The organism is Kitasatospora sp. NPDC085879 (assembly GCF_040686255.1).
Taxonomy (GTDB): domain Bacteria; phylum Actinomycetota; class Actinomycetes; order Streptomycetales; family Streptomycetaceae; genus Kitasatospora.
Map to the genome: position 1 here is coordinate 1 of NZ_JBFBJZ010000013.1, position 57,671 is coordinate 57,671.

Sequence of the window (57,671 nt, forward strand, 5' to 3'; positions counted from 1 at the left end):
CATCATGCACACGACACTGGAGTCAGCCTGAACGACTCCGTACCCACGAACGGGCGACACCAGATCATCCAGAAACGGACTTAACGTCCTCTGAACGCGACCATGTGCGACCACAATGCGACCACCAGCCGACGGAACGTCAAAAAGGCCGTCCCCGCCAGAAGCGGAAACGGCCTACGACCTGCAGTTATGCAAGTCGGGACGACAGGATTTGAACCTGCGACCCCTTGACCCCCAGTCGCGCGACCATTCACCTTTCCACACGTCAGGCAATCAACGGAGCGCGGCGTTCGTGCGATGGAACGCAGTTCGAGTACGGCGGATCGCCGCGTGTGGTCCCTCGACTGTCCCCAGGGTAGCGGGCGCTGACCTGCCAGGCGACCTGCCGGAGGGACTGCCTTAGGAACCGATGGAAACGCTCAAAAACGGCTATCAGGTGCCATATGAAGCCGGCCAGAGTCAGCCTTGCCATTTCGGTCCGCCCACACTCGGGCGACCCACGGTGGTTACATCTTCCACCGCCCGACGGCCACCCCCTCCACCCCGAATACGCCCTCAACCACGTCCACCACCTCTGCCGTGAATTCGGCGTCTCCCGCACCACCATCCACAACCTGCGCCACCTCGCCGCCACCATCTCCATCACTGCCGGCGTCCTCCCGGCCGTCGTCTCCAAGACCCTCCGGCACTCCACACGCTCCACCACCGCCAACATCTACGGCCACCTCACCACCCAGGCAGCCCGCGACGCCTTAACACCATCGACCGCGCCCTCACCGCCGCCGACCAGACGCCAACCCCTGTCCGGCTGCCCCGCCCGAATCCACAGAGCGCCCACGCTCTCCGAAGCCACAAGCAACCCGTGGGGGACAATGACCGTCTGCAGAAGGCAAGCTGACGGTTGCTCGATAAGACCGGAAGATCTGCCTCAGATTTGCGATATCACAATGCACACAGGCTCCTGAAAACGCGAGAAGGCCGCTTCCGCATCTCTGCGAAATCGGCCTCCGACCTGCGAAAACACTGGTCGGGACGAACAGGATTTGAACCTGCGACCCCTTGACCCCCAGCGGTCGAAAGGTGGTGACGGCCCGTCCGCTCAGTCCAGAACCCAGAGGCCAGGGCCTATCTCGTCCAAGCCCTGTGCCGCCCTTTCGGGTCTCGTGATATTCAATCCGTGAGAGGCACATGAGCTGCAGTGATCTACGTTGCTGCATCTCTGCTGTGTGTGACACCCACGCCACACGCGCCTTCTCACCCACGGGCGTTTACCGGCGGCGCCACCGCGAGATTCCCCCGAATACCACGGGCGCCAAAGCGGCAGACCGACACCACCTGACGGCAACTCCTACGGAGCCAGGGCATGACCATGCTCGCCGTCGGCTTCTTCCTGTGCCAGCAGGCTGCTACGGGCGTCGCGGCCCCAAGCGCACGCAGTTCGTCGGCAGCCTCATCAACGAGTACGGACACATCACATGCTCTTCAATGGAGACTTTCACGCGGCACACCAACCAGTCAGCCCTACGTCTCGAGTCAATCCGAGCAGCCTCCCGCAACGGTAGCCGCTTGCCAAACCGCGTGCGCCACGGGCGCGTGGCATATATCGCTGTGAGCACCGGATACACCCCCACCAGAATTGATGACATCGTCCGCGTCTAGGTTGTGCACTGTGAATGGCCGAAAGTCATACCTGGTATCGGTAGGCCCTAGGATCTCGTCCGTGATGTCGATACCTGGTCCGCGCACGCCGAAGGTGCCTATTCCGCCATACGTTGGCAAGTCACCAGCCTCGAAGTCGACTTGGCGCTTTGCCCCAGCACCCAACGGGTAGAAGACGCGAACCGCACGATCGTGCACGGAAGTCGTGACGACCACCGGCCCCTGCACGAGCCCATCTCCGAGGATTCGATGAAAGTAGCCCGACCGAGCAGGTCGCGGCGGAATATGAGAACAGAACGACCACAGCGACATTGCCCCCTGAACAAGGACGAGCGTGTCAACAGGGTGGCGATCAACTCCGCGGCCGAGGGCTCGTGAAACGGCAGCTGAGATGGCGATGCAACCGAAGCTATGGCCCATGAGGTGGAAGCGCGCTGTCGGGGCCGCTGTCTGCAGATCTCCAAGCAACGCGGCTGCGCCGCGCTCGCCTAAGTCGCGAGCCCGCCGTTTCATCTGCCAGAACGTTAGGACGCGCAGCGGAGACAGAACACCACCGAACGACACCTCACCATAGGACGTCAGTTCCTCCATGAGACACGCCTGATATGTGGCCTCCGCATCAAAGGCGTCGCGGTCGTCGCCGGGCGCGGCACCGACTCCCTCGCTGCCCGTGCTCGCCTCCACGTCGATTACGTCATATGCGCGCTTCACGGGTTCGGGTAAGGTCACCGGCGCGGCATCCAGCAGTGCATTTTCAACGATGATCCGCAAGGCCTCGCGGGTCGCGGGCGTGTCGGCGAGCGCAGCGGCATATCGGTCGACGAGCGACTCGACACCATTACTTGGTTCGCCCACTGCTGCGGCAGACGACGCAGCGGCGAACCCAACGGCGGCCTCTGGCTGGAACTGCTCGTCGCTCCATGCCTTGCTTGGCCAGTGCAGGCCAACCAGCAGTGGCCGGAAGCCGCCAGGTCGCTCTTCTAGCCGGGCCTGGTCGTCGGCGCATGAGTCCATGGTCGCCAACCACCGGGTGTACTGGCCCCGCGCTGCCGGTACATCCGCGTTCCAGCCGTGACTGAAGAGGAATACGTCCGTGGGCTGGCTGGCCGCGGCGTCGCGGAGCACGATCTGGCTGTACGGGCCTTCACCCTCTGCCCGCTCGCGACCTCGAGCGTCGAAGGTGATCAGGTGATAGCGCAGGCCAGTCCCGGGAACTGTCTCGGCGGGCATGGTGCCTCCCTATGTGCCGGTTGTTCGGACGGCGCGAACGGCGGGGTCGCCGAGTAGGACGAAGTTCCGGGCATCATTATTGGCTGTCCACAGCCCTGCCAGATCTCGGTCCTCGACGAGTAACCCGTAGCGTTTGATTTCGTCCAGCTTGGCTGTGAGCTCGGTTGAGATCTCTGCGTACCGCGAGTTCAGGAACTCCATGGCACTACCCATCCGGACGCCGTCGAGGATCGCCATCAAGGTGCTGGCCATGGCTGCGATCTGTGGCGTCAGGCCGGCCCACAGGAACGAACAGCTCCACGCTCGGTCCACGTGACCGATAAACCCCAGGGAGCCGCCGGCAGGATTGCCGAGCAGCCTCTGCGGGAGACGGGCAATGAAGGGCGTCTCATCATTGAAGAGACCGACGTTGGTAGCGGGACTGGGGAAGTCAGCCACGCGGGGTGTCCCCGCCCCATAGCAGCAGAAAGAGAACACAATCCTGGGGACGACCGGGCGATCGGTCGGAAGGTCGACGCCGGCCAGGTAGTGGTCGCAACTAATTCTGCTCGGCTTCATGAGAGGGCCAGGCCAATCCTGGCAAAGCAGTGCACCCTGCGTCTCACGCCGACCAGTCGCAGAACAACCGACCCCGTGGGTTGCAGTGAAGAGTACCTCGGGCACTGCTCCGTCGAGAAGAAGGTCGTACAGGCGAGCCTTCGTCGCGCCCTGACCGACGTCGGTGGTAAGTCCGACTCCCGGGGCAAGTTCGCCCAGTTCGGCGCGCATTGGCTCGACCAGCCGCGATGCGCTGAGAGCAGTCGGGGTATCCCCCGGGTTGCGCGTGCCGAACAGATGGACCCGAGGTTTCCGAGGTTCCGCCGCCACAGGTTCGGGGCTGTTCTCGGCAGCAACAACCGAGGCGGCATAGGAGGCATACTCCTCGGCGGTGTCGAAGTGCACTCTGCCGACCGCATAGGTCACGTCGAGCTGGTACTGGAACGAGAACGGTATCCGCTCCGGGCTGCCGACCAGGAGCAGGTAGTAGGGGATCTTGCGCGGATCGGCCGGTCCCGGACCCATTCCGTGTCTCGAGCGGAACTGTTCGCAGTCGTCGCCCGGCAGCACAGTGAGCTCCTGGTAAAGCTCGCCGGCCTCCTGCCTGCGGTGACGCCGTAAGGGCTCGAGGGCCTCCAGCACCCTCGGGTCCGTCCCGTCCGCCGTGACTAGCGCCCACCCCACCGCCGCAAGACTCTCGGGATCCCGACCGTACATCACGCCCAGGTGCTCCTCATCGTCGTGGTGACGGTGCCTGAGATCCTGCTGGTGTTGATCACCCCGAGGCTCGATTCCACGGACCCGCTCAGCCAAAGCAGCCAGCGACATTGGAGCGAAGAGGTATTCGCCGGTGTCTGCATCAACCCCGTTGAAGACAAGCTGCTCATTCGATGCGAGGGGCAAATCGCCCATATCAGCCACTGCGGCCTCCTAGATCCACAGGACAAGCAGGATCACGATCACCACTGCCTCCACCAGGGCAATCACACTCAGGAGGCTCACCGCGCTGCGGGCACCTGCCATCAGCCCTTCACGCCGCGCCTCCTCAAGCGATGCTTTCCGGAATGCTCGTTCCTCGACAGTCAGTTGCTCGGTTATGTGCGGCCCGAAGCGGGGAATGTCGTGCGGCGCCAGCAGGAGTTCCCTCGGTCTGCCGTTCCGCTGCCATTCATGCGCAGCTCTCTGCCACGGTTCAAGGTTGGCCCAGCGCCAGAGTTCGTTGTTGTTCAACACCGCAGTGATGAGCCGGTCGTGCTCCAGTTCATACCACGTGGTCTGGGCACGGGTGTCTACTCGGATGAGATGCGCGTCCTCCAGCAGCCTCAGAGCTTGAGCGCCTTCCTCCCCCAGGACCGGCCTCGCCGCTGTCTGACCGCGAAATTTCTGTGGCGTTACGAGCTGATTCTCGAACCAGTCACGGATGGTACGCTCGGGGACCTTTGTCCTCTCTGCCGCGTCGGCCACAGAATCTCCGTAGAACCGGCTAAGTGCGTGGTTAATGTCGACCTTCTCGACGTCGTCGAGTTCGATGGCGTGGAAGTGGTCGTGTTTCGCCGAACTGACGCTCCCCCACAGTGTGTGACAGACCACCTGCAACTGGAAGGGCTCGACGTACGGTGCCTCCTGCCACTCGCAGGTCTGATCTGGGCTGCTGACCTTCGTCTTAGCCAACTGGTCGATCAGAGCCTGGGCAGCGGCATCCCGGAACTGCACGTCCCGATCCTCAGCGGGCTGCTGTATCGCAAGCTTCGCTTCGTCATGCGTCAAGAAGTCCAGGCGATACCTTGCGCGCAGGTGCCCGGGAAGAAGTTTTCGGTAACGCTCCAGACCGCCCATGTAGTCTTCTCGAATCGCCAGCAGCGCCCAGAGCTCACCCTTGGCGAGCACGGCTCCCAGCTCTTCGAAGAATTCCTCCTTTTGATGCCAATCGGTCGGATCAAGCGTCAGGATCTCCTCGAACTGGTCGACCATTAAAACCGGCACCTCCTGCGGCTCGATCTGTGGAGTTGCGGCGGTCGCATCGCTGAGGACTTCTTCAAGCGTGCATGACTCGAACTGGTGCGGATCAGTGCGCCGGTCCCCAAGCAGGTAGAGTGCGAGGCTGTTGACGTATCGATTGCGAACGTTGACTTCGCCCGGCGGGGGTTTGTCCACCCGAGCCGGGCCAAAAGACCGGAATCCATCATCGGCCAGCATCCGGATGACTGCCGACTGGATGAGGGAGGTCTTGCCAGCCCCGGATGGGGAATGCAAGAGAACCACGCGCTCTGCGATGACGAGATCTGCCAACTCGCGAGCCTCACGTTCACGATTCGGCAGCCGCTCCCCCGGCCGGAAGGCACGCGGCCCCACGTACGGATTACTGACGGATACCAATTTTCCAGACTCCCTCGCGGTCCCGGAGTTCATGAGGGACCCTCGATTCGGCTGCGCAGATTACCTAGGAAATCGCGGGGCGTAGTCCAAAAGATATTCACGTGGTCATCTCGGAAGTACGATTGGAGATATCTCTGTGCAGCCTCCGGCTCGATCATCTCATTCTCAGGTCTGAGCTGTACGCCCACATGGTTCGAGCGACTCATGCGGGAATATCCCAAGAAGCTCTTGATGCTCTGGAAAACCACCCGGAAGTCCCAGTCATCCAGTCGGTATCCGAGAAACATTAGAGAGCGACCAGTCAACGATTTCCCAACGGCCGACGGTATATCAGGACGCTTGTCGATCCACGCGGTGAGCCAAGCGAAGTAATCATCTTCGGTCAGGACGATCGAATCCGGGATGTCCAGCCTCCCGAACAAGTGATACACCCAGGGACTCGCCAGGGAGGGCGCATCAGGTTTGCTCGGGTTTTCCCACTCCGCCAGCTCGGTCCACGGAAAACACAATGTCACTGGAGTCCTCTTCGGCTGGGACTCTCGAAGTGCATCCTGAAGAAGGTCGGTCCAGCCAGTCGTGACGTACAACTTCACTGGCAGTGACGCGAGCACCCGGTACGGGTCACTCTCATCCGCCTGCCGGAGTTTGCGCCCCACCTCGAGGATGGCGCGTTCGGGCTCGGTGTCGATCGGCGATGAAATCGAAGTGAAAGGGTCGCTGCCTACAGCTTTCTCCTTCCTCTCCTGCAATTCAGTCTTCAGGTAATCCTGCAAATATGCGTTGACCAGGTCCGGCGACTGAGTCACCCGGAGATATTGCGCGACCTGGGTCAGATTTCCCTGCACGTGCGGCGCGATCGGCATCTGCCACCGCCGCACCCATCGGCGGGCGATCTCATGCCGCGATCCGAGGATCCCGTCGGCCAACCCCGGCCCGAGCACCGGAGTGAAGCGGTTAGTCTTGATCATGACTGGCAGCGCCTGCCACGTGTTCGCAGGGCCTCCAGTGCGCGTGTGCGCGTGGTACGCCCGCCCGGACCGCAGCCGGGAGAACAACACCGGGACCCACCAGTCCGGACGGTGACGGATAGCGTTCCGCCCTACGGCCATCGCCCCGTCGACGGCCCCGCCCTCGGAGAGCTTCTTAAAGAAGGCTGGGGTGAACAGGTCAGCCGACGCCGTGGTGATGTTGCCTTGCATGGCCACCACAGCGCCGACGCCCGCGCCCGCCAGCCTCGGCCCAAGTGCTGCAAGCACGCCCCCGTCATCACTGCTCGAATTCTCCCCGACTCCGGCGGACTGACAGGAGATCAGCACCACAAGGGTGGGTTTCCGTTCGAGGCCGGCGATGCGTTCGGCGAGTCGGCGCGCGTCGACCTTGTCAACCTTGCCCTCCGGGTCTTCGAGGTACAGGCCTGGAACATCCTCGAACTGTGCCCCGTGACAGACGAGGTAGAGGATGTCCAAAGGGTCCTCGACGTTGTCAATGCGCCGCATTATCGCTTCAAGCGTCACCTTTCCCTTACCGGACAGAACCACAGTGTTGTACGGGGAGATTGCCAGCTGGGCATGACCAACTTCCCTGTCGATGTCAAGCTGGGCGAGTGGCTTTCCCCGCGGCGCATATTGAGAAATATTACCCGGCGACGCAACCGCAATAAGGGCTTTCATGTCATGAGGGGGAAGCGGGGGGAGCGCACTCCAATTGGCATTAGCAAGGTAGCGCGAGAGTAAGATATTACCACTCGTGGCGATTGGGAGATCCCCCGATGGGGTGCGCAGCAACTCCCAGCGCACAGAGTGGAACCGATCTGGCCCGTCGATGTGGATGCGAAAGTGCACTGGAGTTTGCCGTGCTGCAGCAATCGCTTTCCCGAAGAAATCGACCACCTCTCCAGACGAACCGAATACCATTTCGGTCAATCTTCGACTGTACTCATCGTCGTCTCTCACATGCTGCTTGAGTACGTCTATGTCGATCCGCAACGGCTGACTGGGATGGCACGGCCAGTCAGTGGTCTCGGCATCCGCGTAGCGAAGGCTCGTGTCGAATGCTTCCTGATCCTTGTCCCAGATCAGACCAAATTCAAATTCTGCCGAGCACATAACCTTCTCCGCGTATCACGCCGCCCAGGAACACATCACTGAGCGTGAATTGCGTAACACAATGTAGCCGTTAGCATCCGCTGATAATTTCAGTCTGAGACAGCACCTGTGATTGGTCAAGGTGCATCGTTGGCGCAGGGCTTCGAGCCGAATAGTCCACCCTTGCTTCCCGCTGCCTGAGGCCCGAGGCGAGGAACGCTGCAGGCGCCCCTCATTCGCCCGTCAAGATCCCCCCGAAGACCGAGATGCACTTGTCGCCTCATTAAGGGATCGCCCCAGGTCAGGGCACTCACAGGGGCAAGGTGATCGCAGTGTGGTCGCAGGGCCAGAGTGAGGTGACCCCTGGAGTGTGGACACGGGGGTTTCATGCCGCGAGGGAGAGTTTAGCCGGGGCGTGGTGTCGCTGTTCGAACTCCAGGGGTGCGAGGTAGCCGAGGGAGCTGTGGCGTCGGCGTGTGTTGTAGTAGGTGAGCCAGCGGAAGACCTCGAGCCTGGTTCGGGCCACTGTCGCGAGCGGCATCCCGTGCAGTGCCTCGCGCTTCAGGCTCTGCCACAGGCTCTCGGCGAGGGCGTTGTCATAGGACGAGCCGACCCGGCCCATCGAGCGGCGGACGCCGTGACGGTCGCAGGCCTCCGCGAAGGCCGCCGACGTGTACTGACCCGCGGTCCGCGTGGAAGATCACTCCGGTGACGTCACCACCCCGGGCCGCGACCGCTGCCTGGAGCGCGTCGATGACCAGCGAGGCCCGCATGTGGGTGGCCATCGACCAGCCGACCACCCGGCGTGAGCGGATGTCGATCACGCAGGCCAGAGACAGTCACGCGCCGCCGGCCCGGATGTAGGTGATGTCGCCGCACCAGCGCTCGTCCAGCCGCTCGGCCGCGAAGTTCCGCTGGATCAGGTCCGGCACCGGTGGAGCGACCGGGTCCGGGATCGTGGTGCGCTTGCGGCGCCGCAGGTGCCGGCCGACGATCTGTCGCTCGCGCATCAGCCTGGCCACCCGTTTGCGGTTGACGTTCCGGCCGCGGGCCCGCAGTTCAGCGTGGATGCGCCGAGCCCCGTAGGCCTCACGGTGCTCGGCGTGGATCTTTCGGATCTCCTCGGCCGGGGCCTTGTCGGCTGCCCGGCGCGCGGCGCGGGCTTCAGTGCCGGCGAGCCAGCGGTAGTAACCAGACCGGGAGACGCTGAGTATCCGGCACAGCCGCTGGACGCCGAAGTCCCCGGCGTTCGCGGAGATGAAGTCCCAGCGGCGGGTCCTCACTTCATCTCCTTCGCGAAATACTGGGCCGCCCGCCGCAGGATCTCCCGTTCGAGCTCCCACTCCTTCTCGGCCTTCGCCAGCCGGGCGTTCTCCGTCCGCAGCCGGGCGTTCTCGGCCCGAAGGTCATCCGCGGAGGACCCGCTCCCTCCGGCCTGGAGACCGGCGGCGTCCGCAGCCCGCACCCAGATCCGCAGCGTCTCGGGGTTGACATTCAGATCGGCCGCGACGTCCTTGAACGTCCGTCGGCCGGCCGAGGCCCGCCACAACGCCACCGCGTCGGACCGGAACTCCGCGTTGTACTTCGAGGGCCGTGCCACGTAGATCTTCACCTTCCTGGATCACCAAGATCCATTGTTAGGTGTGTCCACATCGCAGGGGTCACCTCAGCAGCGGAGCCACCCGCTCCCACAGGTCATCAGGCACAAGATCATCCGACACCTGCAGAACTCTGCCGTCCGAACACCTCAACTGCCAAGCCCCTGAAGCGAACTCATTTTGAAACGATCAGTTACTGGGCGTTTCGTCCGCGGGAGGATCGTTTGATGCCGGTTTCTGGGGCGCCCAGGCTGCTCGCGTTTGGTGACGCTTGGGGGCTCTGGTGACAGGAGTGCCACTGTTGCACGAATGTCCGCCGGAACTGCGAGCTTCCTCCTGTCTCATCCCAAGAAGCCGGGTTGAAGTAGGAATGTCTCCCGAGTTCCGCGGCCTCTGGGCAAAGCGACGATCCCGCAGTATGCCGTCGTTATGACGGATCGTCGACGGTATCCGAGCGACTTGTCCGACGCCCGCTGGGCCCTGGTCGAGCCCACCCTGACCTCCTGGCGCCGGGACCGCACCGAACGGGCCCTCGCGTTCGGCCGGCCGCCCGAGCACGAACTGCGCGACCTGCTGGACGCGATCCTCTACGTCGACCGCACCGGCATCCCCTGGCGGTACCTCCCGCACGACTACCCACCCTGGGAAACCGTCTACGCCTACTTCGCCCGTTGACAGAAGGAGGGAGTGTTCGAGCAGCTCAACGGCCTACTCCGACGCCTGGTCCGCGCCGCAGAAGGCCCTGACCCGGAGCCGACCGCCTGCATCATCGACTCCCAGAGCGTGAAGACCTCCACGAACGTCCCCGCCGCCACGCAGGGCATTGACGTCGGCAAGAAGATCGCGGGCAGGAAGCGGAACATCGTCACCGACACAATCGGCTTGCTGCTGGCGGTGCTGGTCACCGCCGCGAGCGTGCAGGACGGCACGCCGGCAGGCAGCTCCTGACCGCGGTCGCCACCCACCACCCGACCGTCCGCAAGGCCTGGGCCGACATGGGCTACAAGAACGCCGTCGTCGAACACGGAGCGACCCTTGGCATCGACGTCGAGATCGTCCGCCGCGACCCCACGGCCAGGGGATTCGTCGTCCAGCCCCGTCGCTGGGTCGTCGAGCGCAGTTTCGGCTGGCTGATGAACCACCGGCGCCTGGCCCGCGACTACGAAGCCCTCCCCGCCCGCTCCGAAGCCATGATCCACGTCGCGATGATCAACCTCATGACCCGCCGACTCACCGGCGAAGCCACCCCGACCTGGCGCGGCACCTGAGCCCCAGAATCAGGGGCGAAACGCCCAGTTAACGCCTTCTCAAGTGGTGGCGAGCCTGCGGCGGGCGGCGATAACGGCGACTGCGCCAGCTGTCATCCATGCCTTGCCCAGCAACTGTCCTGGCAGGAACTGGAGAGAGCCGAATGCCAGCGTAAGGAACACCAGACTGTCAGCAAGCATCCCGACCAGATTGGACGCAACCATCGCGGTGAGCAGGCCGCGCTTACGAAGCGGCTCATACACCACGAAGTCAAGGCCTTCGGACAGGGCGAATGCGGCGGCAGACGCGGTTGCTAGCGCTGGGCTGGCCAGCCAGTAGGACAGAGCCGCGCCCACGAGCACCGCAACGGCGACAGGCCAGCGGCCAGCGGTTTCGCGAGCGAGGTCACGCAGGACGAGGGCTATGCCAACGAGATATACGCCTGCTGGCGCAAGGTAGCCAAGGCCCACTGGGACAACGCCGAAGTGAGTGACCGCCATGTTGGCAGCAGGGATGGTGGCGACGTACGCAACCAGGGCACCGACAGCGCCGATGCGTCGAGCACGCATGATTCTCCTCAGGATATGGGCCGCAAGTTGACGGCCAGGTGGAAGGGTACGAGCGGATGCAGCGTCTTCAGGCCGCCCGGAAGCTGATCAACACGGGTGACAACGACGTCTTGAGTCGGTGCACGCAGGGCCTACTCGGCGAGCGGCTGGCCTGTGGAGAGCCTTCACGCCTTCATCCGGCCGTCAGTTGCGGTGATGGCAACCGTCCGACATGCGGCGCTTCACGGTGATTACTTGCGCCAAGTAGGCGTCTGACTGGCGGGTTTGGCGTCCACGTCACGCTACTCAGCTGCGTTGATCCATGATAGAGGGGTCCCGCCGTGCCTACGGCGGGACCCGCTTGTGCCTACCTACAAAATGCAGGCGGACTGAGAACTGCGCCTTCGGTTGGCGCTCCTAGGCCGGGACTGGCGGTGCGCTCACAGAAGGGATCACGCATGGCTCCAACGCATCTCGCGCACGTAGCCCCCGTCAACCAGCAGCAATGCGATGCTGGCGCCACAGGGGGACGCCGTATTGGCGGGGGCATTGGGACGGCACGACGATTGTGTATGCCGTGAGGCACACTTGCTGACGTGCGAGCAACCCTGATGGGTGCCGCACACGTCAGCAGGAGTCATCCGGAGATGCGGGCGATCGCATCGTGGCTGTGGATGCTCTCCAGGTTACGGACGCTCACCGAGTGAACGAGTTCCCGTTCCCGGCAGGCAAGAGAGATGTCGCGAGCCATGTCCTCGACGAAGACCGGATGGTCGTACGCTTCCATCGTCAAGGCACGCTCATCGGGTCGTTTGACGAGGGGCACTACGGGAGCGGATGCGCAATCCCTCAAGAGTTCCACGGCATCGTGGACAGGGAATGGGTATGGGCCGTCCGCTCTGCCGGTAACGGCCAACGAGACGCGGCTGCGCTGGTTGTGCGCGCCGTAGTCCGAGATCGCCTTCGAGCATGGACACAAACTTGTGACCTCGCAGGTCACATTGGTCACGACGGCGGCCTCGCCGCCATCCAGGCGACCTTCGATGGACACGTCGTGGACCTGCCAGGAACCAACACCACTCGATGGCGCAGTGACAAGAGTCCCGATGGGCATTGAAACGGTGACGGTCAGCGAGGAGACGTCCAGAAGGTCTGCGCCGGCCTTGAGGACCTGCGGTAGCTGCCGCGGGTCGAACTGCTGGAGGTGCTCGTGAACTAGCGCGACCATCCGGCTCATGTGTGTGCCGCGGCGGTCATGCGGGAGTCGAACTGTGACAGTGAGATCGGCGATCCCGTCCTGCCGAAGGTATCCATCGTCGAAACACACCGGGTAGCGCAGGCCGCTGATACCGACTTCGTCGATCTCGATGCCTCGAAGGTCGGCTTCGTTCTGGATGTCGTGCATTCTCACTCGCCCCGATAGGTGCACCCAGAGGTGCACGTCTCTCGGACCGTCAGGGCAGAGAGCGCTGGCAGGTCGGACTGCAGTCGGTCCCAAATCCAGCGGGCCAGGACCTCGCTTGTCGGGTTCTCCAGGCCTTCGATCTCGTTCAGATAGTAGTGGTCCAGGTGGTCCTCAATCGGCTTGAAGGCGCGCTTGATGTCGCCGAAGTCCATGACCCAGCCGGCTTCGCTGTCGACCGGAGCCTCTACGTGCACAGTGACGCGGTAGGAGTGCCCGTGCAGCCTGGCGCACTTGTGGCCCTCGGGAACTCGGGGCAGCCGGTGGGCTGCCTCGAAGGTGAACTCACGAAAGATTTCCATTACTGAATTCCCAGATACTTGTGCGTCTGGAGCGAGAGGGTCCAGCGCGGATTCTTCAGGCAGTACGAGACGGCTGCCCGAGTGTTGGCTTCTCGCTCAGGGCCATCCATCGGCTGGAGCCTGAAGTGCGTGTAGTCCAGATGCTCGAACTGGGCGGGATCCCCGCCGAGTTGCGGGTATACGAGCTTCAACTCGTCTCCGCGGGTAGCCACCAGATCGGAGCCAATCTTGGGGCTCACGCACAACCAGTCAATGCCCTTCGGCGGGATCCGGGTGCCGTTGGTCTCCACGGCAATCTCGAATCCACGGGCATGCAGTGCGTCAACGGCAGCTTCATCCAGCTGCAGGAGCGGCTCCCCGCCGGTGCAGACCACGAAGCGGTGATCGGCGGCTGCGGACGGCCATGCCTGCTCGACGGCCTCTGCGAGAGCCTCGGGCGAGGCAAACCGGCCACCGCCATCCCCGTCGGTGCCGACGAAGTCTGTGTCGCAGAACTTGCAAATCGCCCGCTCCCGGTCCTTCTCCAGGCCCGTCCAGAGGTTGCAGCGGGAGAACCGGCAGAAGACGGCCGGCCGGCCTGCATGGCTTCCTTCCCCCTGGAGGGTGTAGAAGATCTCCTTGATCAGGTAGGCCATACTCAGGCGCCCTGATACTGCACAGGGTCTGTGGCGCCCGCCTCAGCGAAGCCCTTCAGGCGCATGAGGCAGGTGTCGCAGCGGCCACAGGCACGGCCCCGCTCGTCCGGGTCGTAACAGCTCGAGGTCAGCGAGTAGTCGACTCCGAGACGCAGGCCCTCACGGACGATGTCGGCCTTCGAGAGGGCGATCAGCGGGGAGTGGAGCTTCAACTCCTGGGTGCCTTCGATGCCCGCCCGGGTGGCCAGGTTCGCCATCTTGGCGTAGGCGTCCATGTACTCGGGCCGGCAGTCCGGGTAGCCGCTGTAGTCCACCGCCGTCACGCCAGTGAAGATGTCAGTGGCACCGACGACCTCCGCGTAGGCCAGGGCGAAGGACAGGAAGATGGTGTTGCGGGCAGGTACGTAGGTGATCGGGACGCTGCTGCTCTCCGCCTCTTCGACGGTGTCGTGCTTGGGCACCTCGATGTCATCGGTCAGTGCCGAACCACCGAAGACGCGCAGGTCGATGTCTGCGATGACGTGACGCGCCACACCCTGAGCCTCGGCAACGCGCTTGGCCGCTTCCAGTTCCACGCTGTGCCGCTGGCCGTAGCTGAAGCTCAGCGCGTACGGCGTGAAGCCCTGCTCCTTGGCGATGGCCAGCACCGTAGTCGAGTCGAGACCACCGCTCAGCAGCACGATCGCGGGACGCCCCATGATCACTCCTTCATTTGCTCGTTGGGTACCGGTGCACCCTACCGTGCTATCTGGGCGGTAGAGTAACCGCCATCAGAGACGAGTTAGCGGATCCAGGAGTCGAGTCGAGTGAGGCAACTTTCACTTGTGGTTACCTGCACGGACCGCAAGATGTCCATGCCAAGCTCGGCCCTGCATGCCCGGTCACTGCCGGCTGGGAGTACGGAGCACCGTGCCCATGTCTGGCAGGCGCGGCTGAACGAGGCGTCCGGCCTCATCCCTCTCTGCAATCTCTACCAGGGCGAACATTGGGTGCAGGCACGGCAGTTGGCTGGCGCAGCTGCAATGGCGGGCTTCGCCCCGCAGATGTGGGTTGCATCAGCCGGCCTCGGACTGCAGCCCATCACTGCCTCGGCGCCTGCGTACGCGGCAACCTTCAGCCCTCGGCACGCCGACTCTGTGGGCGAGAGCACGGCCGACTCCGTGCGGTGGTGGAACCACCTCCAGGTGGGGCGCGGGCACGCGACGCTGGAGGATCTCGGGCGACGTGGCGCAGTCTTGCTATCTCTGTCCGAGGTGTACGGCAACGCTCTGCGGGATGACCTGTCCGCCCTGGGCGCTCTCGGAGCAGAGGCAGTGCTGATAGGCGGTTCTGCGGATATTCCGGGCCTGCTGCGAGTCCCGGCGAGAGCGACGCTGCGAAGCGCCCTTGGGGGCACCCTTACTAGCTTGAATGTACGTATGGCGGCGTCCTGGCTCCGCCACTGCACTGACGGCAAGCTGACCGCAACGACCACCGCGCGGTCCTGGGAACGCTGGGCGGCAACAGCAGATAAGGCCGAGCGCTATGACCGCACATCGCTGAGTGACGAAGCGGTCAAGGACTTCATCAGGCGTCACGCGCAACTTCACCCTGACTATTCACGAACCAGACTTCATCGCCTGCTGAGAGACGCCGGGCTCGCGTGCGAGCAGAAGAGGTTTGCCATGCTGTACGCCGAGACCATGGAGGAGCGATGACCGCTACGATTCTCAAGCGTCGAGCCCTACGGGTCCATCAGCACCCAACGATTCCGCTTTACGTCTTCGTGCTGGCGGCGGAAGAGGTTGACCAGGTGGCGGATGTCGCCCGCATTTCCCGCGACGAGGCCGGGAAGCTCATCGGCTATCAGCGGCCGGAGAAGAAGCAGCACGTCAAGCAGATCTTGGAGTACCTTGACAGCGACGAAGTGCTCTTCCCGAATGGGCTCATTCTCGCTCTGCCTTCCACAGTGCGTTTCAAGTCCAGTCCCGGGCCGTCGAGCAGTGACGGTCTCTCGACGAGTGGCACCCTGGAGATCCCACTTCCCAACTCCAGCGACGAACCGCGCCCAGCATGGATTGTCGATGGCCAGCAGCGTAGCCTCGCTCTTGCGCGCACCCGGCACTCGAGACTGCCGATCACGGTCGCAGGTTTTGTAGCCGAAGAACTAGATGTCCAGCGAGACCAGTTCCTTCGAGTCAACACGGTCTCTCCCCTGCCGACAAACCTCGTATCTGAACTCCTCCCCGAGGTTGCGACTCCGCTGCCAACGAAGCTGTCCGCGCGCAAGTTGCCTTCGGTCTTGGTGAACGCCCTCAACCAGGATCACGATTCCCCTTTCCGCGGGTTGATCAAGCGTGCATCTACCGCGCCGGCCCAGAAGTCGGCGGCGGTAGTCACAGACAATAGCCTAATCCTAGCCATCGAAGAGTCGCTCAATTCTTCAGCTGGAATTCTCTTCCCGCATCGCAATCTCTCAAATGGGACGACCGATACGGCCGCTATTCGAAATATTCTCATCACATATTGGACCGCCGTCCAGCAGACGTTCCCAGAGGCGTGGGGGATCATTCCCAATAAGAGTCGCCTGATGCACGGCGTCGGCATCCGCTCCATGGGTCGACTCATGGATCGCATCATGGCAAATGTTGACCTGAGGTCGAATGAAGCCCTCTCGCAGACGAAGAAAGAATTGGCCCTAATAAAGCCTCATTGCCACTGGATGAATGGGCGCTGGCGGGAACTCAACACCTCGTGGGATGAGCTACAGAATACGCCCCGACACATTAGCACTCTCTCGAACTTCCTGGTCCGAGTCTATGTCCAGTCAAGGATGAGCGCCTCGTGAAATTTTACTTCCCGGACAGTCAGGACATGGTCAGTCCGAGCTACGACTTCGTCAACGACGAATACCCGCCGTACCGTGTGCGCCAACGTGACGACGTCTACGCCCATGAGATCGTCAGGCCTGTTCCTTACGATGGAATCCTGGTGAGCAAGGCCATCGTAGACGGATCAGTCAAGGGGGCAGGCAAGTATTCGACCCCCCAACGGGAGCGCCTCTACCGACTCGGCGTCAAGAACTTCTTCCGAGCCGATGCACGGATGTCCACGCTCGGTGACTGCGGTGCGTTCAACTACATCGACGAAGAGATTCCCCCCTACGATGTGGACGAGGTCCTGGACTTCTACGAGGGCTGCGGGTTCGACGCCGGCATAAGCATCGACCACATCATCTTCGGATACCTGCCGCTCGGCTCGAAGGAGCAGCCGAACCCGGCGTGGGTCCAGCGGCAGGAAATCTCCCTTGGGCTGGCCGCGGACTTCCTGGCTGCGGTACGCCGGCGCGGGGAGAAGATCCAGCCGGTGGGAGCCGCCCAGGGGTGGGGGCCTGAGAGTTACGCCGACAGCGTCGCCCGACTGCAGAGGATGGGCTACCAACGCATCGCCCTGGGTGGCATGGTGCCACTCAAGTCGCACGAGATCCTCGCCTGCCTTCAGGCGGTCGACGAGATCCGCAGAGCAGACACTGAACTTCACCTGCTGGGGATCAATCGCGTCGACCGTATGATGGAGTTCGCCGCGCACGGTGTGACCAGCTTCGACAGCACTTCGGCGTTCCGGCAGGCGTTCATGGACGACCGGAACAACTTCCATACCACGACCGAGTCGTTCACGGCGATCCGCGTGCCCCAGGTCGACGGCAATCCTACCCTCAAACGGATGATCCTCGCCGGCAACGTCTCACAGGCGGACGCCATCACCGGCGAGCGTGCCTGCCTGCGCGCGCTGCGCGCCTACGACAGGGGAACCGTCTCCCTCGAAGAGGCTCTGGAGGCTCTGAAGGCCTACGAGGACCTGGTCCTGCCGCCCAAGAAGAAGAGCTACATCGATGCATACGCGCACACGCTCCGCTCCGCGCCGTGGCGTACCTGCCCGTGCAAACTGTGCCACGACCACGGCATCGAGATCGCGATCTTCCGCGGTACGGAGCGGAACAAACGCCGAGGATTCCACAACCTGTCCGTTCTCGAAGCGAAGATAAGCCTGATCCCCTTCGCCTGACACCTCCCCTGCCGGGCCGACCCCGCAACTGTTCTAGGAGAAAAGTGGCCGACCACCACACTCTGCGCCTCCCAGCCCTCGAAGTGCGCCAAGGAAGCCGTCGAATCTACTGCTTCGCCGTGGACGGCAAGAAACTCCACGAGTTCACCGCCGTTTCGCGCATCCGCAGGGACAACGACGACCTCCTGCAGGGCTACCAGCGCCCGGAGGTGCTCAGCCACATCCGGTCGATCAAGAGGTACTTGGAGTCCGACGGGGCCATGCTCCCCAACGCCCTGGTCCTGGCGTTCGACAACTCTGTCAAGTTCATCCCCTTCCAGCGGAGCGGGTCCGCGGATCAGAGTGCTCCGTCTGTTCCCGGTGAACTGGAGATCCGGTTCGCCGAGACCATGACGGAGGACGAGAAGCCGGCGTGGCTGGTCGACGGCCAGCAGCGCAGTGCCGCCATCCGGGACGCCGACCTCGCCGAGTTCCCGGTCGCCGCCGTCGGGTTCATCGCAGACGGCGAGGAGGAGCAGCGCTCCCAGTTCATCCTGGTCAACTCGACCAAGCCGCTGCCCAAGGGGCTCATCCACGAGCTGCTGCCGTCCACCACCGGGCACCTGCCGCCCGCGTATGCCAAGCGGCGTCTGCCCACCCAGTTGATGACCAGGCTGAACGGCGACGTGAACGGCGCGTTCTTCCGCAGGGTGGCCAGCCCCACCTCGCCGAACGGCAACATCAAGGACAACAGCGTCCTGCGGATGCTGGAGCACAGCCTCTTCGAAGGCGCCCTCTACCAGTACCGCAACCCAGTCGACGGGTCCGGTGACGTCGACCGGATGCTGCTGCACCTGCGTTCCTTCTGGAACATCGTCCGGGAGACCTTCTCCGACCCGTGGAACCTGCCGCCGCGCCAGTCCCGGCTGACCCACGGCGTCGGCATCCAGGCCATGGGCTTCGTCATGGACGCGCTGACCGAGGGAATGCCGGCCGAGCGAGTCGACAGCGACGAGATCCGTGAAGCCCTGCTGAACCTGCTACCGGTGGCGTCCTGGACCTCGGGCAAGTGGCGTTTCCCTGACGGTGAGGAGCGGAACTGGAACGGGCTCCAGAACACGCCGAACGACGTGCGCCTGCTCACCAACCTCCTGGTCCGAACCGTCCGCGGGTAGTCGTAGAGGGGAGCCTGGGCAAAGGTCCGGGCCGCTGCGCGAATCGCAGCGGCCCCGGGCCTTCACCCGGAGGGGAGTCCCTCAGTCCACGTCCGGGTGCCCGGGGACCACTGCTCTGACCAGAGCCTGGTACACCGAGGCAGAACCGGCTCCGGCCGGGTAGACGATGTCGCTGGCGTGCTTCGCGTGCTGCCCGATGAAACCGGTCGCGGCATGGGTCGCACACTGGGTGATCATCACGATCCGGTCCGCGGACCGGACCTTCTGGCGCAGCGAAGACGATCCGACCTTGTCCAAGGCGGTCGAGACCTTCACCTGGAGGTGGTGCTTCTCGGTCATCTCCTTGACCCGCACCAGGACCTTCTCGTCCAGGCCGTAGACCAGCACCTTGGCGGGCGGCAGTCCCGCCCGCTCAGCCGGCCGCTGGTTGCGTCCGGGCCACCCCAGGTCGTTGAGCCCGAGTTCCTCCGACAAGGTGCGGGCGAGGTCGAGCAGTTCGGGATCCAGCCGTTGGCCCGTCCTCTCAGCGGTGCCAGGAGTTCCAACGCACACCGGACACGTGTGTCCTCGCCCGGGGCCGCGTAGGCCAGCAGCAGGTCCACGTAGTCCAGTGCCTGCTCCGCGGTCTCCGGAGCCACCCACTGCTCCGCCATCAGCGAGACGTGATCGAGCAGTTCGCGGTAGGCCGACGCGCTGGGGGCGGAGCGCAACGAGAGGGTGAGCAGGAGCCCGAGCACCGCCAGGCCGGCTGGGTCCCGCCGGCTGCCGGCCGAACTGGCGACCACCTGGCTGAGCGTCAGCGGCATCGCTTCCGGGCTGTCGAGCAGCGCTTTGAGGAAGGGTGCGAGGACGGCGTGCCAGATCCGTTCGTACTCCTCGTCCACGCAGGAAGACAGGCGTTCGGCGATGAGGGAGTCCTGCGCCGGATCGACGGTCCAGCCCCCCTGCCCCTCGGCGTCGATGGCGCGGGCCAGGACGAAAGCGGAGTGGTCGTCGTTGGCCACCGTGCCGATCAGATCCGCCCACGACAACGGTACCGAACCCGCGGACTGCGCCGGTTCGGGTTCCAGGTCCGGTTCCGCGGCCGGTGCGGGCAACTCCTCGGCGGGCACGGCGAGCACGTCCCGGAGCACGTCCGGGACCACCTCGCTCCGCCCCGCTGCGTCCAGTGCCCGGACTGGGCCAACCGGGCGCTCTCGCCCTGGCCGTGGATTGTCACGAGCAAAACGGCGACGGCTGCGTCCCCGTGGCGCAGGGGGTCTTCGCCGGTCGGAAGGTTCCTCGGAACGCTCGGGCCCGCGAGCACCCGAACTGCGGCGGCCAAGCCTTCCGCCTCCAGGACCAGGTCGAGCACAGCCCCGTAGACGGCGGCTAGGACGTTTGACCGCAGGCCGATCAGGTTCGCTGGGGAGAGCCCTCCCCGGTGAGTGATCTGTTCCAGCAAGGCTTCCGCGGTCTGCGGCGCACCGCCGAGCAGTGCGGCCTCGAAGCCCCCGCACTTCCGCCGATCGAGCCAGCGGCACCGCGACAGACTGGGCCTAACCGGTCGACGGCTGCTGCTCCCTCAACCGCCTTTGCAGCAGCAACAGTCGGGTTCCAGCGCGTTGCGTCCCAACTCGGCGATCGCCGCTGCCTGCCCGTACCACCAGTGATCAACGGTCCACCGCTCTGCCAATTGAGCCACCAGTCCCGGTTCTCGGAGACGACACCGGCCGGCCCGCTCCTTTCCACCCAGCAGCCCGCCAACTCGTCGTCCAGCACCGACTGCGGCTGCCCATTCCCCAAGACCCGCGCAAACGCGCTGCTGGGGAAGGGCCTGGCCACTTGTCAACGACTGGCAGCGGCCGCTCGAAGGCCGGCCACCGCCGCACGAAGCATCGACGCGGACCCGCTTCCGTCCGCGTAGTGGAGATGCTGAGTCTGCGAGTGCTGGGTGATGAAGCCGGTTGCCGCGTGCTTCGCGCAGCGGGTCGCGAGCACAATGACGTCGGCGGCCCTCGCCTTCAATCGGAGTTGCGGACTCCCGACGTGATCGTGGGTGGTCACCGCCTTCACCGAAGGGGCCAACCGCTCGATCTCCTCGGCGGATCGGGCCAGTACCGCTTCGTCGAGCGAGTAGAGCAGTACATTCATGGCCGGCAGGGCGGCGAGTGGGGTCTCCTGCGCGCCGTCGTCGGCAGTCCGGGCGTTCCAGACGAAGTTGACGCCGAGCTCGTCCGAGAGGCGCCTGGCGAATGCCAGGTCCGTGTCGTCGAGACGTGCTTGGTGCCGTGAGAGCGGCTCCAGCAGTCTGTAGGCGAGGCTGCTGCGAGCCTGGAGGTCCGGGCAAGCGGCCAGGGATAGTCGGTCGACGAAGTCCAGGACGATCGGTGCCCGCTCCGGCGAAACCCACCGGCTGTGCTCGGAACCAATCTCCTCCAGCAGTTCGGCGTAGTCGCCAGCGCTGGGTGCTGCCCGAAGCACGATCTCCATCAGCGCTTGCAGCACCGCCAGGTCGCTGGGACCGAATCGGTCGAAGGTGATGGCGTTGCGCACGAACGCACGCGCGCTAAGCCCGGCCGGCGTGTCGTAACCGACCGCGTCGATGAACGCCCCCACCGCCCGCCATGCCTCGGCAGCAACGGTGTTCTCCAGGTTGTCGAGAAGTTCAGCCAGGTGGGCGTCGTCGGCGGCCGGCGAGGGCCAGGAGACCCAGGTTCGGTCGGCCAGTACCGTCCTGGCCGTTTTGTTGCCCTTGGCCAGCTCGGTGACCAGTTCGGGCCATGAGTCAACAGCAGCGGTGTCGGTGTCCGCCGGATTCGGTGCCACCTCGGCGGGCAGTAGGTTCTCCGGCGGAGTCTCGACGGTTCCGCCGGTCTCCTGCAGTTGCTGCACGGCCATGTCCCACACCGCGGGGACCACCTGGTCGGAGCGGCCACTGGCCTGCACGGCGTCGACGAGTCTCCGGAGGACGGGGCCGTCCTCCAAGACGTGGGCAGCCAGCAGCAGCACGGTCAGGGCCGGAACACCTACGGAGGCGATGTCGATGTCGAACAGGTCGGGAACGAATCTGCCCCGCTCGTTCAGCCGTTGCCGTGCCAGCGCCAGATCGCCGTCGGCGAGCGGCTCCTCCAGCGCCGTGTGGACGGCGTTGAGGATGGCTTCCTTCACCGCATCGGGCGGGTCCTGCCGAACGACATCGGCCAACTCGGGCGAATTCAGGATCTCCTCGCTCCGCCCGAGCCGGTCCAGCCGTTTGATCTTCAGGTTCGCAAGGTTCGACGCCGTCATCCCACCGGTTGCCGCGAGGTGGTCGAGCAGCATGCCCGAGGTTTCCGCCGCACCTGCCGAGAGCGACGCGTCGAACTCCGCCAGCAGGCGCCCCACCGGCTTGGCCACTCGCCACAGCCGCGGGGGCCGACTGGCGGCGGTCTGCTGCATCAAGTGGAGTGCGTCGACCAGGTTCCGGCGGTGCCGAGGGTTCAGTCCGGTGCTCAGCCTAAAAGTCGGACGCTCACCGAAGAAGTCGAGGAGCGCACTCTCGACGGGATCGCTGCGGTCAAGCCTGGCAGGCACCACGCCTTCGTCCTTGGCATACGCGATGTACGTCGGCCCGGCGAAGGCGCGGATCAACTCGGCCGTCCTGGCCCGATCGCTCGAGTCGCGGGCAACCACGTACACGACGAACCGATCGGCGTTGCTGTACATGCGCGGAAGGACGACCGGCGCGTCGTCGGCCCGCCGGAAGGACTCGACGAAGGGCAGTATGCGGCCTTTGTGGGGGTACTGCGGATCCATGCCCGGCCAGGCGGTGTTCCCCTGGCCGAAGAACTGCCGCAGGAACCTCTCGGCGGCATCCCGCCTGCTGTTCTCGGGTTGCGTCACGCGCCATTCCTCCAACGCCGTGCCAGGTCCAGCCGTGCCTGCCCGGCGCCCGGCCCACCCATCTTGTAGGTGACCGACTCGTCATTCTTCGCCATGCCCCGAACCGTGAAGTTCATCGACCCGTCGAGCAGCCAGTCCTGGCCGCACAGTGTCTTCTCATGCACGTCCGGATCCCGCCACACGTGCAGCCGCTTCGGATCCGCGGATTCCATCCGCCGCAGGAACAGGTCGTTGTGGGGATCTGCGCGCGTCACTACACAGATCTCCGTTCCGGCGCCGGAGAGCCGCAGAAGCACGTCGGACAGACGCCAACTGCTGGGCGGCACGTCCCCGAACAGGGAGTCGAAGTTTCCGTGGCGGTTGTCGATGACCTCGACATCGGTGATCCAAGGAGAGACCAGCCACAACTGCCGGCTCGGGCTGATGAGCTCCGACAGAAGGGCCGCCGCCAGCATCGAGTCGACACTCAAACCGGTCTTGGCGCTGGTACGCAGCGTCCTGGTCAGTTCCTTCACTGGAAGGCCTCCCGCAGTTCCACTCGTACCCGTACCTCGTCCCGGTCTCGGATGTAGCCCCGTACCTCACCGAAGACATGGAGGAAGCCCCGGTCGATCTGGAGCACCGGGACGGTGACGACCGCCTGGGCCATGGCCTGCAACTCGCTTGCAGGGCATACAAGTTCAATGCTGGCGTGCTCCGACATCGCCTTCCGGTAGACCGCGGGCCAGTCGTCGGCCGTAACATCCACATGGGGAATTCTGTCGTCATGGGCAGCCCGGACGAGCAGCCGGTCCAGCACAGGAGCGGCAGTGTAGGGCTGGTAGTGCTGCAGGTCCTGTGTGCGGGCCTGTCGCCCCCTCGGCCACAGAAGGCTGAAGGCCTGGTCCGCGCTCAGCTCGCGGGTACCGCCGATGTCGATCTTCTTGTCGCCGACCGCGTACGCGACGACCCGAGCGTCCACTTCGACGCCCAGGTGATCCTCCAGTTCCGTCCACGCGTCGACCATGGCCAGTGTCTGCCCGTCGATGTCCGGACCCGACCCCGGCCGGAGCAGACGGGTCGACAGGGCTGACACAGCGGCACGCCTGGGTCGCCCGTCGAGACTCTCCCACGCGGCGAGGAGCAGGTCGAGGCCTTCCCTCGCTTCGTCCGAGTTCTGGGCCTGGCGGAGTTCCCGGACCGCCGATGCGGCATCACCGCCTGGTTCGTCGGCAAGGTGCCGCAACAACCGGGTCAGCGCGGCGTCGACGTACTCGTAGTCGCTGGGCGCGAGGACGCTGCCGACCAGCGACCAGAACCGGCGAGGGTCCTCCCCGTAGAACCGCACGAGACTCTCGACGACGCCCAGCCCGCCGATCGACGTCTCGCTCAGCCAGACCGTACTGGGGCCGGCGGCATCGGGGCAGGCCAGGACGTCGACGATCAGGTCCCCGTCCTGTGCGTCCGGGCAGGCGCGCTGGGCGGCAGAGAGGATCGCCGCAGCCAAGGTGTCCCGGTACGCACGCTGGGCGAGGTCCTCCGTGCGGTCGGCGACGTCCGGAACCACGAGCAGGTCCGCGGCCCGGTCGACAGCGGCGAGTACCCGGTCGTCCTTGACCAATTCGGTCAGTCCCGAGACAAGTCGTGTGTTGTCCAGTGCAGCATCGCCGTCCTCGCGGTACAACACGGCGATGATCCGGTTAAGTTGAGCAGCCCAGATCCCCTTCGAGAGGGACTCACGCACCTGTTTGGCCGTGCGCTTCCCTCCGAGTCCCTCCAGAGCGAACGCGGTCAGGTAGACCTGGGTGATCCAGTCCCGTTGGAACGAATTGGACAGCTCCACCAACGTCGGATCCTCCGCGATGGCACAGGAGAAGGCCAGCGAGCGCCACTGCGGGGACTCCAGGTAGTCCCTGACATACGAATCCGAGGTGTCGAGCGGGCTGATCAGGAACCTGGCCGCATCGACCCCGAGCCGGAAGCCGAGCGCGGCCGGCTCGCCCTCCACGTCATAGCGGATGGTCCGGTTCTCGGCGCCACCGTCGTCGAAGACGAGTTGACACTCGGCGCCCATGGTCATCCTGCGCACCTCGATCGGGTTGCCCCCGGCATGGGTCGCGAACTCCACCGCCCGCACCCGGTCGCGCCACGGCGACGGGTCGGGAACACTCGCCGGGGTCGGCGGCCCGTCGTCCGGCACGACGATCTCCGTGCCCCACACCGGGAAGCCCTGGGACTGGTCGGCGATGTCCTGGGTCGGCTGCTCCAGGTGCAACCGATGGGGCCGGAAGACCCTGATCCCTTGTGGTTGGCCGCCATAGGGGAACCAGATGCCCTCCTCTTCCGCATACCGAACCATCGGGGGCAGGGAGAGCACGTCGGTTCCCCGAGGAGGTACCGGCAGCCAGGTTCGGTGGTCGTCGTGGCGGTGCCCGAAACGGCGGCTCACCCGCCCCGGGACGGCCTCGCGCAGCGCCCGCGCGATCGGCATCTCCTCGGAGTTCTCGCCGCCGGTCTCGGCGCCTGCGAACGGCAGGACCAGGGTGACCTCGGGCAGATTCAACGGCTCGAAGAGCGCCTGCGTGACGAACTCGGGCAGCAACGTCCCTTCCTTGGCACCGACGTCCACCCGCAGCGGAGTCCAGTTACTGCGGATTCGACGCAGAACGGTCGGCACGACGGCCAGCAGCAAGGACCGCGGCTGTTCCCACAGCACAGCCTGCACCTCGTCCACGCTGATCTGCAGGGCCCTCCTGAGGTGTTGGGCGAGATCGTCCTGCCGGTCGGGCTTTCTGAGCAGGTCGTCAAAGAGTTCCGTCAGCGCATCGTGGTCCGCCCGATTCCTGTCCTTGACGACATACCCGGCGGGAGCCTTGAGCAGTTCTCGCGGGTCGCCGTTCAGTCTTCTGTTGCGGAGTTTGCGCCCTGCCCAGTCCAGCAGCGCCTGTGCTGCCTGGATCTTCAGAACGAAGCGGTTATGGACGGGCAGGCTCTGGGCCTGCACCTCGGGGGCGAAGAGGGTCTCGTACCTCTGGTAGGCGATCCGGTCCCGACCGTAGTCGGACAGGGTGACGATAGTGAGGGGACGCGTTCCGCGCTCCCGGCCCGCACGGCCGCGTCGCTGGATGAACGCCGCGGCGTCGCGCGGTGCTTTGTGCTGCAACACCAGACCGACTCGCGGGTCGTTGAACCCGACTTCGAGCGACGCGGTCGCAACGGTCAGGTTGGCGTGGTGGTCCACACCGACGTCCTGCGAGGACGTTCTCCCGACGCGCAGATGGTGGAGCCGCGCGTCCGGGTCGAGATCGTGGCCGATCTTCTCGGCGAGGTCCCAGGACTGACCGTCGAGATAGCGGGCCGCGTGCTCGTCCCGTTCGGAGGCCCGCAGCCCGGCCAACACCCGTTTCCGCATGTCACGGCGACGGCCGCGGCGGTCCTGCCCGCCTTCCGCGTCCCGGAGGTCGTTGTAGAAGCGGTTGGTGACATCGAGGTCGTCGGTGAAGAGGAACCCGGTCGAACCGTAGAGAAACCTGCCATGGTCTCGATCGAGCATCCGGCCGTGGAGCATGGCTGTCTGGATGGACGTGGACAGCAGGCTCACGTTCGAGATCGGGTCGCCGCGGAGCGCGAGCGAGTACTCCCGGCCCTCGGACTCCATCTCGTCGTCGTCGGGTGCGATCGGCACGACCATGCTCTGGTGCAGGCCGATCAGTTGAGCGAAGAAGGCATCGGCGTCCCGCAGCGTCGCGGACAGGCCCACGAACGTCACGGGGCGGCGCACCGCTTCGCGCCAACGGCGCAGCAGCAGGGCCACCTGCGCTCCGTGGAACCCGCTGTAGGTGTGGACCTCGTCCAGGAGCACTAGGGAAGGAGCGGTCGTGCCGCCGCTCCAGCCGAGTACCCGCTCAAGACGGGAGTTCCCGCTGGACTGGTTCAGCATCTCCGTGGTCGTGAAGAGCAGATCCGGAGGGTTCTTGCTCAAGGAGTCGCGGGTGAGCGCCAAACGACCATTCTTCAGGACGTATCCGCACGCGAGACAGGTCAGGAGTTCACGATCGCGAAGACGGTTCTCATCCGTCCACTCGAGGTCCCCAGTGCCGCAGTGCGGGCAGGGGAGGTACGGGCAGACGACGCCCTTCCCGGTCCGGGCCCAGGAGTTGGAGTAGTTCGAGTTCGGTTCAAGGCGCTTGTCGTTCACCCGCCACGGGGTGTCCCCGTAGAGCGCGCCGACGCGGAGCGGGCGCCCTTGGTGCTTCTGCAGCGCCTTCTCGACACTGTCGGCAGCCTCGATGGACGTCCGGAGTTGGTCCCGCAGGAGTTCCTTGCGCGGGTAGATCGCCAAGGTGTGGATGCTCGGAGGACCCGCGGCACGAGTGGTGCGCTCGGCAATGGCCGCGAAAGCCGGTAGGTAGAACGCCAGGGTTTTGCCGCTGCCCGTGCCGGCTCCGACGATGATTCCCTTGGACGTCCCGGAGCCGAGGGCCGCGAAGACCTCACGCGCAGCGTCCAACTGGAAGCGCGCCAGGTTGCGTCCCTGGAGTTGGGCGGCGGCCACGCTCGCCTGAAGGTCTCCCCATCCGACCAGCCCGCCCAGTTCGCGGAGCGCCGTCACGGTCGGGATGTTCCGACGCGGGTAGCGCCGTGCGGCCGTGTGCAGCCGGTAGTCGGCGACCAGTCGCGGTCGCTGCTGCCACCATCCGGCCTGCTCCTGGCCGGTCCAACCCCGGCTCGGGGGGAAGAGCTGTCGAAGACCGGTGGTGAGTCTGATCGACTCAGCCAACCGCGTGCGGTACCGAGCCGGCGATGCCACCGGCACAGGAATCCTGAACAGCAGGGCGCGGCGGAGGAATTCGTCCATCACCGCCCGGGCCGACAGGTCGGCCGGAGCCTCCTGATGGCTGCTCATGAGGTCGTCGATGGTCTCCAGGACCTCTTGTTCCGAGAGGGCGCTCTCCGTCACCCCCCAGGACAGGAGCGGGAGTTCGCGGTCCTCCAGACGGTTGAGAAGCTCATTCGCGAACCGGATGTCGAGGTTCACTGTCACGCGGCGGTCCTCTGGAGGGTGATGTAGGTGTCCATTTCGAACCGGCGGAGCAGAGCGATGTCGCTGTCCGTGATGTCCCGGAGGGTGGGACTGGGGCGGCTCTCCAGCCGGGTCAGGAGGGACAACAACTCCTCGGGAGGGTCGCTCTTACCCTGCAGTGACTCGGCAAGGAGTTCGTACGTGCCGGTGAATAGCACGATGGTCGACTTCGACAGGCTCTTGGAGGCAATCGCCTGCTGGAGTTCCTTCGCGCGGGCGCGCGCGACAGCCCTGTCATCGGGCGGCAGCATGGGAATACGGGCCAGCGGAAGCTCGGCGAGCTTTCCACTCGCCCACGACGACCAGGCCTCGCTATTCGCACTCCTGAGCGTGTCGGTGCTCTCCTCGATCTTGCGCCTGGCGGTGTTGAAGACCGGATTGGCGGGCAAGCCGACCCGGGCCTTCCGTTCGAACGCCGTACGGGCGGCCTCGACCGCGGTCAGGTCTGGCAGTTCTGCCGCACCCAAGCGCGCGAGTTCACGGCTCACACCGAATTGGGTCCGGAAGTCCGCCAACGCCACGCCGAGTTCCTTGACGCGGCCAAGTACCCTGTCCGCCTCCTTCTCGCCGACCTCCCCTTCGGCAATTTGCCGTACACGGTTCTGAAGCTGTACGGCCTTGTCGTAAACGGACAAAGCAGTCATCGACCCTCCTCCTTGGCCTCGGTCGCGGCAACCGACAGGGCGAGCCACTCCCTGCAGATCTCCGCAACGCCTTCTGCCGCGCTGTCACTGGCCGATCCGCCCGAGCGTTCCTCGGCACTGGTGAGCGCATTGTCGAGCCACCTGTCGCTCCAGCTCAGGAACTGGTGGATCGCGCTCAGCGAGGTTCCGCGGTCCTTGACTGCGGCGAAGACTCGCGCGTCCTGCCGCTCCGCAGGGCTACGGTCCTGATCGGCAGCCTTGGCGAGGTCGTCCTCCAGCTCAGAGATCGACTTCCAGTCGGCACTCTGACTGTCACTCAGGAGCCTATCGAACCTCCGTTCCTCGTCGGCTGTCAGCGGCAGTCCGACATCGCGGCCCTCGCTGACCGCGGCCCGTACCGCAGCCATGGTGTGCACCCCTGCGGTGCCTCGCGGTTGGCAGGCCCGGAGCGAGCCCAGCAACTCTTGATGACGGGCGAGTTGGTCGTCGACCATCGCCGGCCACGAGGCAAATCCGATGACTGCAGGCTTCACCCACTTCGGGATCTGAAGGGACTCAACGTCCCAGCCCCAATTGGATGCCGCCCGTTCGAGAAGCGGAAGAACCCGGGCTGCATCGATCATGGTCACCGCACCGGTGCCCTGCGCGATGCCGACGGACTGCCGGAGCTGGTGCACCAGTGCCTCACGCGCCCTGAGATGTGTTTCGAGTATGTCCAACCATTTGTTCGCGCGGAGTTCGCCGTCCTCCCGCTGCCACCCCCGCCCGTCATCCAGAACCGCCGCGACAAGGAGTGCCCTGGACATCCCAGGCCAGGCCCGGCCGGCCAGGGCCGCACCGAGAAGCGAAGCCCGGAAACCCGCAACCAGATGGTCGTCGGTGATCTCCATCTGCTTCTGCAGGCGTGCGGTGAGGTCGGGTTGGTGCTTCTCCGCCAAGGTCGCGAGCCTACGGACGTCCTCGGCCCGAGGCTGCAGTTTGTGTTCGGCCTTCAGGAGGCTGTCGAAGAACCAACTGTCCTTGGGAAGGCGCGAGAACGTGATCGGCGCGTTCTCCACACCGGGTAGGTTCTCCTTCGCGCCCTCGATGGACACGACCGTGGCCTTGGGCGGCCAGGCAGCCTTCCTGATCTCACCAGCAGCCTGCTCGCGCATCAACGGGGAGTTCCATAGGTACCGCTGCAGCACAGCGGTCGACACCACGCCGCGGATCCGGTTGGCGGTGTTGGTGTCCAGAACCCGGTCACGGGTGAGCCACTCGTCCACCGTTCCCAGCATTCGCTGGAGCTCCCGCGGGAGTTCGCTCCCGTCGACGGATGGCTTGCTGTCGACCGACGGAGTGCCCCCGCCGCTCTGCTTCGGGCCCTGCACATAGGCGGAATGACCGGCCGGCCAGGCCAGGCCGAGCCCATCGGCCAGAGGTTTCAGGGAGAACGCCTCGAGAACCGTGGCGGAGACGCTGTTCGCATGCTCGGGAGCATCGCCCCAGAACTCGAGCACCAGATTGCGCCGCTCCACCGACGTCGGGTCGGGATCGTTCTCCTCCACGAAACTGCGAACCGCCCGGCTGAGCGGCTCGTCGATCGTGCTCGGACGGAACCTCTGACGGAACTCCTGGTCCGGGAACTGCCTTTGCCGGATCGTGCCGGCCTGCTCCACAAGAACGGGTCGCAGGACACTTCCCAGGACAACCCTCGGGTTGAACGACCACGGCTTGTCCTGGGGAGCGGTGGAGTGGACCGCCCGGACTAGCGCCGACTCGTTGAACGGATAGAGGCCGTACCCGTCGGAGGTCGCTCCGAACGCATCGTGGCACTCCGCCCTCAGTACGCAGTCCGTACACCTATTGGGCACGTCGCCGCTGCTCTTCTCCAGCGCCTCCCGTCCGACCCGGCCGGCATTCAGGTACCGGCCGGCGAAGGACGCGATCTGTCGCCTGCCGGTCTCGTCCGGGCCGAAAGGGACGTCCAGGTGATAGACGTAGCCCGAACCGGCCTGAAGGCGAGTCAGCGCCGTCTCCGGCAGAGACTGGAAGTAACCGGTGGTCACCGCCATGAGGGTGCGAATCGGCGCGAGGGCCGTCTGTCCCTCCCGGTTCGCCGCTTCCACCACGGCGTCGAGGAGGTCCCGCTGCACTCCCTGGATCAGGGCGAAGTCCTCGATCAGCAGGACGATCTCCTTGCCCTGCCGGTGGTACTCCTCCCGAACCTGCCGCATGGCGTCCTGGAGCCGTCCCCCACCCAGGTTCGCGGCCTTCTTGATCGCGGTTTCGAGGTGGGTGTTGAGCAGGTCCACGGCGATGCCCTGGAGATCGCCGCGCGTACTGATCATCCCCAGCGTGCGCTGTGCCATACCCGAAGCGGACTTGATGTCGCGGATGTCCAGCGGGAGGTCATCGACCGTGAAGCCCTCGGGCCGATCCCCCTGCCCTGGCTGCCGGTTGTGAATCAGTTGACGCGCCAACTCAGGCACGAAGTTGCCCGGTCCCAGCAGTTCCGCACGGACATGCGGATCGAGCAGTACTGCGGCCAGCTTTCCGGGCCCCACCAGGCTGCGTGCCAGCGGTCGCGACTCGGCGCTCGGCGGGGTGGCTTCGAGCGCCTCGCTCAACTCGTTGAGGATGCGACGTGCCAAGGCTTCCTCGTCGATGTCCTCGGTGAACCTGTTGATGTCCTCCTTCAGTTGCGCCAGTTCGCTGCCCTCCGCCTTCGCAATGAGAGCGCTGACGACCGCCTTAAGGCTCGTCCTGGACTTCTCCAGGTAGATGACCTCCCGGCCCACCCCCAACTCGTCCGACGAGGCGAGCTGCTCGCGCACCCACCGCACCAGGTGCGACTTGCCCGAGCCGGAGTCGCCGACGACCGGCATCAGCAGAGTGCCGCTATCCGGTCGGAGCGCGAGGAACTCCTCGAGGACCACCTGCTCCCTGATCGGGTCGCCCGTGAAGTCCAACTTCTTCTCGTCGAGGATCCGGGCCCGCTTGATCCGCAGCGGAGCGTGGGTGGCCAGGAAGACCGCCCTGGACGGGCTGACCGCCTCGGTGTTGATGGTCTCGGCAGCAACAGCGGGATCCCAGCAGAGCATTCCGCGGAACTCAACCACGACGGTCCTCCAGGATGGTGATGTCACTGACAGAACGCGGGCTGGTCGGCCGGTCCGGGTCATGCAGGTGAAGGATGTGCCGGGCATCGTCATCGTGCTCGAGGCGCAACCACTTCTCCTCGTGCCCGCGCAGCAGCGCGAAGGAGAGGGCGCTCCCCGCGACGTTCTCGCCTGGGCTGGGGAATCCCAGAGCGAGCGAGTGCGCGCCGCCGGGCAGCACCGGCAACCGTTCCCGCAGCGTCCGCAGGGCCTCCACCGCGTTGACGCGCTCCCCGGCCGGCCAGAGTGCGCTCACCGTCTGCCTCACCGCAACGGTGCAGTCGGGAACCAGCGGGCCACTGCCTTCGGCTCGGAGGAGCGGAGCGGCGGCAAATCCCAGGGCCGGGGCCCAGTGGGTGAGCCGCGTCCAACGAGTGGGGTTGGGGAAGAGCGGAAGGACTTCCTGCCGAATGATCTTGCGGTCCTCCCCGTCCGTGCTGTCGAGCAACTCCTGTGCATTCGCCCAGTTGATCGCCGGTTCCATCGGATCGTGGATGAGGAGCCAGGCAAGCGCACGCGTCAGGTCCCGGGGCCCCGTCATGCTGTCGTCCGCGCCCAGGTTGCTGTTGCGCTCCTCGTCGAGGACCGCGCTCCGTAGGACAGCAGTGTAGGCAGCCAGGTCCTCGCCGTCGGCCAATGCGGCAGCCCCGCCGGTCAACGCCAACCCGCCCAGATCGTTGTCTTCCCGCAGCAGACCGAGCATCAGGAGCGAACCGACGGCAGCATCGAACGGCGGGCGGCTCTTCGACTCCTCCATACGCAGGGTCGGCGGGCTCAGCAGTGCCCGAGCCTCATCCACTGCGACACGCTGCCCCAGGTGGGTGAGGAGACGGACCACTGCCCATACCTGGGAGGGAAGGCCCGCCTCCACGTTCAGAAGGGTCATCAGAGTTCCTCCAGGGCACGGCGGATCGAGAGGTTGGCCGGATGGATGTCGATCAATGGTGTGCCTCGACGCTCCGGGTGGTCGAGGTCCCGCGGGTGGATGAGATAGGTCGGCGAGTCCCATGCGAAGCGATCGTCGATCTGGGGCCCGGTCCGTCGTGCGTCCGGGGCCGCGATCCAGATGACAGGCCCCTGCCAGTCGGCCAGGAGAGCCCCGTCGTCGTCGATCACGACGACGCGGGTCTTCGCCGTGCTCTGCAATTCGGTTTTCATCTGCTCGTCCAACCCCGGGCCTCCGACCACCGCCACCCCTCGCCGGACCAGGCTTTCCAGCATCCGCCCCACCAGGGCCCGGTCGTCGGGGCCCTGCCACCAGAGGCTCAGGAACTTGCCGGCTCCGAAGTACCGCGCCAAGGGCAGGCGACCTGACGCCGTGGGCGTGGGCAGCAGGGGACGGGGCTCGCCGGCAAGACGGTAGAAGCCGCTGTCCATCGGTTCGGCGTTCGCCCTGCAGTGAGGGCAGCCACGGCAGGTGACTCCGGTGTGCAGTCGTCCCGCCCCGTCGGGAATTCGATAGTAGGACCCCAGGACCTCGCCGATGCAACGATTCCCGCGAAGAGCACTCTTGAGTTCCAGGAGCGATTCCGCACGGTCTCGCAGGAGGACCTGGCGGGCCTCCTCGAATCGTTCAAGGAAGACCCCACGGTTTCGGGAGTCCGACCCGATGAGATCCACGTCCACATAGTCGCCCGCCGAATAGAATTCTTCGACACGCCTCCGAAAATCAAGATCGGATTCATTCGATTCCTTGGCCGGAGGCTGCGCGGGGTGGACATCCAGAAGTCGCGCCCGGGCCATCAGGTTGAGAATTCGAACATTCCACTTTTGATTTGTATTGAATCCCTCGTTCATGTCGGGCGGATAGGAATTGATGCTCACTCGACAACGCCCTTGAACGAATTTCCTGTCCTGGAACATGGCATCCCAGCGCTCCCAGGCCCGAGGGGCTCCGATGACGGCCTCGTTGCTCATGTACTCGGCAAGCCTCTCGTCCTGATGTGTGGCTACCAAATAGGCGATCGAGGGACTTCCGTCACGGCCCGCCCGACCGACTTCCTGGTAGTAGCGGTCGACCGTCTCGGGCAGGCAGGCATGCACGATCGTCCTGACATCTCCGAGGTCGACGCCGAGACCAAAGGCCGACGTGCCGACCACGATGTCGTAGCGCGTACCGATGTCGCCCTCTACAGTCCGGCCCTGCCACCCTTCCAGTGCATCGCGACGTTCGGCCTCGGTGGAGTCACCTGTCACATGTGCAACTCGGCGAAACCCGCAATCCCGCAGGCGGTCGGCCCACTCCTTGGCCTCGGATACCTTCGTCGTATACAGAATGAGGGGCTTCGGAAGATAACAAACGGCATCGAGGACCGCGGCCCGGCGGTCCGCCTCGTCCTGGAGCCACTCCATGTAGTAACTCGGCTCGTGGCGGAGTTGCGAGGCCCATACGATTCTCGCCTCCTGCAACGGGGCGAACAGCATGCCGAGAGTTTCCACTTGCTGGGCGGTGAGTGTCGCGCTCATCGCCACGGTGATCGGCTTCCGACCCTCCGGAGCCTTCCGCACCCAGGAGCGATGATATCCCGCCATCTCCTGAAACTCGGTGCGAAAACTGTTTCCCCATTGCTCCACAAGATGCGCTTCATCGATTATGAAGTACCTGAGGTAACCTGACTCTGCGGCAATTTCGAGCGGCTTGCTCAAGCTCTGTGTCACGGCTTCCGGCGAGGTGAAGACCAATCGCTGGCGACCTGCAGCAATGTCTTCCCTCATCTGCTTCTTGACCTCGTCGGGCAGCCCACTGGTGTAGGCGTAACGACGTGTCGGGCTGTGCTGCCCCTGCCGCTCGATAATCTCGCTGGTCCGTCGTTCCAGGTCTGCCGCGAGCACACTGGTGGGGACCACGACCACAGACACCCCGCCGCTCACGCTCGCCAGGAGTGCCGGAGCCATGGCGACCGCGGTCTTCCCGTGACCGGTCGGAAGGCAGATGATCGTGGTGCTTCCAGGCTCGGCCAGTACGACCGCCCGGGCTGCCTGCCTCTGTCCGACCGACACGTAGTGGCTGTATGTCTCACCGAGCGCAGCCGTGAAGAACGGGTCCGTCGGGTATGACTCGAACTTCCGCCGGAGGTTCGAATCCTGCCCCAGACAGATCTCCCGAAGGTCTGCCACTGCCCGATCGGAGGCAGTCTCCTGCACCGGCGGATGCCAAGGCTCCGCACTGACCCGCAGCGAGCCGGCACTGGGGATCCGCCCGGTGGAACAACGCATCTGCTCCCACTGCACACGCGTGGGCAGCCGTGGGTCGATCGGAATCGTCAGACCTGTGTGGTTCCCCCGGGCCTGTGCCTCGAGCAGAATTTGCCGGGTTAGCGAGGCGATGTCCCGCCAACCGGCCGATCCAGTAGCCAACGCGTCGCGTAGCCGTCGCAACGGCCCTACGGGATCCGAGATTTCGGGCGGCGCCGAAAGGTTCCTGAACAGGGTCGACGCCCCGGTCCAGCCATCAGTCACCACGGGTAACCCTCCTGAGACCCGTCTTCAGTACGCACGTTGCGGAAACGAGGCGCACAGCGGGGTGGCTGAGCGCTTGCACCAACGCCGCGGTGACACCCACGTCCAACAGGTAGCTCTCCCCGTCACCGAGAAGTCGCCCCGCCGCCTGGCGGGCCTCTGCCTGAGCCCGTGCAACCGTAAGTCGTTCCCTCCCCGACTCCTGCGCCTCGGCGCACCGTTCGGCGAGGTTGGTTACTCGTTCGAGTTCCTCCCTGCCTACTCTCTCAGCAGATCGCACGGCAGCCTCGTACCCCGCTCGCCCGTCGAAGAAGTCGAGCAGTTCCTGGATCCGCTTGAAGTTGAAGTTGTGATCGGTGGCTCGGTAGGGCTGGTCCAGCCAGGTTCGGACGGCCTGGTCGGTGACGGCCTCGGCGGCGCCGGCCGGCACCCAGACCTTCAATGTGAATGGCGGAAGCAGTTGATCGGCCTGGCGCCGCAGCGCGGCTTCGGTCTCGACGCGCTTCTGCGCGTGTGGCACCTTCAACGCCAGGTCCAGTGCGGATGCGGTGTCGGCTTCGACCAAGTAGTCGAAGCCGAAGTAGGGCTCCGGTTCCCCCTTGTGTCCCGGGTCGGCACGCCAGAACGCCGTGGCTTGGCCGCGGTCGTCCCACCACACGACCTTGGCCAGCGTGTCCACGAGCGGGTGCCCGATCCGGAACAGCCTCGTGCCGGGCGAGCTGAGGGCCACGTTCCGGTTGAACGTTCCCTTCATCGTCTTGTCGGACGGTCGGTTGCGGTCGAACAGGTGCGGTGAGACAAGGGTCCTGGAGGTGATCTCGAACGAGTCGCAGTCCGAACTGGGCCGAAAATGACGGACTTTAATACCATCCGACCCGTCGCGCCCAGTGAAGTCAAGCATGGCCTCCCGGATCCCCCTCCAGTCCGCTTCGAACTCCCCGAGAACCTCGGCTTGGTCACCCTCGGGGGACGAGTCGAAGACCGACTCGAGCATGTCCATCTGATCGATCTCGGCACGAGCCTCCGACATCCCGGCCCGAACAGCATCGGCGTTGTCCGTCAGACCCTCCGGGCCGTACTCCAACGCCTCGGCCCACGTACGCGCGAGGCCCTGCGCGATCGCGTCCTGGAGTGTGGACACCGACCCGGTGAAGACCTCGTACCCGCGGCTCAGCAAGGACAACCAGGCTCCCGAAAGGGCCTCGGGGTCGGTGAGGACGAACTGCGCGGGAGGCTGACGCTGACGGTGGGACTCCACATAGCGGTCCGTGCGGCCCAGTCGCTGTTCCAGTTGGTTCGGTGACCAGGGAAGACGCAGGTGAACCACCACGTCGGCGGTCTGGAGGTTGAGGCCGTCCTCGGCCGTGTCGTCGGCGATGAGCACGGCATGACGACCGTCCGCCCCGCGCCACTGGGCGATCGCACGCTCGGACGCCACCCCGCCCACGTGGCGGGTGTGTTCCAAGAACAATTTCCGGGGAAAGCGAGAGCTCAACCGTTTCGTGAGCTTAGACGCAAGGCTACCGGGACCACAGAAGACGATGACGCTCGTGCCCGCTCGAAATGCCGGCACAATGGCATCCACAAGTTCTCCGAGTTCGGCAGCGTGGTACGCCTCGACGATCTGACTTTCAAGTTCCTCCAGAAGTTCCGCCTCAAAAGGCAACACGGCAGCAGCATCGAGGTAGCGCTCTTCGCGAGTGCTCAGACAGGCCCGCTGAGCCGCATCATCATCCCCACGCACACGTCGGCGAAACGCGTCGATAAAATCCTCTGCTGAACCGCCGAGGCGCGATGCGAGCACAGCCAGGACAAGGGCATAGGTCTCGCGAAGTTCCTCCTCGCACCCTTGATCGAGAAGGTGCCCCCAGACCCGAGCCTGCCACTGCATCAGACTGTCCGCGGCCGGATCGTAGGAGTCGATTGTCAAAGCTTCCGGCTCGGTTCGCCCTCGGACCTCGTAGAGGCCCGATGCCGAGTCGTCATTACCGTTTAGCACATTCGCTCGGCGGTGCCTGATGACGCGCCGGTGCAAGCGGTAGGTCTCGCTGATGTGCGCCCGCAGTGCCGCCACAGCGACAGAGAGGTCCGGCATGCTCGACTCGTCCACGAGTTCACCCTGGTCGTCGAGGAGTTCGAGAACCCGGTCGGCCAAGACATCGAAACGAGTGTCCTCGCGGGGCAAAACCTTCCTGATTAGATCGATCGACGACGGCAGCAGCGCACAGAATTCGGCATCCAGGCTATAGAGATGACTGGCCAATTCTGCCCGGCGCTGGTACTGCTGCTCGAATGCCTCTCGCTCGCTCCACTTGTACACATCGGGATCGAGGAGGTGGAGGAATCCCAGATATGTGGCATAGTTTGAAGTGACAGGCGTCGCCGAAAGCAGAAGAAGCTTCGAAGCGGAGTGCGCAAGCACACAGAGCGACTGGTAGGTCGCATCCAAATCGTCTCGATCCTGGACCAGAATGTGCGCCTCGTCGATCACCACAAGATCGCTGCCGCAATAATTCTTCCACTTTTCGGGCGACTCATGCGACGTGATCGTCAACCTACCTGAAAAGTCCCCGACGAAAAACTTTGTCTGCAACTCCTTATTCCACTGACGCCGTAGCGAGTCGGGAGCAACAATCACCACGGTTGCCTGCGGATTATCAATCAAGGTCTGCATGATCACATAGCCGGCCTCGATGGTTTTCCCAAGGCCCACCTCGTCTGCGAGCAGGTAACGCTGAACAGGGTCGGCCAGCACAATCGAAGCAGCCCGCACCTGGTGCGGATAGATCTCCGCAGCCGCAGCCAGGAGTGCCGGTGTATTCGCACTCACGGCGCGCTGCTCTATAATGCTGCGCAGCATGGGAATTCGCGCATTATAGAGATATCCCGATTCGTTACCGCCGCTCACCAGGACCTGCAGGGGATCCGCCACAGGCCTGTTCCAGCGGACATAAAGGTCCTCCTCGGGAACCGGCAAATCGTAGTCGGTATTAGGAAAATGCACGAAATAGCGGCGCAGCCCGGGAGCCACGCCGGCAATCCGCCCAGCCAGCCATTCACCAGTGCTGGGGTTGCATCGGAAAACTCGCGTCTGGGGCTCGAGCGACACGCGGCGACACTCGCCGATCGGAACGTCTCGCCCTTCGACCGAAGGGTCGGCGACGGACTCGAAGAAGTCCACGTGGACCACATCGCCCGAAACGTTGCGCACACGGCCGATCCCCGGGGATCCCGGGAACTCCACGAGGCTCCCGACCGCGAACTCCGACGCCATGTCTCCACCCACCCCAACATCCATCGACTGGCAAGAGCTTAGAGGTCTCCACCGACAACCCTGAAATATCGCACAAAGTTTCGAATGACTCCCTGGGAATGAACGTCCCATGTTTCCCTAAACCTATACAAATGGATGGCCAGATCTACCCGGTCAGCCGGAGTCGCGTCGTCCGGGAGGGCCGGCAATGAGTCGGCCGTACCGCATCGCGGCCGCATCGCCTTGACCAGGCCCGTGTGGTCGTCGCCGATGACCAGCCGAACGCCGGCCAACCGCGCTCGCGCAGGGTCCTTAGGAACTCGGGCCACAACACCTCGGTCTCGCTGTCGCCGACCATCAAGCCGAGGACCCCGCGGCCGCCGTCCAGCAGCAGAGCCAGAGCACGGCGTACGGGGGCACCGGCCAGGTCCTCGTACTGCCCTGCCCGGCACAGTGGCGAATCCCGCGATTCCACAGACCAGCCCCTCGGGCCCTTTCCGAGGCCTCGCAGCACTGGATCGCTGCATCGAAGACGAACCCGTGCTGGACGGCGAGGAGCAACCAGGCGACATCCCGGTCCGCGAGAGCGCCAGCGGCGTCATCGCTGACCATGGCCGAGTCAAGGAGGAGCAGCATGCGCCGCGTCATGGCCTCATGGCCGGCGGCGGCCAGTTCATCGGCGAAGTCGCGGAAGACGTCCTGGACGAGGGCGCTGGCGCGTGCATCGTCGTCGGCGAGGCGGGGGTGTTGGGGGTGTGGCTGGACATGGCTTTCCTCGCTGCGGAGGGCCGCGCTGGTCGTCGGCGAGGCCGGCGTGACGTGAAGGGGGCGCCGTGGCGGCCGGGGGAGCGCCGCCGGCCGCCGGGACGATCAGGCGGCGAGCAGCAGGCTCTTGGCGGTGTCCTTGAGGTCGTTCTTCTGGTCGTGCAGCAGGCTGGTCATGGCCAGGTTGTTGCGGTGCTCCTGCTCGGTCAGGGCCTCGGGCACCTTGACGGCGCGGTAGAAGTCGTCGTGCTCCACAACGGCCTGGAGGGCAGCCCACTGGGTGCCCCGGATGTTGTCCTGGGTGGGCGCCTCGGCGAACAGGTAGTGCAGGCAGTCGCGGCGCTCCTGGTGGGCGGCGACCAGGTTCTTGCGAGCGCCCTCGGCCGGGGGCGTCCACAGCTGGGCGATGAGCTTGTCGAACTCCTGGTTGGTCATCTCGGTCTGGAACAGCTGAGTGGCCTCCGCCTCGAAGGCGGCCGCGTACCGCTCGGTGAAGCCGAGGGCCTTGCGGGCCTCCTCCAGGTCGGTCAGCGCCTCCTTCGTGTGGCGGATCTTCCAGGTCCGCTGCGCCTCCCCCATCGCAAGGTCCAGGGTGTTGGTGCACACCGCCCGGATGGGGGTCTCGACGGCGACGGCGGCGGAGCGGCCGTCGTGGGAGTTGGCGAACAGGGTGTACAGGTCGATGCGGTCGGCCGCACCCTCGGGGTCGATGGTGATGCTGGGCGACTTGGTGGACATGAAGACGACGCGACCGCCGTCGAGCGCCCCGGCGGTCTCATAGGTGACGTGGCCGCCGCCGACCAGCTCGTCCAGGAAGGCGAACGCCTCGCGGTTCTGGATGGGGGTCCAGGTGTTGCCGACCAGGCCGCCGAGCCAATCGCCCGTGTCGTCGCGGAAGGTGCCGAAGCGGTTGGGGATCTTCTTGCCGAGCTTGCCCTTGTGCATGGGGTGCAGTGCCCGCTTCTCGACCTGCCAGTCCAGCTTGGCGAGGTGCAGGACCTCCTCGCTGGTCTTGGCCTCCTCGGTCACCGTGCCGAGGCCGTGCCAGGCGGGCTGGCGGTGAGAGTAGAAGGCGGCCTCGCCGGTGGTGTTGTCGATGGCCCCGAGGTCGGCCCGGCCGGTGATGACGGCGCTCTCGCGCATGTGCGTCTCCTGTGTGGTGTGGTCCGGGTTCGCGGCCCGAACTGGCAACTTTTCGGACTTTCGTTCGCTTTCTTGACTTAAGTCTAGATGCCGGGGCGCGCCCTTGGGCACACCCAACTTCGGCTCGCAGAAGGCATCCCGGGGAAGCAAAGGAAGGCGGTGCACAGGGACACCGCAGAGCATCTGGCCCGCATCGGTTTGGCCTGACGGCGCGCCGGCTGACACACTCGGCGGGATCCTCGCGGAGCGCCGCTGGCGCCGCACCCGGCCACTGAGCCGGCACCCGCGCGCTTTACGCCGGCGCGCTGCAGGAAGGGGTCCGGCTGGCGGATGACGAGCCACTGGAGTCATGGATGGCCCGGCGGGACGCGTCCCGCCGTCCCGTAGGCGCCTTGAAGGCGGTGCGGCTCGACGGCAGCGAGGGTGCCGCGCACGTCCAGCCGGAGGAACCGCGGCTGGTGTTGCGGTGGGATGGCGTGCAGTGGCTGCCGGAAACGGTCGTCGCCGACTACGCGGCGGCGCAGCGCCTACTGCACGGAATCGACGGGGACGGCGTCGTCCGGCCCGTACCGGCGCCGAACCTCGGGCGGGGAACTGGCCGCCGCAGGAAGCCGCGGTGACGAGGGCCGGGCTGCCCCGGGAACGGCGGGGGTACTACTGGCCGCGCTTGCGGTTGCGCAGCTCCAGGCCGGCTTCCTTCGCGTAGCGGGTGATCAGGGCGGACTCCAGCCCCGACGCCTCGGACAGCTCGTAGACGGTGCGGGTACGGTCCGGGTAGGCGGCCACGACGGCCTCGCGGCGCAGCCTGCGCATGTCGGTCAGCGTGGCGTCGACCTCGGACAGAGGCTCGCGCAGGGCCTCCATGATCTCGACGTGGGTGAGGCCAGCGTCCTCGAGGGCCTTGACCGCCTCCTGGAGGGCCTTGGCGGCGCCGGCCAGCTTCGTGCTCGGCTTCCTGCCGCTCATGATCCTCCTCGCGTGATGGTCCGGCTTCCCGGACGGGGGTACGACGTCATGTCTATCAGGCGGCCGGAGGGCGGTGCGAGGAGCGCCCGCACCGCCCTCCCTCAGTCCGGCTCGCCGGGGATGGCCGGCGCGCGCAGGAAGGGCGTGCCCTCGTGGAGCAGCGCTCCGATGTCGGACACCTCGAGCTCGACCGAGGTCGCGGCGCGCCCGGCGCGCTGGCGCAGGGAGCCGATCACGATCACGCGGTCGCCCGCCCTGTACGTGTCGGCGATCAGCTGGGCGAGGCCGCGCCAGGCGACGCACCGCAGGAGCAGCGGCCCGGCGGCGGCACGGCGCTTGCCGCGCTCGGCGAGGACGGGGCGCTCTTCGAGGATGAACGTGACGTTCTGGACGGGGCTGCCCGGCATGCGGTGAAGTTCGGGGCTGCTGCTGATGCGGCCGATCCACATCTGGGTGCTCATGGGTCACCTGTCCTGTCCAGCCAGGCCGCCGGCCAGCGCGGCGGCGTTGAGCTCTTGCTGCTGGGTGAGGCGTTCGACCAGGTCGGCCTGTTCCTCGAAGATCCGCCGCAGGTGGGGCTGGGCGTAGGTCTCGGCGAGCTCGTCCAGTGCCATGCGCAGTTGCCAGGTGAGCCGTTCCTGCGGCGCGGTGTAGTGGGTGCGCGTGGCGGAGGCCGTGTAGATGGAGACAAGGCGCGCGGAGATGCTCCAGCGGCGGCCGGAGCAGACGTAGTAGTGGATCCGCAGGGTCCGGCGGGTGGGGCCGGACTCCTGGTAGGCGAATCGCACCTCACCGAGGCCGGGCAGGTGGATCCAGTCGCCGTCTCGGGCGGCCCGGTGAAGGTCGTCGCCGTCGGGCGCTATCGGGGTGATGCTGCTGCGGCGAACGTGGGTGATGGACTCGCCGGCCTCGTCCACGAGGGTGTGGCATCCCTCGTCGCGGCCTTCGATGTCCTGGCCGTGGTCGTCGTCGCAGTCGTGGACGGTGGCGGTGAAGGTGAGTCCGTGAAGCTCGGTGATGCTGCCGTGGTAGCGGACCGGGAAGCCTGCCATGTCGTGTCCCCCTGTGAGGCTGCTGGCTGTGGAGCGGGCCGGGAGGTTCCGGCCCGGTGTGGCGCGCCGGGGCCCGCCGCAGTGCGCTGCGGCGGGCCCCGGCGGCCTGTCAGCAGATGCTGGCGATGTACCGGCCGATGGCGTCCCGCAGACCCTGGGGCTCCAGCGCCCCGAGCTCGTCCAGGAGGTGCGCGTTGTAGGCGGTGAGCACGCCCCCGTCGTGGTGCGGCAGGGTTCCGTGGTCAGCGAACCGGAAGTGGTTGACGTCCAGCTCTCCAGCGCGGTGGGAGAGCACCCGGACGGTGATGCCGTCGTACCACTCGTCGCGAATGGCCTCCGCCAGGGAGGCGACGAGGATGACGTCCCCGACCCGGCACACTTGCCTGATGCCCGAGACGGCGCCGCCGACGAGCGGGCGGATCTTGGTGAGGGCGTCTCCGTGGTTGACGCGCGGCATGTTGGCTCCTTGGTTGGGCCGGGGTTCGCTGGCCCCGGCTGGCAGTACCAGCCTCCATCGATAACAGACTCAGGTCAACTATGTAGACCAGAGACCGTTCTGATGAGGCTCGACTGGCCCACCATCCTCGGGACCGGCCGGCAGGTGCGCGCCGAGCGTGGCTTCGACGAGTCCACTGATGGTCCTCAGCGCCTCGTTCCAGCCGGCCGACCACGCGTCCTCCCCACGCTGCGCACCGAGGGACACGATCGAGGTCAGGGCCACCACCATGGCCGGCACCGGCACCTCGACTACGCGGGTCGCCCCGCCATGCCCGTGGATCGCCTCGACGCCCTTCGCGCGATCCCACGCGACGGTCGAGCCCCACTCCCCCCGCCAGCGGGTGACTGCAGCGGAGCCCGCGGCGGTCGAGAAGAAGCAGCCCTCGGCGACTGTTCCGGTGCCCGAAACCCCGGACACGTCCACGTCGCGGCGCAGCACGTACGGGGTGGGCGGCGCCGGGTGGAACTGCTCGAACAGGGCGGCCAGGCGGTCTGCGAGGTTCACGCTGCGTCCCGCGCCGTGTGGGTGCCCTTGGGGTCCTTGCGGATCGAGCTGCCGGCCTCCGGGAGCGCCCGCCGGCCATCCGTGAGGTCCTTGAGGCGCTGGTGGGGACGGAAGCGGGGCACGCGACGCGCGGGGATCGTGACCCTGTCGCCGGTCTGGGGATTGCGGGCGAGGCGGCTGGCGCGCTCAGCGGGCTCGAAGACGCCGAAGCCGGTGACGGAGACCGAGCCCCCCTCGGCGAGGGTCCGGGCGATGGCGTCGAGTACGACCTCGACGGCATCGGCAGCGGCGCGCCGGCTCCCGAGCTGAGGAGCGACGCGGTCAATGAGGGCGTTCTTGTTGACGTTCATGAAGGGGTTCCTGTCCTGGCTAGGGGCGGGGTCGGGGTTGGTGCCGGGCCGGGCACCGGGGGGTCGTCACGGCGCCCGGCCCGGGGCATAGGGGCCGCTACACGGCGAGCTGCGGCGCGGGCGCCGGGGCCGGGCTGGGCGCGGGCAGAGTCGGGGTGACGACCGGCTTGGCCGGGCCGGGCGGCGTGGCGCAGCCGGGCTGGGCGGGCTGGAATGCCGGGATGGCGGGCGGCTGGCTGGGGGTGTCGGCGGTGCGCGCCACGGCGGCGCCGCTGATGGTGCCGAGCACCAGTCCGGCGAGGAGAGAGCCGACAAACAGAGCGGGGCTGCGCATGGCGGGATTCCTTCCTGGGTTGGGGGCCTGACCGGCCCCGCACGGGGCGGGGCCGGTCAGGTTCCGGTCAGTGGCCAGTCGGACGACTGGGCACCACAGGCGGGACGCTGGTCGGGACGGGCGAGGGGTTGGAGGTTGCCGACGGGCTCTGCGCCGGGGCCGGGTTCACGGTCGCGGTGGGCGAGGGGGCAGGCGCGCAGATCGTGGACGCGCCGGTCGGGGCGGGCGCCCCCGTGGGGGCGGTCTGGACGTGGGTGACCGTCACGGTGACGGTCGGGACGGGGGCGGGCTGCTCGGCCGCCTGGGTGACGAGGACCGGGGCGGGGGTGAGGCCCGGGGCCGGGACGGCGGGCGCCACCGGCAGGGCCGGGGCGGCCGGGGCGAGGGCCGGGGGCGCCGGGACCTGGGTCGGCAGGGCCGGGAGGGTGGGGGCCTCGGTGTTGAGCTGGGCCGGGGCGGCCGTCAGGGTCGGGACGAGGTTGGTCGGGACGGGCTGGGCGCTCGGGGCCGGGGTGGCGGCCGGGCGGCCCATCACGACGGAACCGGCGACGAACCCGGCGGCGGCGAGGCCGAGGGCGACCACGGTCCGCTTGTCGAGGCGCTTGGCGGCCGGGCGGGTGCCGGTCTCGCTCTGAGCGTTGGCCTCGGTGGCGGGGGTGTCGGTCATGGGGCTGTGACTCCTTGTGCGTTGGGCCGGGGCTTCGCGTTTCCCCGGCTGGCAGGACCAGCCTCGCACATAACAGACCTGAGTCAAATAACCATACCTCGGTAACTTTAGGTGCGGGGTGGGCACTCAAAGCGCCCACCCCACAGGCAAGTTGGAGACCTACCGGGCGCGCAGGCCGTGAGCGGTCTGGAAGGCGTACAGCCACGTCACGGGCCCCGTCAGCCCGTCAGCCGGCCCGAGATCGTCGATGTAGTGCTCCTGGAGCGCGGCCACCTTCTCCAGGTCCAGCGGCTCCATGTCCTCGCTCGGCCCGACGCGGTACGCCGGCCCCCAGTCGCCGGTCTGGAGCCAGGTCTGCAGCTGCTTGGCGTAGGGGCTGTGCACTCCCAGGACGAAGTAGTCGCGGCCCGGGAACGGCGGGGCGGGGATCTGGAACTGCTGCCCCACCTGGATCAGGTCGGGGTCGGAGATGCCGTTGAGCGTGACAAGCTGCGTCACGCTGGTCTCGAAGCGGCCGGCGAGGGCGCTGAGGGTGTCGCCCGGCTGCACCGTGTAGACGCCGGCGCTGTCGCCGGAGGGCTGCGGGCCTGGGCGCGCCCTGCTGAACCCACGCGTACAGGTCGTCGCCGGGGCAGTCGGTGGCGTACCCGTCCCGGTGGCCCCGGACTTCGCTGCCGGCGCCCCCCCTCGCTGCGGCAGTAGTCGATGGCGTCGACCAGGCCGTCGAGCATCTCGTCGGTCGGCGAGGTGATACCGGAGGTGCCGACCATGGCGCACACCGCGTAGTGGCCCGCGTTGAGCGTCGGGTTGCCGTTCGCCCCGTTCCGGTGACCGAGGCCGCGCCCCTCGTGCACGTAGCCGTGCGGGCACACGACGAACGAGTACGCGATGTCGATCCAGCCCTCCGAGGTGTTCGCCATGTGCGAGGCCTGGATCGCGCGGACGTGGCCGGCGCACCGGCCGTGGTCGCCCAGTAGGGCGTCGGGCACCGGGGAGCCCTCGTAGTGGATCTTGACGCCCCGGGTGGAGCTGATCCGGGTGTAGGAGCCGGTGGGGGCGGCTGCGCCCCACTCGGAGCGGGAGACGAGCTTCATCGGCCCGCCTCCCGCCCGCAGGCGGCCCGGCGGTCGCTCTTCTGGTTGGTCGGCACGGTGTCCTCCCAGGTGGGGTGGTTGGTGTGCCGGGGAAGCTATGCCGGGGCCATCGTTAAGGTCGCGCCGTCAGCTATCGGTCTTCTCGACCAACACGCCGTCCTCGTAGACGAATCGGCGCGTCCGCTCGTAGTCGGCGAGCAGGAAGACTGGCACCAGGCCGCCGCCCTCGGCGGGCATCAGCCCGGCGCCGAAGGTGCTGGCCAGGACCATCACCCACTCCCGGGGCTTGGCCTCGGAGAACCCCTCGGGCACCGCGGTTCCCTCGGGGATTCGGCGCTCGGTGGCGCGCCGGGCGTGCTGGCGGGCGATGTGCGGGCACAGGCGCAGGGCGGCTTCCGCGCACTCCTCGTGCATCGGCGGGTCGGAGTAGCCGCCCGTCTGTGCCGACTTGGGCCCGCCGAGGAACGCGGCGAGTCCCGACATCGGGCGTGTGCACAGCGAGCATCGGCCTGCGAGGGCCAGCTTGATCGCGGTCCGGCCGTTGATCGACAGGAAGTCGGCGGTACCGTCGGACCGCTCGTTGACGGCGGGAATCGGCAGGCCGCGCCGCTGGTCGATCGGGCGGGCGGCAAGGCCCGGCGGCAGCTCGGGCATGGTGGGCTTCGACATGGTCTCCTCCAAGGCGCCCCCGTCGCATGGGGGCTGGCAACTGGTGGGCCTCACCCGCGCCGGCGTCCCCTGTCCGACGGTCCTGGCCAGTGCGAACCCGCTCCGGACCTGTGGAGCGCCGGGCCCACATGCGGGAGGTCCGGGCAAGAGCCCGGCGCGGGTGGGCCCGCGCCACCTTCCCCACCGCCGCCGGGCAGGGACAACAGGCTCAGCGCACCGGTCGCACGATGCCGTCCGGGGCCGCCCCGCCGCTGTCCAGAAGGTCCTGAGAAACCCAGTACGGGGCCACCAGGACCGAGTCCGCGATGGCCCGGCCCGGGCCCTTCCACACGGTCTTCTGGTGCCCGCCCCGCTGGTGTGGGTACTGCCTCCTGCCGGATCCCCCGACGGCCGCGTGGCTGCCGCTGCGCCGGGCCTCCTGGGCACGCACCCGTGCGGCCTTGAGCATCGGGCCCAGCCGCCAGCCGACCCGAAGGAAGGGCTCCCGCTTCTTGCGCTGCCTGCCGCGTTTGGCGGCCTTGCTGCGAGGAGCAGCCGGGAGCGTGATGTCCGCCTTCGAGGAACACAGGTACACGGCGATCTGCAGAACGCGGGTGATGACGTCGAGGTGGCCGTCCGTCGGCTCATCGAGGCCGGCCTTACGGGCGAGGCGGCCTGCGAGATCCCCGGTGGTGAACCGCGCGCCGGTCCCGACCGGGATCGTGCAGTGGATGTACTCGAGCGGCGCGAGGCGCGCGCCTGCTGGGGGCGGCAGCGGCGTGCCGTCCTCCGCGAGCGGCTCGGCGATCGCGATCACGGCGATCTCCCCCATCCGACCGTCGGAGGTCAGGCACAGGAGCCGATCGCCGCTCAACCGGCCGCAGAAGAAGATCGCGAGCAGGCGGCCCTGCCCGCCTCCGGTCAGCGTGATGGTGGGCGGCTGCGCGAAGATCGCGGCCGGGTTCGGGTGGTGCAGGTTGCGGAACAGCTCCCCGGGCAGCTGTCCGACCCTGTACGACCACAGCTCCGACACCATATCGGGGTGCATCGCGTAGACGTTCTTCGCGCGGGACCACAGGCGCCAAGTCGCACCGAGCGTCGTCATCTGCCGGACCTGGGCCAGGCTCAGTACGTCCTGCGGGAGGGCGCTCAGCAGCATCCCTCCGTTGATCGCGTGGTCCGGCAGGTCGCCGAGGCCGGCCGCTCGCAGCACGCTGTCCGCCGACCGCATCTCGCTCACCACCCGATCAGCGACCTCGGCGGCCTGGCGCCCCAACTCGACGTCCTTGCTGGCCATGCGGTTGCTCCTATCCCCCCGGGCTCCTGCGGCCCGACTGCACCCACACTCACCAGCCGGGGCAAAGGCGGACAACAGCCTTAGATGGCAGGAGACTTGGTCGATCAGGACTCTGGGCCCTCGATGAGCTCGGCGTCGACGACCTGCGCGTCCTCCTCCAGCTCGGCCGCGAACTCCTCGCGGATCTGAGCCAGGCGGGCCGCCAGCCGGTCGATGCCCTCGCCCACCCCGCCCGGCGCCGGCAGCTCCCCACCCCTCGCGGACGCAACCTCGATCCGGGCCTGCGCCGCGCGGCCGAACGACTCCGGCGCGAGGCACGCCAGAAGAAACTGCGCCGCCCGCCAGTCCGGCTGCGCGAAGTCCCGCTCCGTCTGCACCACCTGCTGGCCCGTCTCCGGGTCACGCACCATGCGGGTCCGCTCCCTCAGCACATGCCCGCCCTGCGCCGCCTTCCGCACCAGCAGCACCAGCTGCGCTTTGCCCTCGCTACGCGCGCGCATGAACCTGTCGCGAAACTCGCGAAACTGCCGCTCCCCTGCCCTCGCCCGCTGGCCGGCCTCGACGCGCTGCTGCTCCTGCTCCCCCCGTTCCAGCCACCGGTACACCGTGCTGGCATGCACGCCGGCCATCGGCGCCGCATCGCTCACCGGCACGCCGGCGCGCACCGCGTCCAGCAGCCTCTTCTCCACCTCCGGTTCGAGGGCTGGGCGGCGGCCACGGCGGCCAGGACGAGGGGTATCCACAGTGGGGACGGTATGTCGAACAGCAGGTCAAGGGCGCTCCGACGTCCGCCCCGGCACACACCCCGGGGCAGACGTCCGGCGGCTGTCAGGCGGGAGCGTCCGAGCGGGCGGCCCGACGCTCCCGGAGCCGCCTGTGGGTCTGCTCGGGGCTGGGGTGCACCCAGGCGTGCCAGCCTGCCTGCTCGGTCCACTGGCGGGCATGCCCGCGCTCGGGGAGTCCGCAGTGGGCGCAGCCGCCAGGGTCGACGGCCGGGGACGGTTCGGCGTTCATGGCTTCCTCTTCGCTGGGGTCGGGGTAGTCCGGGCAGGGCTGCGCCCGGTGCCCCGTCGGGGCACCGGGCGCAGCTGCAGGGCTTCTACTCCCAGCCGAGGGTGTAGACGAACTCGTCGTACGCGTAGCCGGTCGCGCCGCTGGCCAGCGGGGGCAGAGTGACCACGGCCGCCGGGTTGCCGCTCTCGTCCATCGTCAGGTCCTCCACCGGCCAGCCGAGGGTGGTCTGCCGGGGGCCGTCCTCGGTCTCCCACACCGTGACCACCAGGGCGTCGTCCGGCAGGCCCACGAGCCGCCCCCACAGCATGGAAGCGCTCATGGCGTCCTCGACGGTGTTCACCTGCGGCAGGCCAACCACGCAGACCCGGCGGCCACTCTCGTCGCGGACATGGGCCTGGACCGGCCAGCCGACGACGGCCCAGCCGGACCCGTCGTCGGTGGCGCGCTCGGCGACGACCAGGGCGTCGGCCGGCATCTCCAGCAGCCTGGCTCGGAGGGCCGAGACCCGCAGGACGCCTGCGGGCACCTCAAGGGGGACAGTCAGCAACATCGTTGGTCTCCTTGACCGGTAGGCGGCCGGGATTCGCGGTCCCGACCTGGCTCTGCCATCCTCCACCGACACAGCGCGCCTTGGGCACAACTGCCGCGCTCTGTCAGGACGGTGAAGGCATCAGGGCGAGAACCTCAGCGTGACGGGCCAGGTCGGTGTCCAACACCCCGGTGAGGTGGGTGGTGACCATCGCCGCGTCGTGCGCCCGGGCGCCGCGCAGGGTCATGCAGGCGTGCTGGGAGCGGATCAGGCACGCCGCGCCCTGGACGTCGAGGTGGGCGTCGAGGGCTTCCACCACCTGTCGGCCGAGGCGCTCTTGCACCTGCGGACGGGCGGCGTACTCCTGGGCGAGGCGGGCCAGCTTCGACAGGCCCACGATCTGGGCGCCGGGCTTGGGCAGGTAGGCCACCGTCGCGCGTCCGGGGAACGGCAGGACGTGGTGCTCGCACAGTGCCACGAACGGCACGTGGACGGCGGCGATGATGCCGGGCCGCTCGTCCTCGGGCGGGAAGGTCACCTTCAGGTGCCGGGCCGGGTCGAGGTGGACGCCGCTGGTCAGCTCGGCGAGGGCCTTCGCCATGCGGCGGGGCGTGTCGGTAGTGGACTCGCTGTCGCACGGGATGCCGAGGGCGGCGAGCAGGCCGGCGGCGTGATCGGTGGCGGCGGCCAGGTCGATGCCGTCGGGAAGGGTGGTGGTCATCGGTTGCGCTCTCCAGGCCACAGCAGCACGTGCTGCCGCATCGACAGATTCCAGTTCTGGCCGATCACGTGCTCGGCCAGGGAGCGCGCCACGTCGATGGTGCGCTCGGCGGTGGTTCCTTCCGGCATCACCCACACGGCGTGCGGGGGGATGTGGAAGCGCTCGACCAGGGCGGCGATCTCCTCGAGGTCGTCCGGGCCGGTGGCGACGAACTTGAAGCGGGCCCGGTCGCGGTGGGACAGCTCCGCGAACGCTGCCAGGGCCTCGGGGACGATCCGCCGGTCCTCGTCGTCGCCGGCGTTGGCCAGCTTCGGGCTGACGTTGAAGGTCAGCCGCGGTACGCCGAGGGTGACTGGCTGGGGCACGAGGGTGCCGTTCGTCTCGACCTCGACCCGGCGAGTGGTGTGGCGCAGCACCGCCATCCACGACCGCCAGCCGTCGGTCTTCTGGTGCAGCAGGGTCTCTCCGCCGGTGATGACGACGAGGGCGTGCGGGTGCGCGGCGGCCCACTCGGCGAGGTCGACGACCGGGACGCGGGTGATCTCCTTGCGTAGGTCGAAGCGCTTGGCGTCCCACGAGTACGGGGTGTCGCACCAGGTGCAGCGGAGGTTGCAGCCGCCGAGCCGCAGGAAGAGGGCGAGCCGCCCGGCGGACGGGCCTTCTCCCTGCACGGTGGGGCCGAACTTCTCCACCACGGGCAGGCTGGCCGGCAGAACGAGTGCGCTCACTGCTGCGCCGCCGTCCACGAGGCGGCGTTGACCGCGGTCTCGGACACGCGCACGTGGGAGACGACCGCGCCGGCGGCCCTGGGCAGGGTGTGCAGGGCGTCGGTGGCGACCCGGCTCAGGAGCTCGGCGACGGCTTCGACGCTCGGCCAGCCGAGGTCGGCGGCGTGCCGCTCCTGCTCGGTCGGGTCGTCCGCCCCGAACCGGAACAGCTTGCTGCCGTGCCCGGCGAGGATGGGCGCGAGCGGGTCGGCGTGGCCGAGCATGGCACCGTGGTCGAGGAACGTGTCGATCCACTCGCGCAGGGCCCGCTTGAACCCTCCGAACTCCACGACGGTGCCTGCCGCGAGGTTGGGCGAGGTGACGGTGATCTCGGCCCACCAGCTGTGACCGTGCAGGTTCTCGCACTTCCCTGCGAGGTGCGGGAGCCTGTGGGCGGTCTCGAAGTTGTGCCGCACGGTGACGGCGTGGCGCACGGTGAGGGCGCTGTTGTCGCTCATGCCTTGTCCTCCTTCGGCAGACGGATGACGGCGCCGGCCTCTCCGTCCTCGGAGACGGCCACCTCGTCCAGGCGCAGGCCCATCGCGGCCAGGTGCTCGGCGAGGGTGCGGGCCAGGGCCTCGCACGAGGCGGGGCCGCACTCGCGATCGCCGGGCCCCCACCAGGCGCGGATGTAGTCTGCGAGGTCGTGGAACTCGGTGTCGCGGTCGTCATGGCCGACGTGGACGCTGGCGCGGATGTGGAACAGGTGGCGGTGCCGGGCGCGCAGGTAGGCGCGGTGCTCCGGAGCGGCCGGCCAGTGGTGGAAGCCCGGCAGCCGGACCTCCGCCCACACGGTCGCGGTCGCCACGCCGGGGGTCGTGATCATGGTGTCTCCTTGTCAGTGATGGGCGGGTAGGACTGCTGGCCGAGCAGCCGCTCCCTGGTGGTCCGCGAGAGGGTCCACACGGTGGTGGTGGCCTCGACGGTCTGCGCGCACATGAGGCAGCAGGCCGTGCGGCCTCGTGTCGGGTGCGCCGGCTGGTCGAGGTCGTAGCTGAACCCGCGGTCGATGACTCCGACCTTGCGCAGCAGGGCGGAATCGACGCGGACGTCGGGCCAGCGCAGAGGGCCGAGCCAGGTGGAGGAGTCGCAGGAGTCCGGGGGCACGGCCAGGCACCACTCGTTGACCGTCAGGCCGAGCACGTGCACCCACAGGTCGGGGTACTGGCGGTGCCGCTCCCACAAGGTGTGCAGGAGCCTCAGCCGCACCGGGGTGGGCGCCTGGACGACGTTGCCGAAGCAGATCCGGTCGTAATGCTGCGCCAGCTCGTCGAAGTAGTCCCAGCCGTCCACCAGCGGGTGGTAGACCGGGATCGGGGCGAGCCCTTCGCCCTCCAGCCGGGCGCGGGTGCGGATCTTGTTGTCCCGGCCGCCCTGGTCCAGCTCGATGTAGCCCCACAGACGGTCCCCGTGGCGCTGCACCAGCTCGACGTAGCGGGTGTACAACTCCTCGAAGCCGTCGATCTCCTCGGGAGCCAGGCGCAGCGCCTCGTCCATCGTCACGCCGGGGTGGGCCCGCTTGTGCCGGTTGGTGAGCCAGAAGATGCCGCTGTCCAGCAGGACCTGATGGCCGGCATCCAGGAGGGCCACGAGGCGCCGTTCGTGGCCGGCGGTCAGCAGGTCGTTGGTGGCGAGCAGCACGTGGCGGGGGTAGTGCTCGGAGTCGCCTGCGGCGAAGTAGATGTGCCGCTCGTCCTTGTCGAAGGCGCCGCCACCGGTCTGCCGGATGGCGGGGCGACGGGTGCGGGGGCTCATCGGAGCGTCTCTTCTCGGTCGAGGCGGGCGGGGGTCGGGCTGCCGGTCAGCTCCTCGAGGCGGTGCGCCGCGTGGTGCCAGCAGCGGCCGAGCGCGGTGGCGGCGTCCGCGCAGATGCGCGCGGCGGCCTCGTAGGAGGCGGTGTCGCCGGGCGCGTACCGGAAGCCGGCGGGCAGGTTGCCGACGCGGCGCAGCAGGGCGGTCTCGATGCGCTGGTGGTTCCAGCGCAGCGGGGCGAGCCAGGAGGAGGAGTCGCAGGAGTCCGGCGCGAGAGGCAGGCACCACTCGTTGGCGGTCAGGCCGAGCGTGTGAATCCACAGGTGTGGATAACTGCGTCGCCGCTCCCACAAGGTGTGCAGGATGCGCAGCCTGACCGGGGCCGATGCCTGGACGACGTTGCCGACACAGATCCGGTCGTGCTGGGACGCGAGCTCATCGAAGTAGTCCCAGCCGTCCACCAGCGGGTGGTAGACCGGAATCGGGGACAGGCCCATGTCCTGGAGCGCGGCGCGCTGCGCGCGCTTGTGCACGAGGCCGCCCTGGTCCAGCTCGATGTACCCCCACAGCCAGTCCCCGTAGGTCCGAGCCAGGTAGACGTACCGGTCGCGCAGTTCCTCGAAGCCGTCGATGCTCTCGGGCGGCAGCGCCAGGGCCTCGTCCATCGACACCCCGTGCGCGCGCCGGTGCCGGTTGGTCAGCCAGAAGATCCCGCTGTCGAGGAGCACACGGTTCCCGGCGTCCAGGAGGTTGCGCAGCCGCTGCTCCTCGGCGTCGCCCATCAGCTCGTTGACCGCGGTCAGGACGTACGGGCCGGCGTTGTACTCCCCTCCGCCGGCGGTGAAGTAGATCGGCCGCTCGTTCGGGTCGAACGTTCCCCCGGCGGTCGGCAGGACCGTCGTCACGACTCGTCTTCCACGAGCACGGGCTCCTGCCCGCTGATCCGCGCCCACTTGTCGAGGAGATGGCCCGCCAGGTAGCGCTCCGGCTGGACCATGACCAGCCGGCGGCCCATCGCGCGGTCGGCGAACGGGGCGAGCGGGGTGGGGTAGGGAAGGAACAGGCTGTCGTCGATGAGCAGCGGCGACCAGCGCGGCCATCCGTCGAAGACCTCGGCGACCACAAGGCGGTGGTCTCCCAGCTCCCAGACCTGGCCCTTCTCGACCTGGTGCTCCGGTTCGCCGACGGTCACGCCAGCCAGAGCGAGCAGGTCACCACGGGTGGGCTGGTCCGGCTCGTCGCCCGTCTCCTCGGTGTCCCCGTCCGTGCCCGCGCCGGCGGCTCCGCCGGAGTCGAGGTCGGCGAGGAGAGCATCGAGCTGACCGTGGTCGAATCCGGTGGCGGCGAACAGGTCGGTGTCCACCGCCTCCAGGCTCGACAGCATGTCCGCCAGGCCGGCTTCATCCCATCCGCCTCGCGTGGTCAGGTGGTTGGAGGCGATGAGGTAGGCCTCGGCGTGCGCGTCGTCGCGCGAGGCCCAGCCCCGAACCACCGGGACCGTCCAGCCACCGTCCTCGGTGACGACCACGCCTTCGGGCGCGTCCTTCCCGGCGTCACGACGGCGCGCCAGGGTCTCGTAGCGGCCGTGGCCGGCCACCAGGCGCCCGGTGCGCTCGTCCATGAGACCGGGCTCGGTGAAGTCGAACTGCTCGACGGACAGATCCAGCCCGCCGTCGTCGTGCCCTTTCGGGTTGCGCGCGGCGGGCTGGATGTCGTCCAGCGGCATGTAGTCGATGTAGCGGGGGGCAACCATGAGCGGGGAACCTAGGCGGCCTCCCCCGTTAGGTCGCGTCGACCGAACTGCCCAATGGCCGGTGAGGGTTCAGTTCTCCTCGGCACGGTTCGGGAGGTGGGTGCTCTGCTCGCTGCGGATGAGCCGGGCCCGGGTGGGGCCCTGGCGGCTGAACGGGTCGCCATAGGCCGCCACGAGCGAGTCGTAGATCGGAGTGCCGGCGTCGCGCGCACCGCCGATCGTTGCCACGGGCGCCGCGACCGGGACAACGACCTGTGCGGCGGGCAGCCCGACCGGCAGGGCAGGACGGGAGGCGAACCAGGGGGAGGCGGACGAGTCAGCCGAAGATCCAGGGCTGGTCATGGCGATACAGATCCCTTCAACTCTCTTGATGAACATGGACGTTAAGAAGATCTATCGGCGAGGTCGCGGCGAGCCTGGTATTGGAAGTGCGGCCAAAGCCCGCCACGGCCGTGCAGCGCGCCGCATACGACGCGTGCCGCGTTTGGCGGCCTTACGCGCTCTTGCTGCCGCGCCTCGCGGCCCGGACGCGCCGCACCTCGTCGCGGCCGCCGGTCTGAACCCGCTTCGTCGGGTAGTCCAGCTCGGCGAGGGACGGCCGCTCACCGGGCGGGGTGTCCCAGAACGCCTCCAGCTGCCGCACGCGGGCCGTCACGTCCGGCTCCGGGTCCTTGAGGCGCCCGCCCGTCCGGACGTACTCGTACTCGCCGTAGGTGTCGTAGGGGACGCCCTCCAGCAGGGTCTTGGCGATGGACTGCTGCTTCTCGGCGTCGGACTTCGCGGCCCGGTGCCGGTCGTACTCCGCCAACGCCCACTCAATGTCGGTTTTGTCGGCGATGAGCGTGTAGGACTCCGGGGACCGGCCCGCCTTCTCCGCGCCGGCCATGTTCCAGCAGTGAATGCGGGCTGGGCAGTACCGTCGGCAGATCGGGTCGTTGCTCGGGCCGGACCGGTCGCGGGGCAGCTCGGTGCCGAGGTCGAGGGCCGTGGCGATGGCGGTCAGCCGGGCCAGCGCCCGCCTGGCCGCGTTCTCGTCGTAGGGCCTCGCGAACTCCTCGTCCGCGCCGCTCTTGCGCTCGAAGTAGATGATCCGCACCTCGCGGACCGACTCGCCTGCCAAGGCCAGGGCGAGGGCGTACAGCTGCGCTTGGTCCCAGACCTCCTCGGCCGGGCCATTCGCGCCGACCTGGGACCACTGCCAGTCCCCGGCGGTCTTGAAGTCGTACAGGATTCCGGTGATCGGGTCGTACTCGTCGTAGCGGCTTGGCCGGTCGAGTCCCGGCAGGGTGACGCGCTGCTCGTACAGCCGCCACGGGTAGAGCGCGCGGCGCCGTGCGGCAACCGAGTCGTGGATGAGGGTCCCGGCGGTCGCCGCGCGCCGGTCGGTGGGAGCCGGGGTGTAGCCGGGGGGCGGGTTCTCCCGGTACCAGATGGCCCTGCGGCAGGACGTGGTGTCGGAGGCCCCGATCGACCAGTGCCCTTTCGGCCGGGGGGCGCGGCGGCTACGCCGGCGCGTGCGGTCGTACTCAGCGAGGTCCTGTCCGAGGCTGCGCCCGGTTCCGGCCTCAGCACGCTCCCGCAGGACGTCCGCCGGATCGCGGCGGTACCTTCCGCATCCTGTAGGGGCGTGGCCGCCGGAGCGCTTCCTGCCCCGGTGGACGTGGCGGGGGGCGCCGCAGCGGCAGGGCAGCATGCGGGGGCCGATGGTGGTGGCAGCGGCCGCGAGTTCGCGGGCACGCTGGATGAGCGAGGGGTCCAAGGTGATTCCCGAAGGTGGGCAGGCCGGCCAGCCGCGCGAGGGCGACTGGTCGGCCTGCGGGTAGGTGGTGGCGCTCAGGCCCGATCGGTGGCGCGGCGACCCCATGCGCGGTGGTCGGGGTTCTGGCGAACGAGCATGCCGCCGTCGGCGAGGTACTGGGCGGCGGCCTCGTTGTATTCGCGAAGTGCGGCGACGGCGTGGTCTCGAAGCCCGTCGAGGAGCTGGCTCAGTTCTTCGGGTGTGGCTTCGGTGGTGTTCTTGCCGTTGGATTCGCGCCAGCGCCGGGTGATCTGGGTGACGTTCCTGCCGAGGGCGGCCGCGTAGGCGCGCACTTCTGCGCGAAGCTCTTCGAGTGTCGGCGGCCCGGCGGTGTCGTCTTGCGACTGACTCGGCTGATCGCTGTCCGGGTCGGCGCCGGGGTCGTGGTCCTCTGTCGCGCTCTCCACGACGGTGCCTCGGATGACCACCGGGCCGGGCTGGGCCGCCTCCGAGCGGGCAGCGCGTCGGCGCGCTGCGCCTTCTTCGCGGGCAAGCTCTCGCTGCTCGGCGTCCGCTCGGCCCATCTCGTCGTGCTCGTAGATGCCGGTCAGCTCGCGGGGGAACGCGACACGCCACGCCTGGGCCTCGGCCACCTTGCCGATCATGTGGGTGCCCATCCCCGGCCACAGCCCGGAGAGGATCTTGTTGCCGGTCCTCGTGCCGTCGCCGGTGTGCGGGTCGCGGGTCCACTCGTCCTTGGTGACGGCGAACTCCTTGAATAGGGAGACCGCCTGAGAGATCGTCCGGTCGCCCGCGATGCTGTAGTGCTCGATGCGGCACATGGCGGCGGCCGGGTGCTCTTCGCCGAGCCAGACGTCGACCCACCGGCGACGGTTGATGCCGTCCTCGCCCGCGACCCACCACTTCGGGTCGTCTTCGGGGCCGGTCCAGAACGGGCCCTGGCGGCGGATGAAGCGCTTGGTGCGCTGGCCTATGTGCCGGAACCCGTCGATGCCGGTCTGGGCGGTGTAGATCAGCTCGTCGGGCTTGTTGTACACCTTGCGCGTGCGCCCGATGTAGTAGATCTCGCGGCGGAACGGGTCCAGGCCCGTGCTCTTGCAGATGTGGAAGAACGCGACCTGCTCGTGGGTAGGTGCGTTCGCGAGTCCGATCGAGGCGAGGGCCGATCGCTGCGCCTTGGTCCAGAACCGCTGCTCAGCGGTGATCTCCAGGACCTGGTCGGCGTTCTGGATAGCCATCTCGACGCGGTTGTCGTTGAGCGGTGTGATGGGCTCGGGCGCGGCCGGCGCATCCTGCCGGACGGCAGCAGGCTTGTCCTGCTGAGTAGTTGTCACCGTGAGGTGCCTTCCTTATCTCCGTGGCGGCACCGGGGTTCGCAGGCCCCGGTGTGGCTGCCTGCGTCTACCCTCCCGCTCCGGGACGCCCGTGGGAACACCTCACCACGTGGCCAAATCGGCTGCGGAGACTGGAGATTAGGAAGAGTGGCCGCCGGGCCAGCGGGGTGCGAATCCCGCCCGGATTCTCGCGCTCCCCTGATAGGAGACAGCCCCGAAGGGTTGGTTGCCAGAGCACGAGGCCGGTCGGCCCGGCGGTCACATCTTCACTCTAGGGTACGGCCGGCGCCAGCCGAAGGCTGATCACCAACCGGAACGGCGGTCCGGGGCGGTCGCCCGCTCCAGTGCGCCGGCCCCGGCGTGCTGCCACAGGCCGTCGTAGAACGTCTTGGACGCCACGACGGCCAGGGCCACGGTGGTCAGT

At 67.1% G+C, this 57,671-nt stretch carries 52 protein-coding genes and 3 pseudogenes (1 of these 55 running past the window's edge); 7 read left to right on the forward strand and 48 right to left on the reverse strand.

Annotation, left to right across the window (positions count from 1 at the left end; genetic code table 11):
* Positions 1–443: 443 nt before the first annotated feature.
* Positions 444–965 (forward strand): tyrosine-type recombinase/integrase, encoded by a 522-nt coding sequence (locus AB0P35_RS12555; protein ID WP_363509837.1) that lies wholly within the window; start codon positions 444–446, stop codon positions 963–965.
* 568 nt (positions 966–1,533) lie between these two features.
* Here the strand turns inward: AB0P35_RS12555 and AB0P35_RS12560 are convergent.
* From AB0P35_RS12560 to AB0P35_RS12580, 5 genes and pseudogenes are all read right to left on the reverse strand, one after another.
* Entirely contained in the window at positions 1,534–2,889 is a 1,356-nt protein-coding gene (locus tag AB0P35_RS12560) for a hypothetical protein (protein ID WP_363509839.1), read from the reverse strand.
* A gap of 9 nt (positions 2,890–2,898) precedes the next feature.
* The gene (locus tag AB0P35_RS12565) at positions 2,899–4,347 is read right to left on the reverse strand and encodes a hypothetical protein (protein WP_363509841.1); all 1,449 of its coding nucleotides are present in this window, start codon (positions 4,345–4,347) and stop codon (positions 2,899–2,901) included.
* Positions 4,348–4,356: 9 nt separating this feature from the next.
* A complete protein-coding gene (locus tag AB0P35_RS12570) occupies positions 4,357–5,835 on the reverse strand; it encodes a hypothetical protein (protein ID WP_363509843.1) in 1,479 nt (492 codons plus the stop codon).
* Entirely contained in the window at positions 5,832–7,907 is a 2,076-nt protein-coding gene (locus AB0P35_RS12575; protein WP_363509845.1) for an SIR2 family protein, read from the reverse strand. Before AB0P35_RS12575 ends, AB0P35_RS12570 begins: the two co-directional genes overlap by 4 nt.
* 364 nt (positions 7,908–8,271) lie before the next feature.
* A pseudogene (locus AB0P35_RS12580) lies at positions 8,272–9,486 on the reverse strand (IS3 family transposase).
* A 427-nt stretch (positions 9,487–9,913) separates the two neighbouring features.
* On the opposite strand from AB0P35_RS12580, the pseudogene AB0P35_RS12585 reads away from it, so the two are divergent.
* Positions 9,914–10,752, forward strand: a pseudogene (locus AB0P35_RS12585) (IS5 family transposase).
* A gap of 39 nt (positions 10,753–10,791) precedes the next feature.
* Here the strand turns inward: AB0P35_RS12585 and AB0P35_RS12590 are convergent.
* The 5 genes from AB0P35_RS12590 to queC form a co-directional block, all read right to left on the reverse strand.
* Positions 10,792–11,301 (reverse strand): VUT family protein, encoded by a 510-nt coding sequence (locus AB0P35_RS12590; protein WP_363509847.1) that lies wholly within the window; start codon positions 11,299–11,301, stop codon positions 10,792–10,794.
* 616 nt (positions 11,302–11,917) lie between these two features.
* On the reverse strand, positions 11,918–12,685 hold the full coding sequence (locus AB0P35_RS12595) for a GTP cyclohydrolase, FolE2/MptA family (RefSeq protein ID WP_363509849.1): 768 nt from the start codon (positions 12,683–12,685) through the stop codon (positions 11,918–11,920).
* A gap of 2 nt (positions 12,686–12,687) precedes the next feature.
* On the reverse strand, positions 12,688–13,044 hold the full coding sequence (queD, locus tag AB0P35_RS12600) for a 6-carboxytetrahydropterin synthase QueD (RefSeq protein ID WP_363509851.1): 357 nt from the start codon (positions 13,042–13,044) through the stop codon (positions 12,688–12,690).
* Positions 13,044–13,679, reverse strand: a complete 636-nt coding sequence (gene queE, locus AB0P35_RS12605) for a 7-carboxy-7-deazaguanine synthase (protein ID WP_363509853.1) — start codon at positions 13,677–13,679, stop codon at positions 13,044–13,046. Before queE ends, queD begins: the two co-directional genes overlap by 1 nt.
* Positions 13,680–13,681: 2 nt before the next feature.
* A complete protein-coding gene (gene queC / locus AB0P35_RS12610) occupies positions 13,682–14,377 on the reverse strand; it encodes a 7-cyano-7-deazaguanine synthase QueC (protein ID WP_363509855.1) in 696 nt (231 codons plus the stop codon).
* Positions 14,378–15,097: 720 nt separating this feature from the next.
* On the opposite strand from queC, the gene AB0P35_RS12615 reads away from it, so the two are divergent.
* The 4 genes from AB0P35_RS12615 to dbpB (AB0P35_RS12630) are packed head-to-tail and all read left to right on the forward strand — an operon-like array spanning position 15,098 to position 18,877.
* On the forward strand, positions 15,098–15,376 hold the full coding sequence (locus AB0P35_RS12615; protein ID WP_363509857.1) for a hypothetical protein: 279 nt from the start codon (positions 15,098–15,100) through the stop codon (positions 15,374–15,376).
* Positions 15,373–16,506 (forward strand): DGQHR domain-containing protein DpdB, encoded by a 1,134-nt coding sequence (dbpB, locus tag AB0P35_RS12620; RefSeq protein ID WP_363509859.1) that lies wholly within the window; start codon positions 15,373–15,375, stop codon positions 16,504–16,506. The genes AB0P35_RS12615 and dbpB (AB0P35_RS12620) overlap by 4 nt, the downstream gene beginning before the upstream one ends.
* Positions 16,507–16,532: 26 nt before the next feature.
* Positions 16,533–17,723, forward strand: a complete 1,191-nt coding sequence (dpdA, locus tag AB0P35_RS12625; RefSeq protein WP_363509861.1) for a tRNA-guanine transglycosylase DpdA — start codon at positions 16,533–16,535, stop codon at positions 17,721–17,723.
* A gap of 44 nt (positions 17,724–17,767) precedes the next feature.
* Positions 17,768–18,877: a DGQHR domain-containing protein DpdB gene (dbpB, locus tag AB0P35_RS12630; RefSeq protein WP_363509863.1), complete on the forward strand. Its 1,110-nt coding sequence runs from the start codon at positions 17,768–17,770 to the stop codon at positions 18,875–18,877.
* An 81-nt stretch (positions 18,878–18,958) separates the two neighbouring features.
* Here the strand turns inward: dbpB (AB0P35_RS12630) and AB0P35_RS12635 are convergent, their stop codons facing one another.
* The 12 genes and pseudogenes from AB0P35_RS12635 to AB0P35_RS12690 form a co-directional block, all read right to left on the reverse strand.
* Positions 18,959–19,216, reverse strand: a complete 258-nt coding sequence (locus AB0P35_RS12635; RefSeq protein WP_363509865.1) for a hypothetical protein — start codon at positions 19,214–19,216, stop codon at positions 18,959–18,961.
* On the reverse strand, positions 19,213–20,010 hold the full coding sequence (locus AB0P35_RS12640; protein WP_363509867.1) for a hypothetical protein: 798 nt from the start codon (positions 20,008–20,010) through the stop codon (positions 19,213–19,215). The genes AB0P35_RS12635 and AB0P35_RS12640 overlap by 4 nt, the downstream gene beginning before the upstream one ends.
* A 694-nt stretch (positions 20,011–20,704) precedes the next feature.
* Positions 20,705–22,741 carry a protein DpdD gene (dpdD, locus tag AB0P35_RS12645; RefSeq protein ID WP_363509869.1) on the reverse strand — a complete coding sequence of 679 codons (2,037 nt, stop codon included), beginning with the start codon at positions 22,739–22,741 and terminating at the stop codon, positions 20,705–20,707.
* Entirely contained in the window at positions 22,738–23,256 is a 519-nt protein-coding gene (dpdK, locus tag AB0P35_RS12650; protein ID WP_363509871.1) for a phospholipase D-like domain-containing protein DpdK, read from the reverse strand. The genes dpdD and dpdK overlap by 4 nt, the downstream gene beginning before the upstream one ends.
* Positions 23,253–27,764, reverse strand: coding sequence for a protein DpdJ (gene dpdJ / locus AB0P35_RS12655; RefSeq protein WP_363509873.1), 4,512 nt, complete (start codon positions 27,762–27,764; stop codon positions 23,253–23,255). The genes dpdK and dpdJ overlap by 4 nt, the downstream gene beginning before the upstream one ends.
* Positions 27,761–28,447, reverse strand: coding sequence for a hypothetical protein (locus AB0P35_RS12660; RefSeq protein ID WP_363509875.1), 687 nt, complete (start codon positions 28,445–28,447; stop codon positions 27,761–27,763). The genes dpdJ and AB0P35_RS12660 overlap by 4 nt, the downstream gene beginning before the upstream one ends.
* Entirely contained in the window at positions 28,444–31,548 is a 3,105-nt protein-coding gene (dpdH, locus tag AB0P35_RS12665; RefSeq protein WP_363509877.1) for a protein DpdH, read from the reverse strand. The genes AB0P35_RS12660 and dpdH overlap by 4 nt, the downstream gene beginning before the upstream one ends.
* Positions 31,541–32,473, reverse strand: a complete 933-nt coding sequence (gene dpdG, locus AB0P35_RS12670; RefSeq protein ID WP_363509879.1) for a protein DpdG — start codon at positions 32,471–32,473, stop codon at positions 31,541–31,543. The genes dpdH and dpdG overlap by 8 nt, the downstream gene beginning before the upstream one ends.
* Positions 32,473–35,049, reverse strand: coding sequence for a protein DpdF (gene dpdF, locus AB0P35_RS12675; RefSeq protein WP_363509881.1), 2,577 nt, complete (start codon positions 35,047–35,049; stop codon positions 32,473–32,475). Before dpdF ends, dpdG begins: the two co-directional genes overlap by 1 nt.
* On the reverse strand, positions 35,039–38,320 hold the full coding sequence (gene dpdE, locus AB0P35_RS12680) for a protein DpdE (protein WP_363509883.1): 3,282 nt from the start codon (positions 38,318–38,320) through the stop codon (positions 35,039–35,041). The genes dpdF and dpdE overlap by 11 nt, the downstream gene beginning before the upstream one ends.
* Positions 38,321–38,532: 212 nt before the next feature.
* Positions 38,533–38,684 (reverse strand): annotated as a pseudogene (locus tag AB0P35_RS12685) (transposase); the annotation flags it as partial.
* 485 nt (positions 38,685–39,169) lie between these two features.
* Positions 39,170–40,207: a DUF932 domain-containing protein gene (locus tag AB0P35_RS12690; RefSeq protein WP_363509885.1), complete on the reverse strand. Its 1,038-nt coding sequence runs from the start codon at positions 40,205–40,207 to the stop codon at positions 39,170–39,172.
* Positions 40,208–40,548: 341 nt separating this feature from the next.
* On the opposite strand from AB0P35_RS12690, the gene AB0P35_RS12695 reads away from it, so the two are divergent.
* Positions 40,549–40,827: a DUF6087 family protein gene (locus AB0P35_RS12695; RefSeq protein ID WP_363510094.1), complete on the forward strand. Its 279-nt coding sequence runs from the start codon at positions 40,549–40,551 to the stop codon at positions 40,825–40,827.
* Between the two features lie 34 nt (positions 40,828–40,861).
* Here AB0P35_RS12695 and AB0P35_RS12700 read toward each other — a convergent pair whose 3' ends face one another.
* From AB0P35_RS12700 to AB0P35_RS12825, 26 genes are all read right to left on the reverse strand, one after another.
* Positions 40,862–41,173 carry a hypothetical protein gene (locus AB0P35_RS12700; RefSeq protein WP_363509887.1) on the reverse strand — a complete coding sequence of 104 codons (312 nt, stop codon included), beginning with the start codon at positions 41,171–41,173 and terminating at the stop codon, positions 40,862–40,864.
* Between the two features lie 101 nt (positions 41,174–41,274).
* Positions 41,275–41,634 carry a single-stranded DNA-binding protein gene (locus AB0P35_RS12705; protein WP_363509889.1) on the reverse strand — a complete coding sequence of 120 codons (360 nt, stop codon included), beginning with the start codon at positions 41,632–41,634 and terminating at the stop codon, positions 41,275–41,277.
* A gap of 3 nt (positions 41,635–41,637) precedes the next feature.
* On the reverse strand, positions 41,638–42,225 hold the full coding sequence (locus tag AB0P35_RS12710; RefSeq protein WP_363509891.1) for a hypothetical protein: 588 nt from the start codon (positions 42,223–42,225) through the stop codon (positions 41,638–41,640).
* Between the two features lie 109 nt (positions 42,226–42,334).
* On the reverse strand, positions 42,335–42,682 hold the full coding sequence (locus AB0P35_RS12715) for a hypothetical protein (RefSeq protein WP_363509893.1): 348 nt from the start codon (positions 42,680–42,682) through the stop codon (positions 42,335–42,337).
* Between the two features lie 78 nt (positions 42,683–42,760).
* A complete protein-coding gene (locus tag AB0P35_RS12720; protein ID WP_363509895.1) occupies positions 42,761–43,228 on the reverse strand; it encodes a hypothetical protein in 468 nt (155 codons plus the stop codon).
* Positions 43,225–43,578 (reverse strand): HU family DNA-binding protein, encoded by a 354-nt coding sequence (locus AB0P35_RS12725; protein WP_363509897.1) that lies wholly within the window; start codon positions 43,576–43,578, stop codon positions 43,225–43,227. The genes AB0P35_RS12720 and AB0P35_RS12725 overlap by 4 nt, the downstream gene beginning before the upstream one ends.
* Before the next feature lie 97 nt (positions 43,579–43,675).
* The gene (locus AB0P35_RS12730) at positions 43,676–43,912 is read right to left on the reverse strand and encodes a hypothetical protein (RefSeq protein ID WP_363509899.1); all 237 of its coding nucleotides are present in this window, start codon (positions 43,910–43,912) and stop codon (positions 43,676–43,678) included.
* Positions 43,913–43,979: 67 nt separating this feature from the next.
* Entirely contained in the window at positions 43,980–44,579 is a 600-nt protein-coding gene (locus AB0P35_RS12735; protein ID WP_363509901.1) for a hypothetical protein, read from the reverse strand.
* Between the two features lie 159 nt (positions 44,580–44,738).
* Entirely contained in the window at positions 44,739–45,077 is a 339-nt protein-coding gene (locus tag AB0P35_RS12740) for a LysM peptidoglycan-binding domain-containing protein (RefSeq protein ID WP_363509903.1), read from the reverse strand.
* Positions 45,074–45,673 (reverse strand): peptidoglycan recognition family protein, encoded by a 600-nt coding sequence (locus AB0P35_RS12745; RefSeq protein WP_363509905.1) that lies wholly within the window; start codon positions 45,671–45,673, stop codon positions 45,074–45,076. The genes AB0P35_RS12740 and AB0P35_RS12745 overlap by 4 nt, the downstream gene beginning before the upstream one ends.
* 126 nt (positions 45,674–45,799) lie before the next feature.
* Positions 45,800–46,342 (reverse strand): hypothetical protein, encoded by a 543-nt coding sequence (locus AB0P35_RS12750; RefSeq protein ID WP_363509907.1) that lies wholly within the window; start codon positions 46,340–46,342, stop codon positions 45,800–45,802.
* Between the two features lie 208 nt (positions 46,343–46,550).
* Positions 46,551–47,618 carry a hypothetical protein gene (locus tag AB0P35_RS12755; RefSeq protein ID WP_363509909.1) on the reverse strand — a complete coding sequence of 356 codons (1,068 nt, stop codon included), beginning with the start codon at positions 47,616–47,618 and terminating at the stop codon, positions 46,551–46,553.
* Positions 47,619–47,722: 104 nt separating this feature from the next.
* Positions 47,723–48,307, reverse strand: coding sequence for a hypothetical protein (locus AB0P35_RS12760; protein WP_363509911.1), 585 nt, complete (start codon positions 48,305–48,307; stop codon positions 47,723–47,725).
* 139 nt (positions 48,308–48,446) lie between these two features.
* Positions 48,447–48,632 (reverse strand): hypothetical protein, encoded by a 186-nt coding sequence (locus AB0P35_RS12765; RefSeq protein WP_363509913.1) that lies wholly within the window; start codon positions 48,630–48,632, stop codon positions 48,447–48,449.
* A gap of 85 nt (positions 48,633–48,717) precedes the next feature.
* Positions 48,718–49,182, reverse strand: coding sequence for a hypothetical protein (locus tag AB0P35_RS12770; RefSeq protein WP_363509915.1), 465 nt, complete (start codon positions 49,180–49,182; stop codon positions 48,718–48,720).
* Positions 49,183–49,285: 103 nt separating this feature from the next.
* On the reverse strand, positions 49,286–49,882 hold the full coding sequence (gene folE / locus AB0P35_RS12775; RefSeq protein ID WP_363509917.1) for a GTP cyclohydrolase I: 597 nt from the start codon (positions 49,880–49,882) through the stop codon (positions 49,286–49,288).
* Entirely contained in the window at positions 49,879–50,610 is a 732-nt protein-coding gene (locus AB0P35_RS12780; protein ID WP_363509919.1) for a 7-carboxy-7-deazaguanine synthase QueE, read from the reverse strand. The genes folE and AB0P35_RS12780 overlap by 4 nt, the downstream gene beginning before the upstream one ends.
* Entirely contained in the window at positions 50,607–51,107 is a 501-nt protein-coding gene (locus AB0P35_RS12785; RefSeq protein ID WP_363509921.1) for a 6-carboxytetrahydropterin synthase, read from the reverse strand. Before AB0P35_RS12785 ends, AB0P35_RS12780 begins: the two co-directional genes overlap by 4 nt.
* Complete coding sequence (locus AB0P35_RS12790) at positions 51,104–51,475, reverse strand: hypothetical protein (protein ID WP_363509923.1); 372 nt, start codon at positions 51,473–51,475, stop codon at positions 51,104–51,106. Before AB0P35_RS12790 ends, AB0P35_RS12785 begins: the two co-directional genes overlap by 4 nt.
* Complete coding sequence (locus tag AB0P35_RS12795; protein WP_363509925.1) at positions 51,472–52,404, reverse strand: hypothetical protein; 933 nt, start codon at positions 52,402–52,404, stop codon at positions 51,472–51,474. The genes AB0P35_RS12790 and AB0P35_RS12795 overlap by 4 nt, the downstream gene beginning before the upstream one ends.
* The gene (locus AB0P35_RS12800; protein WP_363509927.1) at positions 52,401–53,306 is read right to left on the reverse strand and encodes a hypothetical protein; all 906 of its coding nucleotides are present in this window, start codon (positions 53,304–53,306) and stop codon (positions 52,401–52,403) included. The genes AB0P35_RS12795 and AB0P35_RS12800 overlap by 4 nt, the downstream gene beginning before the upstream one ends.
* Positions 53,303–54,154 carry a hypothetical protein gene (locus AB0P35_RS12805; protein ID WP_363509929.1) on the reverse strand — a complete coding sequence of 284 codons (852 nt, stop codon included), beginning with the start codon at positions 54,152–54,154 and terminating at the stop codon, positions 53,303–53,305. The genes AB0P35_RS12800 and AB0P35_RS12805 overlap by 4 nt, the downstream gene beginning before the upstream one ends.
* A 69-nt stretch (positions 54,155–54,223) precedes the next feature.
* A complete protein-coding gene (locus AB0P35_RS12810) occupies positions 54,224–54,496 on the reverse strand; it encodes a hypothetical protein (RefSeq protein WP_363509931.1) in 273 nt (90 codons plus the stop codon).
* Between the two features lie 151 nt (positions 54,497–54,647).
* Positions 54,648–55,913 (reverse strand): hypothetical protein, encoded by a 1,266-nt coding sequence (locus tag AB0P35_RS12815; protein ID WP_363509933.1) that lies wholly within the window; start codon positions 55,911–55,913, stop codon positions 54,648–54,650.
* Between the two features lie 74 nt (positions 55,914–55,987).
* Complete coding sequence (locus tag AB0P35_RS12820) at positions 55,988–57,247, reverse strand: recombinase RecT (RefSeq protein ID WP_363509935.1); 1,260 nt, start codon at positions 57,245–57,247, stop codon at positions 55,988–55,990.
* Positions 57,248–57,550: 303 nt separating this feature from the next.
* A protein-coding gene (locus AB0P35_RS12825; protein ID WP_363509937.1) for a hypothetical protein crosses the window boundary here: on the reverse strand, positions 57,551–57,671 show its 3' portion. 191 nt of this gene lie beyond the right edge of the window; the window shows 121 of its 312 coding nt (coding positions 192–312); the start codon falls outside the window, past its right edge — the gene reads right to left on this strand; its stop codon occupies positions 57,551–57,553.

Coding starts and splice junctions, on each gene's coding strand:
- dpdA (WP_363509861.1), top strand. CDS start 16,533: ATGGTCAGTCCGAGCTACGACTTCGTCAACGACGAATACCCGCCGTAC.
- AB0P35_RS12785 (WP_363509921.1), bottom strand. CDS start 51,107: ATGAGCGACAACAGCGCCCTCACCGTGCGCCACGCCGTCACCGTGCGG.
- AB0P35_RS12755 (WP_363509909.1), bottom strand. CDS start 47,618: ATGGCCAGCAAGGACGTCGAGTTGGGGCGCCAGGCCGCCGAGGTCGCT.
- AB0P35_RS12805 (WP_363509929.1), bottom strand. CDS start 54,154: ATGGTTGCCCCCCGCTACATCGACTACATGCCGCTGGACGACATCCAG.
- AB0P35_RS12570 (WP_363509843.1), bottom strand. CDS start 5,835: ATGAACTCCGGGACCGCGAGGGAGTCTGGAAAATTGGTATCCGTCAGT.
- AB0P35_RS12575 (WP_363509845.1), bottom strand. CDS start 7,907: ATGTGCTCGGCAGAATTTGAATTTGGTCTGATCTGGGACAAGGATCAG.
- queC (WP_363509855.1), bottom strand. CDS start 14,377: ATGGGGCGTCCCGCGATCGTGCTGCTGAGCGGTGGTCTCGACTCGACT.
- AB0P35_RS12730 (WP_363509899.1), bottom strand. CDS start 43,912: ATGCGCAGCCCCGCTCTGTTTGTCGGCTCTCTCCTCGCCGGACTGGTG.
- AB0P35_RS12750 (WP_363509907.1), bottom strand. CDS start 46,342: ATGTCGAAGCCCACCATGCCCGAGCTGCCGCCGGGCCTTGCCGCCCGC.
- AB0P35_RS12795 (WP_363509925.1), bottom strand. CDS start 52,404: ATGAGCCCCCGCACCCGTCGCCCCGCCATCCGGCAGACCGGTGGCGGC.
- dbpB (WP_363509859.1), top strand. CDS start 15,373: ATGACCGCTACGATTCTCAAGCGTCGAGCCCTACGGGTCCATCAGCAC.
- folE (WP_363509917.1), bottom strand. CDS start 49,882: ATGACCACCACCCTTCCCGACGGCATCGACCTGGCCGCCGCCACCGAT.
- AB0P35_RS12615 (WP_363509857.1), top strand. CDS start 15,098: ATGGCGGCGTCCTGGCTCCGCCACTGCACTGACGGCAAGCTGACCGCA.
- dpdG (WP_363509879.1), bottom strand. CDS start 32,473: ATGACCCTTCTGAACGTGGAGGCGGGCCTTCCCTCCCAGGTATGGGCA.
- AB0P35_RS12660 (WP_363509875.1), bottom strand. CDS start 28,447: ATGACTGCTTTGTCCGTTTACGACAAGGCCGTACAGCTTCAGAACCGT.
- AB0P35_RS12595 (WP_363509849.1), bottom strand. CDS start 12,685: ATGCACGACATCCAGAACGAAGCCGACCTTCGAGGCATCGAGATCGAC.
- AB0P35_RS12710 (WP_363509891.1), bottom strand. CDS start 42,225: ATGGCAGGCTTCCCGGTCCGCTACCACGGCAGCATCACCGAGCTTCAC.
- AB0P35_RS12560 (WP_363509839.1), bottom strand. CDS start 2,889: ATGCCCGCCGAGACAGTTCCCGGGACTGGCCTGCGCTATCACCTGATC.
- AB0P35_RS12715 (WP_363509893.1), bottom strand. CDS start 42,682: ATGCCGCGCGTCAACCACGGAGACGCCCTCACCAAGATCCGCCCGCTC.
- AB0P35_RS12690 (WP_363509885.1), bottom strand. CDS start 40,207: ATGCGCGAGAGCGCCGTCATCACCGGCCGGGCCGACCTCGGGGCCATC.
- AB0P35_RS12790 (WP_363509923.1), bottom strand. CDS start 51,475: ATGATCACGACCCCCGGCGTGGCGACCGCGACCGTGTGGGCGGAGGTC.
- AB0P35_RS12635 (WP_363509865.1), bottom strand. CDS start 19,216: ATGACCGAGAAGCACCACCTCCAGGTGAAGGTCTCGACCGCCTTGGAC.
- queD (WP_363509851.1), bottom strand. CDS start 13,044: ATGGAAATCTTTCGTGAGTTCACCTTCGAGGCAGCCCACCGGCTGCCC.
- AB0P35_RS12555 (WP_363509837.1), top strand. CDS start 444: ATGAAGCCGGCCAGAGTCAGCCTTGCCATTTCGGTCCGCCCACACTCG.
- AB0P35_RS12770 (WP_363509915.1), bottom strand. CDS start 49,182: ATGTTGCTGACTGTCCCCCTTGAGGTGCCCGCAGGCGTCCTGCGGGTC.
- AB0P35_RS12810 (WP_363509931.1), bottom strand. CDS start 54,496: ATGACCAGCCCTGGATCTTCGGCTGACTCGTCCGCCTCCCCCTGGTTC.
- AB0P35_RS12590 (WP_363509847.1), bottom strand. CDS start 11,301: ATGCGTGCTCGACGCATCGGCGCTGTCGGTGCCCTGGTTGCGTACGTC.
- AB0P35_RS12725 (WP_363509897.1), bottom strand. CDS start 43,578: ATGAACGTCAACAAGAACGCCCTCATTGACCGCGTCGCTCCTCAGCTC.
- dpdE (WP_363509883.1), bottom strand. CDS start 38,320: ATGGCGTCGGAGTTCGCGGTCGGGAGCCTCGTGGAGTTCCCGGGATCC.
- AB0P35_RS12765 (WP_363509913.1), bottom strand. CDS start 48,632: ATGAACGCCGAACCGTCCCCGGCCGTCGACCCTGGCGGCTGCGCCCAC.
- AB0P35_RS12700 (WP_363509887.1), bottom strand. CDS start 41,173: ATGAGCGGCAGGAAGCCGAGCACGAAGCTGGCCGGCGCCGCCAAGGCC.
- queE (WP_363509853.1), bottom strand. CDS start 13,679: ATGGCCTACCTGATCAAGGAGATCTTCTACACCCTCCAGGGGGAAGGA.
- AB0P35_RS12745 (WP_363509905.1), bottom strand. CDS start 45,673: ATGAAGCTCGTCTCCCGCTCCGAGTGGGGCGCAGCCGCCCCCACCGGC.
- AB0P35_RS12735 (WP_363509901.1), bottom strand. CDS start 44,579: ATGACCGACACCCCCGCCACCGAGGCCAACGCTCAGAGCGAGACCGGC.
- AB0P35_RS12705 (WP_363509889.1), bottom strand. CDS start 41,634: ATGAGCACCCAGATGTGGATCGGCCGCATCAGCAGCAGCCCCGAACTT.